Below are 55602 nucleotides of genomic sequence, written 5' to 3'. Positions count from 1 at the left end.
CTGGGCGAAGAACTCGTCCAGATCGAGGGTTTCCATAAACAGCGCGGTGCGTGCTTCGAATTCTTTCTGACGACGTGCGGATTCTTCTTCTTCCGTCATGATGTCGATATCGAGGTTCGTCAGCTGAGACGCCAGGCGCACGTTCTGACCGCGGCGGCCAATGGCGAGCGACAGTTGCTCGTCCGGTACCACCACTTCGATTTTGCCCGCTTCTTCGTCCAGAACCACCTTGGACACTTCTGCAGGTTGCAGCGCGTTCACAAGGAAGGTTGGCTGATCTTCGTTCCACGGAATGATGTCGATCTTCTCACCCTGCAGTTCGTTCACAACCGCCTGCACACGAGAGCCGCGCATACCCACACAGGCCCCGACCGGATCGATCGAGTTGTCATAAGACACAACGGCGATCTTTGCGCGCGAACCGGGATCACGGGCCACAGCTTTGATTTCGATGATGCCGTCATAGATTTCCGGCACTTCCATCTTGAAGAGTTCGGCCATGAATTCCGGCGCGGTGCGGCTGAGGAAGATCTGCGGACCGCGCGGTTCGCGACGTACATCCTTGATGAAGCAGCGGATACGGTCGTTGGGGCGATAGCTCTCGCGGCCGATTTTCTCGTTGCGACGCAGGATGCCTTCGCCGGAACCGATATCGACGATGACGTTGCCGTATTCCTCGCGCTTGACGACGCCGTTGATGATGGTGCCGTTGCGGTCCTTGAACTCTTCGTACTGACGATCGCGCTCAGCTTCGCGTACCTTCTGCAGAATAACCTGCTTGGCCGATTGTGCTGCAATCCGGCCCATTTCGACCGGGGGAACCTCATCAACGATGGTATCGCCGACGGAGGGGCTCTCCATATATTGCTTAGCTTGCGCCACGGTCAGTTCGGACTGGTAGTTTTCCAGTTCCTCGTCCTCAACCACGGTACGCACACGGGTGAAGGTCGCCTTGCCGGTTTTGCGGTCGATGGAGACACGAATGTCCATCTCGCTGCCGTAGCGGCTCTTTGCGGCACGGGCGAGGGATTCTTCCATCGCTTCGACCACCAGATTGGGGTCGATCATCTTTTCACGTGCCACGGCCTCGGCGGTTTGCAACAGCTCCAGCTGGTTTGCAGAGGTGATAGCCATTACTTGTTCTCCTCTTCGGACCCTGCGGTCCCTTCTGCGGACCCTTCGGTCTCGATGTCGTCAAAGGCGTCTTCGTTCAGAACACCAGCGGCCTTACGCTGGCGCAGCATTTCTTTGATGAGGTCGTCGGTCAAAACCAGCTTTGCATCACTCAGCCAGTCGAATTTCAAACCGATGGTCACGGTCTCACCGTGTTCCTCGATGTTGATCAGGACCTCGTCGTCCTCAATACCTGCCAGTTCACCTTTAAAGCGACGGCGGCCATCAATCAGATCAGCGGTTTCCAGTTTTGCCTCGTAGCCTTCGAACATGTCGAAGTCCTTGAGACGCGTCAAAGGACGGTCGATTCCAGGGCTGGAGACCTCAAGCGTGTAGGCATCAAGGATCGGGTCTTCGACATCGAGCGTCGCGCTCACAGCGTTAGAGATCGCAGCGCAATCATCCACCTCGATCCCGCCATCGGGACGATCGGCCATGATCTGCAGTGTCGTGGCTTTGCCAGACATCAACCGAATACGGACCAGCTCATAGCCCAGATCCTCGATCACCGGTGTGATAATCTCGGCTAGGCGGCGGTCAATCGCGGCTTTGGCTATCAGGTCGTTGGTCATCAGACCTCCAAACACAAAAAAACGGGCCCGCGGCCCGTCGAAATCAATCAAAGGTGCCTCAGGACCAGAGCCCGACGCGCCGCTGTTGAGCGTGGATATACGCGCGTGCGCATCGTTTGGCAAGTGTTTCCTCCTGATGCGCCTTCCCTGCCGAATTGTCCCGGCGGATCACTGCGTTGGCGCGGGGGCGATTTTACGCGATACACCTGCATCGCCCCATCCACACCAGCCCCGAATCAGGCCATCCACCACCGTTCCGCAATGCGATACTCATCCAGCGGTGCTCGGGCAGAAATGCGCGGCGGCAAGGCCACATGTTTCGCCGCAGCCAGAGCCACATCATCATCTGAAGGGTGGAAATGGAACTGTCCCTGCAAACCCTTTGTCACTGGCAGGGCGGCCACATCAACAAACCCGTCGCGCAGTGCTTCTGCCCGAACAGAGGGGTCTGGGATCACGATCAAATCCAGCGCATCTAACCAGCCTGCAATCTCTGACCTGTAATTGCCTTCCGTCCGGCGGGCACGAAAATGGCGCTCGTCCTGCGCACGATCCACCCGATAAAGTCCCGTTCCGTTCAAATCTGCGAGAGCGGCACAGACATCGCCGTCCGACGCGATCACCAAGCCAGTATCCGCCAATCGATACGGCAGATGCGGGCTCCCGTCTGCAAGATCAAACACAACATCGCCCGTTGAAGAAAGATCAAGACTGCGCAGCCCCGCAATTTGCAATTCACCAGTGAGCAGATGCGCCTCGATTGACGCGATAACATCTGCCCCGGTCATCAACCGCCCATCGTGGAATGATACCTCCTGACGCAGACGAAACTCCCAGCGGCGCGCGGTCTCATCGCTGCGCCAACCGGTCGCGAGTTCCCCTCTCAGCACCCCATCCGGAGCCACTTCGGTGAGCTGGTCATAAACGGCAGCGCGCGCAACACGCGCCAGAAACGCGCCCTCGCGCGGAACCGCAACACGCAACGTCCCCCCACGACGCGGCGTCTGCGCCATCCCCGCACCCGTTGCCGCCAGCAAGGCAGCAGCCGCACCACTGGCAAAAAGCGCACGACGATCAAGCCGCTTCATACCACCAAATCCTCTGCCAGCTGATCCATGCACCGAACAAGTGCCGCGCTGATCCCCGGTTCGGAGAGCGCATGCCCCGCATTTCGTACCATGATCAGATCGGAATTCGGCCATTCCTGATGAATGCTATGCGCCGCTTCCGGAGGGCAAATCATGTCATAGCGCCCCTGAACGATCACACCGGGAATATGGGCAATACGCCCCATATTGGCGAGGATCTGGCCATCCATATGCAAAAAGCCGGCGTTAGAGAAATAATGATTCTCCAATCTTGCGAATGCGCGTGCGTAATCTCCGGGGCTCTCACCCGAAACACCGTTTGAATACACAGACGCCAGCGCATTCTCCCACGCAGACCACGCCCTGCCAAACCGTATCTCTTCGTCGCGATCCCCGGAAAACAGGCGTCTGTGATAGGCTGCAATCAGATCGTGCCGCTCGTCCTCTGGTACAGGATCGGTAAATCTTGCCCATGTTTCAGGCCAGAATTTACCCGCGCCACCGCCATAAAACCAATCCAACTCCGCCTGCGTCATAAGGAACACCCCACGCAGGATCAGTTGTGTCGTGCGATCAGGGTGTGTTTGCGCGTAAATAAGCGCCAGCGTCGCCCCCCAACTGCCGCCAAAGAGCATCCACGAGTCGATATCCAATAGCTCGCGGATCTGCTCCATATCCGCGACCAGATGCCATGTCGTATTATCCTCACAGGACGCATAAGGTCGGGAGCGACCACATCCGCGTTGGTCGAACAGAATAATACGATACACCTTAGGATCAAAATAACGTCGCATTGCCGGGCTGGTACCGCCGCCGGGCCCTCCATGGCAGACAATCACCGGCACCCCATCGGGGTTCCCACATTGCTCCATGTAAATCCGGTGCCCCTGCCCCACGTCCAGCATCCGCTGATCGTAGGGTTCGATCGGCGGATAGAGAAACTGCACTGCGCGCTTTTGATCCGGGTATTTGTCCATTACTGACCTAAATTATCCTCTGAACTCACAAGAAAACACACGGAGACAGGAATGCAAGCGCAACAGTCCACGGTTGACCCCTCCGAAATCGCCAAATTCGAGGCGATGGCGGCTGAATGGTGGGATCCGAACGGAAAGTTCAAGCCCCTGCACATGCTAAACCCCTGCCGTCTCGACTATATTACACGTCAGATCGCCGGAGAGTTTGACCGTGATCTGACCACGAATGCTCCGTTTGCTGGCTTGAGAATTCTTGACATCGGTTGCGGTGGTGGTCTGTTGAGCGAACCAATGGCCCGCCTTGGCGCTGAAGTCGTCGGCGCGGACGCGGCAGAAGGTAACTTGCCCATAGCCCGAATCCATGCAGAACAGTCCGGACTCAAAATCGACTATCGCCACACCACTGCCGAGGCGCTTGCAGACGCCGGAGAGGCCTTTGACGTGGTGCTCAACATGGAAGTCGTCGAACATGTGGCTGATCCGCTCAGCTATTTGACAGCGACTGCGCAGCTGCTGAAATCGGGGGGATTGCAAATTTGCTCTACAATTAATCGCAACCCAAAGAGCTACGCCATGGCAATTTTCGGAGCAGAGGTCGTCATGCGCTGGCTACCGCGTGGCACGCATGAATGGGCGAAATTCATTACACCGGATGAGTTGTTTGAACTGTTGCAAAACGCAGGACTTAATCCCGTGGACCGCAAGGGTTTCGTCTTCAATCCAATCCTGTGGAAATGGTCGATATCTGATCGTGATCTCAGCGTGAATTACGTAACGGCAAGCACAAAATCGTAGTCGTCTCAATAAAGCTGCAACGATATATGGTGAAAAATTCATTCTGCGGCTTGCGTGATTTGCGCTCATATACTTTAGTATACTTACGCATCCCATCGCACCGTTGTGTGGAACTGCGCACCTGAATTATTGTGGATATCAACACGTTTCCACTTTGGCTCGGTACGACGCTCCACACGTGATGAGCCTGTCGCGAAGCGTGTAATTGGGGACGCACTCACACCACTCACGGCCCCACCAATTTAAAAGAGCGCTGGAATTAACCAGCGCTCTTTTTCGTTTGGGTTATGAAATGAGATCAGTCCTCGATTTCGAGTTTTCCGCGAAATTCTCGCAAAATGGGAAGCGCCGCACGCACTCGGTCTCCACCCAGTTCGGTCACCACTTCGGAAATCATCGGAATGATTGAGGCCAGCGCTGCATCGCGTGCTTTGCGACCTGCGGGGCTGATCGCAACCATTTTGCGGCGCGCATCGTCCCAGTCCGGGCGCACATGCACATAGCCTGCCACCTCAAGCTTGTTGATCGTATTCGTCATGGCGCCGCGCGTGACATGAAATGCCTTTGCCAGCTGCGCCGGAGAACGCTCCAGCCCCGCTCGGGCGAGATGGTTGAGCACCGAAAAATGCGACAGTTCCATTCCCTTGGGCAAGGCTTTCCCCAGCCGGGCGCGGGCCAATTGGTCCGCCATCAGGATTTCGCTGAACAGCGAAATGGCAAGGGAATGATTCTCATCCATCAGGGTCCGTCAAACTCCCGGTCATGGCTCAGTGAAGGGACGCGTTTGCGTGCCTTTTTCACCGCTTCGAGATCAAGGTCAACGTAGGTGTTGCCGACTTCAGTGCCTGCATCGGCCAAAACCTCCCCCCAAGGCGCAATTGCAAGGGAGTGACCGTAGGTTTGGCGGCGCGCGCCTCGGCTCGTTGGATGAACACCGGTCTGCGCCGCAGCCAGCACGAAACAGCCGGTTTCAATCGCCCGTGCACGCAACAGGCTGTGCCAGTGCGCAGCTCCTGTGACATGACTAAAAGCGGCAGGCGCGGTCAGAATCTCCGCACCGCCCTTGGCAAGACGGCGATGCAATGCCGGGAAACGAACGTCATAGCAGATGGTCATGCCGACTTTGGCAAAGCCCGCATCGGCGACCACCGCCTGCGTTCCGGGCCGATAGCCATCAGATTCGCGATAGGTTTCTTCTGGCGTGACCTCCACATCAAACATGTGGATTTTGTCGTAACGTGCACAGATTTCACCCGTGGGTGAGATCAGGAACTGCCGATTGGCGAAACGGCCATCCGCATCCTCAGTTTTCACCCCGATCGACCCAATAGAGAGCCAGATCCCATGGCGCGCAGCAGCGTCACGCAGCCCCGCAAGTGTCGGATCATCGTCTTCAAAGTGCAAAACGGCGCGCTGATGTGTGCGGCTGGTGGACAGGCAGTTGGTTACCTCGGGCGTGAGAACAAACTCCGCCCCCTCCGTGACGGCGCGCGCGATCATGTCACGCACCGTCGCGAGGTTTTCCTCTGGCATATCAGAGGAGCACATCTGCAAAAGGGCCGCGCGCACCATCAGATTAGGCTGCCAACAACGGGTCGAGCTTACCTGCGCGATCTAACGCATAAAGCTCGTCACAGCCTCCGACGTGGATCTCGCCGATAAAGATCTGTGGTACCGTGCGGCCCCCATTAGCGCGCTGGATCATCTCCGATTTGCGATCAGGATCGGCCAGCACATCAATTTCAGAAAAGCTCACCCCCTTCTGAGTCAAAAGGCGCTTTGCCGCGTGGCAAAAACCGCAAAGGGGAGAAGTATAGATTTCGACCGGTTTCATATTGGTCTCCGTAGGCGTTGCTCATGGGTTTTGCGCGATGTGGGCACCTTTATCAAGCATTGCCAGAGTTTTCACGCTGCCGTGACCCGCGCGAGGACAACAACGCTCACGCCATCAGCCCCCGCATCGATGCACGCCCGCGCACAGGCAGAAAGTGTCGACCCGCTGGTCATCACATCATCCACCAAGAGCACCTGCCTTCCGGTCAGTCGCTCACTCATCCGTGGGTTTGGCCTGATTGCATCGGCCAGAAGAGTCATCCGTTCTGCCCGGCTGCGCCCTTCCAACATGGGCGTTTTTGAGACTCTAATTAGGGCATCGGGGCAACATTCGCAGCCCTCACGCGCCGCAAGCGCCTGTGCCAGTAATGCGGATTGATTATACCGGCGCCGCAAAAGTCGTGTCCAATGCAACGGAACCGGCACCAAGAGCGGCCTGCGGCTAAGAAGATCGCGTGCCGCACGTGCCATCCAACCGGATGCAGGCCGTGCCAAATCCGTTCTGTCTCCGTGTTTGAGCGCGAGCACCAAGCGCCGCCCCTGCCCGCCATACAGGATCGCAGCCCGCCCTTGCTCCCAATCTCGTGGGCTGCTCAAACACTCATCGCAGTGTACGCTCTGCCCATCCGCCTCACCAGGAAGCGGCACACCACAGCAATCGCAGACCAACCCAGAAATAAACGTCGTATCGCGCCAACAGGCGCTACACAGGCCGAAATCTCTCTCGACCAACCCGCCGCAGTTCAAACAACGCGCGGGGTAGACCAGTGAAACTGCCGTTTGAATCCGTGCCCGCAACGTCATAGGTACACCTCATGACAAAAGAACCGATGGCTCATCCCCAGATCTTTGACCGTGACGCACTGCAATTGCGTCGCGCCCGGCGCAAACCGGAGGCGATGTTTCTGCACGACTTAGCCAGAGACGAGATCGAGGATCGGCTCAGCATGGTTAAGAGAGTCTTTACCAAGCCCGCGATTATCGCGCCTTTTGCGGAGCCTTGGGCGGACCTGCTGCCTGACGCAAAGATCATCTCGGATGAGGATGTTTTGGATCTGGAGCCAAAAGCGCATGATCTGGTGATCCATGTGATGGCGCTTCATTGTGCCAACGACCCGGTGGGGCAGTTGATCCAGTGCCGACGCGCGCTGCAAGAAGATGGATTGCTGTTGGTTGTAACGCTTGGCGGTCAAACCCTGCACGAATTGCGCAGCGCCCTTGCGGAGGCAGAGACCTATGTCAGCGGAGGCCTGTCCCCGAGGGTTGCACCGATGGGCGAAATTCGTGATCTCGGCGCTCTTTTGCAAAGGGCAGGATTTGCCCTCCCGGTCGCGGATCTTGTGCCCCTGACAGTTCATTACCGCGACCTTGCGCATCTGATGCAGGATTTGCGCGATATGGGTGAAACCAACACAATGTCTCAGAGGTTGCGCAAACCCACGCGCCGTGCGGTGTTTACACTTGCCGATCACATCTACGCTCAGAACTTCGCTACAGAAGACGGCCGGCTCGCCGCAACCTTCGAGATGGTGTGCCTGACGGGTTGGTCGCCAGCCGACAGCCAGCCCCAACCCCTGCGTCCCGGTTCCGCCAAGGCACGTCTCGCGGATGCGCTGAAGGTGCCGGAGACCAAACTGCCCGAGGGCTGACGATAACCTGAGCCAATGGTCGCAGTGAGATGATCCAATTGGCCTTTCCCGCCGTATCGACGTAACACTCGACACACTATTTGTTTTCATACCACACAGGACCCTTGCCCATGCTGGATGCGACCTCAACTGCGACCCGCCCTGACAATGCCCCTGCGGATCATCCGCCGGTCAAGGCGGAAAAGGTCGGCATCCTGCTCGCAAATCTCGGAACCCCGGATCACTACAGCTATTGGCCGATGCGCCGTTACCTGAGCGAATTTCTCTCGGACAAGCGGGTGATCGATTATCCGTCGTGGAAATGGCAGCCGCTGTTGCAACTGATCATTCTCAGCAAGCGCCCCTTCGCCTCTGGTGAGGCTTACAAGTCGATCTGGAATCACGACAAGGGCGAAAGCCCGCTGATGACGATCACCAAGGACCAGACCAACGCCATGGCAAAGGCGATGGAAGAGATCTACGGCGACCGTGTGATGGTGGACTTCTGTATGCGCTACGGCAACCCTTCCACCAAATCGAAGGTCGAAAAGATGATCGCCGCCGGGTGCCGCAAGATCCTCTTTGTGCCGCTTTATCCGCAATACGCTGGCGCGACCTCCGCAACCGCAAATGACCAGTTCTTCCGCGTGTTGATGGATCAGCCCTGGCAGCCAGCGGCGCGCACGATCGAGCCCTATTTCGATCATCCCGAATACATCGACGCGCTCGCGAAATCGGTCGAGGACGCCTATGCCAAGATGGAAAAGACGCCGGACATTCTGGTCTGTTCTTACCATGGCATGCCCAAGCGCTATCTGATGCAGGGCGATCCCTATCACTGCCAATGTCAAAAGACGACGCGACTGCTGCGCGAGCGTTTGGGTTGGGACGAATCACAGATCACAACCACGTTTCAGTCGGTCTTTGGGCCCGAGGAATGGCTGCGCCCCTACACGGTCGAACATGTCGCGGAGCTTGCGAAACAGGGCAAGAAGAACATCGCGGTGATTGCACCGGCCTTCTCGGCGGACTGCATCGAGACGTTGGAAGAGATCAATGAGGAGATCTTTGAGAGCTTTGAGCACGCAGGCGGTGAAGACTTCACCTATATTCCCTGCCTCAATGACAGCGACGCTCATATTTCCGCCCTGTCGAGCGTCATTCGCAACAATCTCAAGGGCTGGCTCGACTAAGCTACCCTGTATGAAACAAGGGTATCCGGAGCGAGCAATAAAAAAGGCGGCTGGAGATCCAGCCGCCTTTCTTGTTCTTTAGAGCAACGATTAGTTGCTTGCAGCAGCAGCGGCCACGATGACCAGCAGCAGCAGCGGCAGAAGGATGCCGGAAGAAGAACCGGTTGCTTCTTCTACGATAACCGGTGCTTCAACGATCGGCTCAGCCAGGTTACCAGCGGATGCAGCGGAAGCGGCAGCGACCAGTGCGGCAGCAATAACGAGTTTTTTCATATTAACCTCCAGGATACGCGCACAGCACACATATGATGTGCGCACTCAAGACTTACCTCGTGAGTTTTTTCTAAGCGGGATTCCCACCGGATTGCAATTGCTTGTTAAATGCTTCTCATCCAGCTTGCAGCGGTTGTCGTCAAATTAGCAACACCTGAGTGCCGGATCGGGTGAGTTTGTAGAGCTCAGCGATGTGTTCGTTGTAGAGACCGATGCAACCGTTAGAGGATTTACGGCCAATTTTGCGCGTATCGTGCGTGCCGTGGATTCGATAGTACTTCCAGCTCAGGTAGAGCGCGTGCGTTCCAAGCGGGTTATCCGGGCCCGGCGGAATATACGCAGGCCATTCAGGATTGCGCTTGCGCATGTTGGGGGTCGGTGCCCATCCCGGTCCTTCGACCTTACGCACAATCTTGGTACGGCCGCGACGTGTCAGATCGTCACTTAAAGGTACAGAAGACGGGAATAACTTGTAAACACTCTGATCTTCGGACCAGAAGTGAAGCGCCCGGCTGTCAATATCCACAAGGATCGCCCCACGGCGCAAATTGTCAAAATAAGGCCGCCAGCTCTTGGCGCGAAACGAAGATATATTGCGCTTGACGTTAGGTTCCGGTTCCGGCGGCGGGCGCAGCGGATCAAAGGCCGGCTCTTCGGCATCAGGCAGCGATTGTGCCAGCGCCGGAGTCGCCAGAAGGGATGCGGATCCGGCGAGAAACTGCCGGCGTGATGTTAGAAAAGTGATTTTGCGTGTCATCAGAAAGTTCTCTCTGGCTGAGGGCTCTGGTGCGGAGCAGTCTATGGCTGGAATGCCGCAGTCGCAATTCAATCCCCTGAAATCTCGTGAAAGTGAAGCTGCCGGGTTTGCCTATAAGTCACAGGAAAGCTATGGGACGCTGTGATCGAACACTTTTAGGGTTTAGAATGACACGCGTATTCCTGCTTCTGGCTACACTGACGAGCTTTGTCCTTGCGGCATGTACAACTGGCAACGATGGCAGCGCGACCGGGACCGGTGTCTATAAGATTCGCAATGAGGAACGCACACAGTTCCGCATGCTTGATTCTGTAAACGCTCTGCGCGAAGCTGCGGGAAACCCGGCTGTTCAGCTCGACAGTAAACTAAACGCTGCCGCTGCAACCCATTCCCGCGATATGTCCGTACAAAACCGCCCATGGCACTTTGGCTCTGACGGCTCCTCGCCGCTCGATCGTGTGGCCCGGGTTGGATACTCCGGTGCCTTGGTCGGCGAGAACATCGCAGAAACATATGAGAACGAAGTACAGACTCTCACTGCTTGGATGGAAGATAAGGGCACCCGCTCTGTGATTATGGACGCCAAAGCGCGCAACATGGGGTTTTCGTGGTTCCAAGAATCCAATGGTAAGATCTGGTGGACTCTGCTGATGGCAGAATGATCAGACGCCGTTTATGTCTGACATAGAATCAAGGCCGCACTCAGATGAGGGCGGCCTTTTTTGTGGTCTGCAAATCTGTTGCGAGCCTGAGAAGAATGGCTCAGGGGCGCAGAGTGATGGTTGTGCCGTCATTCACCATGGACCAGATCTCTTCGATTTCTTCATTGCTCACCGCAATGCAGCCCGCTGTCCAATCTTGCGTGCGCGCCGCCCGGCGTCGGTCAGCGCGATCATTGGGCTCCCCATGGATGAAGATATCACCGCCCGGACTTGCACCAAGTGAGCTGGCATATGCTCGGTCAGCTGCATTGGGATACGAAATTCCAAGCGAAAGGTAGAATTGGCTGCGAGGGTTGCGGCGGTCGATACGATACGTCCCCTCCGGCGTGCGGCCATCACCTTCGATTTGTTTGTGGCCAACCGGAGCAAAGCCCAGCCCGACCTCATATTCTTTTAGAACCTTAGTTTCATTCAACAAATACATCCTGCGGCTGCCTTTATTGATCACAATAGAAGTGACCGGAGGGCCGTTGTAACGCCGAATATTGGGGCCGCTAGAACATCCTGCTGCTCCGAGGGTGGCAAGTATACCTGCCCCGAATGTACGCCTGTGCATGGTTTTGATCTGTCCGCTCGTTTTTGCTTTGTGCTCTTGGCTTAATAATACATCAAACTTGGTTAAGAAAAGATAATCACTTTTGCGTCTTTTCATCCTGAAGCCGCGCGATCCGTGCTTCGATCGCTTCCAGACGTGTCAGTACCTGATCTCGATAGGCATCGGTGCGTTCGCCTTCTTCTTCAGAATGCGCATCCTGCATAGAGTTCACGATCAGACCCACCAGCAGGTTCACCACCGCAAAGGTTGTGACCATGATAAATGGTACAAAGAACGCCCAGGCGTAGGGGTAGACATCCATCACCGGCCGCACGATCCCCATCGACCAGCTCTCCAGCGTCATGATCTGAAACAGTGAGTAGGCCGAGAGAGCGAGACTGCCGAACCATTCCGGGAAGTTATCCCCAAACAGTTTCGTGGCCATGACAGAGCCAATGTAGAAAATGATCGCCATCAACAGGAACACCGACCCCATGCCGGGCAATGCGGTGATGAACCCCTCGACCACACGGCGCAGGCGCGGGGCGACGGAGATCACGCGTAGGACACGCAAGATCCGCAGCGCCCGCAACACGGAAAAGCCCTGAGCACCTGGCACCAATGCAATGCCAACGATCAGGAAATCGAATATATTCCAGCCGTTTACAAAGAACCTCAACCGCCGCACGATCAGTTTGGCCGCGATCTCCAGAACAAAGATGACCAAACACAGCTTGTCGATCAACAAAACCAGATCCCCAGCACGCGCCATGATCGTATCGGAAGTTTCCATTCCCAATGTCACCGCATTCAGCAGGATGACGGCGGTGATGAACCGGCTAAACCCATCGCTGTCCAATACGGATTTCATTCGATCAATCATTTAAAAGGCGCTCCTTAGGATTCGGGGTCAGGACAGGCTCAACGACGCTGCCAGCTCCGTATGCGATGACCAACGGAACTGGTCAACGACCTGCACCCAATTCAATCTATACCCAGCGGAAACAAGCACTTCGGCGTCGCGGGCAAAGGTGATCGGGTTACAGGACACATAGGAGATAGTGGGCAGCTTTGCTTTCGCCAACTCCTGGACTTGCGCCTCGGCGCCAGCGCGTGGCGGATCAATCACCACGGCATCATAAACCTGCCCAAACTTGCGCAGATCCTCGACAAGAAGCGGGTTACGGAACAGATCGCGTGTCTCAGTGGTGACTTTCTTGAGGCCCTGCGCTTTACGCCAACCTTGCTCAAGCGCTTGCATCATTTCACGCTCACCTTCGACCGCGTGCACCTCGGCACCCGTCGCCAAAGGCAGCGAAAACGTACCGGCCCCGGCAAAAAGATCCACGATGCGGCGGGCACCGCCTACGGCATCCCGCACTGCTGATACCAGCGCCGCCTCACCTTCAGGTGTCGCTTGCAAGAATGCACCGGGTGGAGGGCAAACGCGCGCAACACCGAACCGCTGTGTCGGTGGTTGCTCCATGCCCAAAGGTTCATCATCCCATGTAAGCCGCGCCAGCTTGTGGCGCTCCACCGCCTGCGCCAACTGAATGCGCAATGGCCCATCGAGCGATTTGCCATTGCGAACCAACACATCGAGCCCCACCTCTGAAGTCGTGATCGTCACAGACAAGGGGGCTTTGCGGCTGGCACCAATAATCGCCAGATCCTCAGCCATAGGCAGCGCAGCCATCAGGTCAGGAGCCAAAAGATGGCAATCGGGTATCTCTGTGATGACGTCCGAGGCCCGCCCGTGAAAGCCTGCCATGGCACCTTTCTTGGTCCGTTTAACCGCAATTGTCGCGCGCCTGCGGGAGTGCGCCGGTGAGGTCAAAATTGGCTTGAATTCAGTCTCTAACCCGCGTGATAGCAGGGCGTTTCGAACGATATCCGTCTTCCACTGCGCCACAAAATCATCGCTTACGTGCTGCAGCTGGCAACCACCACAAGATTTGTAGTGGCGACACGGCGCTTGAACGCGATGTTCTGAGGGATGTTCAATTCTAATGTCAGTGAGGGATTGCCCCTGCACGACACCGGTGACGATCTCTCCGGGCAAGGTGCGCGGTGCGAACAAAGGACCGGAGGCGATCCCGTCGCCTTGGTGTCCCAAACGTTCAATCGTGGCTCTGGTTCTGGCTGCGTCTGTCATGCGCCTGCATTACCGCGAGAGCGGAATTGGCAAAAGCCAGAAAACGCGTGGATCTGAATTACTCTGCGGCGGCGCTGGTGTCTTGCTCGGTTCGAATGAAGCCACCAGACTGCCGGTGCCAGAACTGCGCATAAAGCCCGTCGCGCTCTAGCAGCTCATCATGACTGCCTTGCTCGATGATCCGACCGTGATCCATGACGATAATCCGGTCCATCTCTGCAAGCGTTGAGAGCCGGTGTGCAATCGCAAGCACGGTTTTTCCCTCCATCACCCGCGTCAGGGCTGATTGGATCGACGCTTCTACCTCAGAATCCAAGGCCGAGGTTGCCTCATCCAGCACCAGAATGGGCGCGTCTTTTAAAATCGCACGCGCAAGCGCAATGCGCTGGCGTTGCCCACCGGACAATTTCACCCCGCGCTCACCAAGGTAGGCCTCATACCCGGTGCGCCCCTTCCCGTCCTCAAGGTCAATGATGAACTCATGTGCTTCTGCTGCGCGCGCGGCCGCAATGATGGCTTCACGGCTGGCATCTGGGCGACCATAGAGAATATTGTCGAGCGCAGAGCGATTGAACATCGCCGTTTCCTGCGTGACCATACCGATCTGGCTGCGCAGTGAGTTCTGGCTGACATCGGAAATATCAGCACCATCAATGAGAATACGACCTTTTTCCGGCTCATAGAGCCGCAAAAGCAGTGAGACCAATGTCGACTTACCCGCCCCGGATGCCCCAACGATGCCGAGTTTCTCGCCGGGATGAATGGTCAGGGACAGGTCTGAAATCCCACCGACTTCGCGCCCATAGCTAAAACTCAGATCCTCAAGAACGATCTCTCCCGCATCAACTTGAAGTGCGTCAGCATCTGGTATGTCCTCAATCCGGTCGGGGCGTGCCAGCGTTTTCATGCCGTTTTCAATCTCGCCCACATTGGAATAGATCCCCATCAACGTGAAACTGACCCAGCCTGTCATTTGCGCAATCCGGATCGATACCGCCCCAGCCGCAACAATATCCCCTTCGCTCGCGCTGCCATTCTGCCAAAGCCAAAGCGTCGCACCAATCAGCAGGACCGGCAAAACCCCGGCAAGGGTCATCAGGCAAAACCGGAAGGATGCCGACAAATACCCGAACTCCAGCGCTCGTTCCCGGAAGGTCACCATTGCATCCTGCGCGCCGCGTTCTTCGTGATCCGCATGGGCAAAGAGCTGCACGGTCTTGATGTTCGTAATCGTGTCGACAACCTGCCCGGATACATTGGCCCGCGCGCCTGCACGTTTAGCGGAGCCCTTGCGAATTCGCGGCAAGAACCAGCGGATCATGGCAAAATAGCCAATAAGCCAAATCCCAAAGAGCAGCGTGATGCGCAGATCAACCGCGCCCAGCAAGACCATAGCCCCCGCAAGCGACGCAAGCGCGAAGGCCACAACATTTATAACCTCTGACACGACAGACGTAACAGCGCTGGCGGTCTGCATCTGCTTTTGAGCGATGCGTCCGGCAAAATCATCGTCAAAGAACCGCACCGACTGGCCCAGCGTCCAGCGGTTGAGCCGGGACAAGACAAGCGGATTTACGTTTGGTTGCAGAATGATAGCATTAGTCGCGGCGGACAGGCCAAACAGCACCGGCCGCACCAGCAGGAAAAACGCAAGCGCGGCAAATATAATCGCAATATTGGCACCGAAAAATCCTTCGGGCCCGCTGGCGACCGCGGTGTCGATAACTTTGCCGAGGATATAGGCCGTACCTGCCTCCAACCCGCCTGCCAGTGCAGAACAGATCGCCGCAACCCCAAGCATCATCCACGCACCGGATAAACACCAGCGCAAGAATGCGCCAAGTGTCTGCGGCGGTGGACCGTCTGCAGGTTGGAACGCGTCGATCAGGTTTCCTAGCTTCATTCTGCTGCCTCTACATTCAGGAACCCGCCCGATTGACGCGCCCAGAATTGTGCATATAGACCGCGATCCGACAAAAGCGCCTCATGTGTGCCTTCTTCGACGATTTTTCCCTGATCTAGCACCAGAATACGGTCCATCTGCGCAATGGTGGAGAGCCGGTGCGCAATGGCAATTACCGTTTTGCCCTCCATCATACCGTAGAGCGTTTCCTGAATGGCCGCCTCGACCTCAGAATCCAGCGCCGATGTTGCCTCGTCCAGAAGCAGGATAGGAGCGTTCTTCAGGATTACCCGCGCGAGTGTCACACGCTGACGCTGACCGCCCGAGAGTTTCACCCCGCGCTCGCCCACATGTGCATCATAACCCTTGCGACCTTGCGGATCCTCAAGATCGAGAATGAAGTCATGCGCATGCGCTTTCCGAGCTGCCGCGATCATGTCTTCTTCTGATGCGTCCGGGCGACCATAGAGCAGGTTATCCCGCACAGAGCGATGCAAGAGCGAACTGTCCTGCTGCACCATGCCGATGTGCTGGCGCAGGCTGTCTTGCGTCACCGTTGATATATCCTGACCGTCGATCAGTATGCGCCCCTGTTCGGTGTCATAGAACCGCAGGAGCAGCTTCACCAAAGTTGACTTTCCTGCCCCAGATCGCCCAATTAGACCCACTTTTTCACCGGGACGGATTGTCAGGTTCAGCTGATCAAGCCCGCCAACACCACGGCCATAGTGGTGCGAAAGATGGTCAAAGGTGATTTCACCCTTGGTCAGTTGCAATGGCTTTGCACCCTTGGCATCGGTCAGAGTAATCGGCTGGGCAATCGTCTCCATCCCCTCAGAAACCACACCAAGTTGACGGAAAAAGCTCGTGAGTGCCCACATGATCCAACCGGTCATGGAGTTCAGCCGAAGGGTCAGTGCTGTCGCAGCTGCAACGACACCCACTGAGGCCAGCCCCTGCATCCAGAGCGCAATCCCCCAGCCGACAACACCCACAATCAAAAGGCCGTTTAGCAGCACCAGAACACCATCCATGATGGTAAAAATCCGCATCTCGGCCTGAAATGTGGTGCGTGTGTTCTCGATCGCATCACGCGCGTAATCGAGTTCACGGTTGTGATGGGCAAACATCTTTACCGAGTGAATGTTGGAATAGCTGTCCACGACGCGCCCGGTCACGGTCGACCGCGCATCCGATGCGGCCTGACTGGCGGGGCCGACCCGTTTCACTGTCCAGCGGATCAGCGCGCCATAAAGGACAAACCAGATGACCAATGGCATCAGCAATCGGGGATCAGCCCCCCAAAGCAAAAGCGCCGCACCAACCAGATAGGCAAGCGCGAAGGTGATTGCATCAAAGACCTGAAAAACGACCTCTCCGGCGGCGGGTGGCGTCTGCATGATCCTATTGGCGATACGTCCGGCGAAGTCATTTTCAAACCAACCAACCGATTGGCGTAAAACATGTTTATGTGCCCGCCAGCGGATCAGCGTACCAAAGTTTGGCAAAATCGTATTGTTCAGCAACAACACATCAATGAGCTGCAATGCCGGACGAAGAAGCAAAACAAACAGCGCCATCAGGATCAGCTCAGTGCCGTGATTGCTCCAGAATTCTTCTGGCGACCCTGCAAGGATATCAACGACCCGTCCCATATAGGAAATCAAGCCGATCTCAATCGCGGCAACGATGATAGACATCACGCCGGCCGCACAGAACACGGACTTAAACGGCTGCGCATAGTCGCGCATAAACGGCCAGAGTTTGGTTGGCGGAGTGTCCGTTTCCGGATAGTCGCAATAGGGGTTTACGAGGTTTTCAAAGAAGCGAAACATGGTGTTGCTCCATCAATTTGAGCAAAGAATAGAAAAATGCGATGCGCATGGCGAAAGGCGGCGACCGAAGTCCCCGGTTCACCCTACGGGCAGGACTCGGACGTTAAATGTCGTTCCAGATCCCGTAATACATCAGCATTCCTCCTGCCATCGTCGTTTCACGCCCTTATGGGTAGCGCGACAAAATCGTTTTGTCACGCTTTTAGGGCCATGAAATTTTTCTGACAGTTTACTCAGCGTATGTCAGGCAGGCGCTCTATCAGATCTTGTTTGTCTATTTGAAAGCCACTTGCGATCCACTCAGCCTCTAGCGTTTTGAGTGCGTGGCCCAGCGCGGCGCCCTGCACAAAGGGCATCAAATCCTGAGCAGAGATCGGGAACTTAGCCGATGCACCTAGCGCAATATCAGGCTCTAACTGGGGAGATAGTGGCGTTTCCAGAAGAGCCGAGCGCAACATTAGGGCGCGTCTGGCAGTATCTACGTCATGGCGATACGCAAGCTCTGCCGCGCCAGCCATACCCTCCGCCAACTGTCGCAAAAGCGCTACCCGTGCCGCTACTGCCTTACTCAAACGAAGGGTGTCCTGAATGTTATCTCCACCCAGCGCTGCAAGGCGGGTTTCCGCCTCAATCGGCATCCCGGCCTCAAGATGTATGAGGGGCGCAATCGCACGATCGTCCGCACCCGGCAAGACATGTGCCAACACCCCGATCTGGCGCATGGTCGCAATCGAAGGTGCAGGGTCCGCAGCACTGAGCAGTTTCATCATCTCGGAACCGACACGTTCGCGCGACAAATGATCCAGCCCTTCCTGCGTCTCGGCAATCGCGCCCAGCGCCTCGGGATCGAACCCTTCGGCGGCATCGCCATACCAGCTATGGAACCGAAAATATCGCAAGATGCGCAGATAATCTTCGCGGATGCGTTGAGTTGCGTCTCCAATGAACCGTACTCTGCGGGCGAGCAGATCATCCAGCCCTCCGAGGGGGTCAACGACCTCACCGTTCGGGCGGGCGTAAAGCGCGTTCATGGTAAAGTCACGCCGCCGCGCATCCTCCGCGATATCTGTCGCAAAGGCCACGACGGCACGACGCCCATCCGTCGCCACATCCTTGCGAAAAGTGGTAATCTCAAAGGGGATGCCATCCGCGACGACCGTCACGGTCCCATGATCAATTCCCGTCGGTATCGCCTTAAGGCCCGCAACAGTTGCAGCCTCGATTACCCGCTCAGGCTCAACGTTCGTCGAGAGATCCAGATCCGAGACCGGTTCTTGCAGCAGGGCATTTCGCACACAGCCACCGACGAAATAGATCTCCGCTTTGGCCGCAATCAACGCATCGCAAACCGCGCGGGTGGGAGCTGAAGTTAGCCAAGGCTGATCTATTTTCATCGAATATCCATCATCCCAGCAAAGCCGCGCAACATGCGCGCAGTCGCCCCCCAGATGTAATAGGGACCGAATGGTACCGCAAAGTAATACCTCCGGGTGCCACGCCAACGGCGGGATTGCACCTGATATCGTTCAACATCAAGGATGTGCGAGAGTGGCGCACGGAAAATCTCTGCCACTTCGCCTGCCTCTGCGCGTGCTTCAAACGGCTGTTCAATCAATGCAACCACTGGTGTCACCTGAAACCCTGTCACGGTTTCGTGGCTGGACAGATGTCCGAGTATCTTTGGCAACTCACGTGGCAGCGCGATTTCTTCCCACGCCTCCCGCAAGGCAGCATCCGTTACGTCCGGATCCCCAGCGTCCACTTTGCCACCGGGAAACGCAATCTGGCCCGGGTGGTGTTTCAGGGCGGAGGAGCGTTTGGTCAAAACCACCTGCGGTGCAGCGCCGAAGGTCTCAATCCCGACCAACACACCCGCGGGGCGTAATTTGCGCCCTTCTGGCAGTACGGTGTCGGGGTTGAGATCAAAGTCAGACGTTGCCGTCTGAGAGCGCGCCAGCGCCTTGGTGATTTTCTCCTCAAGCGCTGACACAGGATTCACTCCTGCGAGGCGTCAAAGCCAAGCGTCGCAGGGTCGAGATTGTAATGCGCTCCGCAGAACTGACAGTCCGCGGTCACCCGCCCATCATCGGTGGTCATCGTTTTGATGTCCTTGGCCGAATAGATCGACAGGCTTTGGCGCACGCGTTCTTCGGAACATGTGCACCCGAAGCGCACGGATTGCGCATCATAGACCCGAGGACGTTCTTCGTGGAACAAGCGCAAAAGCAGCTCGCTCGGCGAAACCGAAGGGCCGATGAGTTCCAAATCCTCCACCGTTTCCAGTAGAATATTGACGCGGTTCCAGTTCTCTTCTTCTTCGCCCGAAACCAGATCAGCAGCCGTCAGAACTTCGCCAGAGCCATCGCTTTGCGCGGCAAAGGACGAGGCCTTGGGCATATGCTGAAGCATGATGCCACCTGCGCGCCAATGTTCGAGTTTACCCGGTTCAGAGCTTTTACCAAAGCTGAGAGAAAAGCGCGTCGGCAATTGTTCAGACTGTGCGAAGTAGGCTTCGGCACATTGCGACAATGACGTCTCAGCCAGCGGGGTGATCCCCTGATAGGGTTGCGTGCCTTCGCCCTGATCGATCAGGATCGCAAAGTAACCTTCGCCCACCTGCTCAAAAGGCGCGCCATCGGTGATGCGGTCGGCATCAAAACTCGCGTAGGCGCGAATTCGGGCAGGCTCGCCTTCTTTTTCCGGGGCATAATAATCGGTTGCGATCATCCGCACCGCACCCTTGGACTGCACCTGCAGCGACAGCTTCCAGCGTAGGCTCATGGTCTGGCCGATCAGCGCCGTCAGCAGCGCCATCTCGGCCACCAGTGCCTCTACCGGTTGCGGATAATTATGTTGTTTCAGGATACCATCCAGCACGCCGTCCAGCCGCGCCACGCGGCCACGCATGTCGGATGCATCAAGCTGGAAGGGCAGGACGGTATCGTCCCACGCGATTTTCGAACCAAGTGTCATGGGGTTTCCTTAACGGCCGGGTATTGGCATACCGACGCTATATAGGCTTTTCAGCATCAGAGTGAAGGGGAGACCGGTGATCAGACGTTTTGGAGAGGCTCCGCGCAAAGATCAGACCTACCGTTTGCGCCCCGGTGCATACGCGCTGTTGCCACGCGATGGCCAACTATTGTTGACCTGTCAGTATGGTCCGGCCCCGGATGTTCAACTTCCTGGTGGCGGCATTGATGAGGGCGAATCGCCCATTCCCGCGTTGCACCGTGAAGTATACGAGGAAACCGGCTGGAAGATTGCCACCCCAAAACGTATCGGAGCCTTTCGCCGTTTTGTCTATATGCCCGAATACGACCTTTGGGCGGAAAAGATCTGCCATATATATACCGCGCGCCCGGTGCTGCAGCTGAGTGAACCGGTCGAGAAGGACCATATTGCTCTTTGGATGCCTATAGCAGATGCGAGCGAAGTGCTCGGCAATGCGGGAGATCAGTATTTTGCCGCGTTACTTGCACGCTTAGGCTGAATATCAGGGCCCCTGATATTCGAACAAAGTGGCGGAGATATCATCCTCTAGCCCCTTATCATCCCCCATCACTTGGGTGAGATGCCAATAGAGATCATCCAAGAACTCTTTGCCGCTGCGCTTGGGATCGCATTGCTTGACCAGATCGACGAGACCCTCGGTATCAAGCATAGACCCATCTTTCAGATGCGCCTCGGTGAAGCCATCAGAGTAAAGAAGCAGCCGGTCGCCCTTCTCCATGATGAATTCTTCTTGCTCGTAATCGACATCTGGCACCAGCCCCACCGGCACACCACCCCGACCGATAAACTCCATGGAGCCATCCGCACGCAGCAGCAAGGGATGAGGGTGCCCCGCCTGTACCATCTTGACCACGCCTGTGCGCAGATCGGCGATGCAATAGGCCATGGTGAAATATTCTTCGATCCCGGTGTCGGCGATCAGACGCGCGTTCAATACACTTGCCACCTCTTCCGGTGGGCGCAAGGCGTAGAAGCGGTTGAACTTCTTTTCCATGCCGACGTTCTGATCGAAATAAGTAGACGACAGATATCCACCCAACCGCGCTGTCATCATTGCCGACGTGATCCCGTGGCCGGACACATCAATCGAATAGAACCCAAGTCGGTTGATTCCTGGCGAAAACATTCCGACCAAATCGCCACCGATATGGCCGCAGGGTTTCAGCAGCAGGTTCACTTCTGATGCACCGAAACCACGGGTCAGTTCCGGGACCAGAGATTCCTGAATTTTACGCGCTTGAATAAGATCTTTGTCGATGGCGTCATAAACGGTCTGCAGCTCATCGAGAGTTTCCGACACGATCCGGTTTTTCTCAAACAGCTCTCGCTGCATGCGCAAAATCCGTTCGCCCGCAGAAATGCGGGCGCGCAGTTCGTCAGAACTCACAGGCTTTGTCAGAAAATCGTCAGCGCCAGCATCAAGCCCTTCTGCGACCTCATTTTTCTCGCTCTTCGAGGTGAGCAGAATAAAGTAGCTATAGGCCTCATGAGATTCCGCACGAAAGGCACGGCAAAAATCGATGCCGTTCATTCCCGGCATCATCCAGTCGCTCAGAATGAGGTCAGGCGGATCGGCACGGCAGATATCCATCGCTTCCTCACCGCCTTCGGCTTCGACAACGTCAAAGCCCCACTTTTTCAGTGATGCGACAAGGATACGACGCTGCAAGCGGCTGTCGTCCACGACCAACACTCGTCGGATGGACCCGCTCACAGGCACGTCTTCGCCTTCAATTGAATGCTCTGGCAGCACCGACAATCCCTCATTAACGCGGCGTGTCCCCTCGTGACCTTCTTAGAAAACACCTGATCAGCTTAATAGCTGATGAAAAATACACTTTTAGTCGATTTTTTGTTCTTTACTATACTTTTACTCACTTTGACATAGGCTAGACAGGTCTCGCCCGAAAGTGTTGGAAGAAGACGATGATTGATTGGCCACGCGTACGCGAACTGAAAGAAGAAGTCGGAGATGACGGCTTTGAGGAAGTGATCGAACTCTTCCTCGAAGAGGTCGAAGGCGTCATTGATAAACTCAAGTCCGGCGACCGGTCGCAGCTTGAGCAGGATCTGCATTTTCTAAAAGGCAGCGCCCTGAACCTAGGGTTCCAAGACTTTTCCGACCTCTGCTTTGAGGGTGAGCGCCTCTCTGCAAACGGACAAGCCGACGCGGTCGACCTGTCTCGGGTCTTTGCCAGCTATGACCAATCCAAGGCACATTTCCTTGCTGACGTAAAAACAATGTCCTGAGGCCAAGCGGCCTCAGATTACAAATTGTGCCAGTGTTTCGTCATTGGTGATGTCAGTATAGGTGAACCCTGCCGCATCAAGTTGCGCAAAGAGTGGCGCGAAATTCTCCGGTTGCTTGGTCTCAATCCCGATCAACACCGAACCAAAGTTGCGCGCGGATTTCTTCATGTATTCAAAGCGTGCAATATCGTCGTCAGGGCCAAGGATATTCAGGAATTCCTTCAGCGCGCCGGGACGCTGCGGCAGCCGCAACAGGAAGTATTTCTTCACTCCAGAATAACGTTGCGCCCGCTCCTTGACCTCTGGCAGGCGTTCGAAATCGAAATTGCCACCAGATGTCAGGCACACGACGGTCTTGCCTTTGATCCAAGTCCGCAGGTCGCCCAGCGCCTCGACCGCCAGAGCGCCTGCGGGTTCCAGCACAATGCCCTCGACGTTCAACATCTCAAGGATGGTGGTACAGATGCGATCTTCTGACAGGGTCAGCACATCCGGGAGCGGCACATTGCGCAGGATGTCGAACGGGCGTTCGCCGATCTTACCAACGGCCGCGCCATCCACAAACGTATCAACCCGCCCCAACGGCACAGGTTGACCGGCCTCAAGCGCCGCCTTCAGGCAAGCACCACCTTCTGGTTCTACGAGCAAAGCGTGTACGTCATCGCCAAAATACTGAACCACACCCGACGACATCCCGCCGCCACCGACAGGCAACACAATATGATCCGGGGCCTTGCCAAGCTGCGCTTCGATCTCAACCGCGATTGACGCCTGACCTTCAATGACATCGGCATCGTCAAAGGGTGACAAAAAATACCCGCCCTTTTCGGCGCACCACGCCTGCGCGGCCGCGAGCGTATCATCGAAATAATCGCCAATCAGGTGAACTTCGACGTTATCTCCACCGAACATGCGGGTTTTCTGGATTTTCTGCTGCGGTGTTGTCACCGGCATAAAAATCACACCCCGCTTGTTCATTTGCCGACACATATAGGCCATGCCCTGAGCGTGGTTTCCCGCAGAGGCACAGACAAACAGATCCTTGCCAGTCTGCTTGCGCATGGCATTCAGTGCGCCGCGGATCTTATATGAGCGCACGGGGCTCAGATCCTCGCGCTTGAGGTAGATATCCGCGCCAAAGCGCTGAGACAGAAGTTCATTGCGTTGCAGCGGCGTGGGCGGGAAGACATCGCGCATCGCCGCCTCGGCCGCTTTGGCCTGGGTCCGGAAGTTGGTCATAGGGATTTGGTGGCCCAAAGCCGCGCCCAAGGCAAGAGGGCGCGGCAGATCACTCAGTCGATTGGGCTCCGATCAGATCGGTCGCCCCTGCACGTAATGCCCATAAATCGTCGTCAGGATAGACACATTTACCAAGGTCATGATGAGCGCAGACACAACCGCAAACACAAGGCCCAAGGGCGCGAACACGTAGATCGAGACGTTGGTTATGAGCTGCAGTAGTATTTGGACCAGCATCAGCACGAGAAACAACACAACAGCGGTACCTGCTGTCCCTTTGGTGGCCTCCATCGACTCGCTGAAGCTGAGTTTTTCTCCAATCGCCGCAGCGGGAAGTGTGGGGAGCAGGCGGAAGAAGAGGATGCCAATCGCGATCATGGCGATGAAGAGCACGATGATGCTGAAAACTGTCGAACTGAGCATCGCACCCACGGCAGTAAATACGCCCCCAATCACAATCCAAGCCAATATGATGACCAGACCGAGCAACAAGCTGGTGCCAAAATATGCAAGAATGCGGTCCCCGTGAAATTTCGGAATCCAGCCTGTCGGGTATTCTTCAAGCAAAACAAAGCGGTGCCAACTGACGAACACCCAAAGCTCCGCCGCAATGAAGATCACGACCGAAAGCAGGATCGACGTCACCAAACCACCACTGGGTACATAATCCAGTCTTCCTTGGTTATCCAACAGCTCGCCGAATTGCCCCCATAGCAAGGCGGCGATACAAACCATCGCGATCAATACCGGGACCAATGCAATCTGCAAGGCCCAACCCAAATTTCGCAAAACCATGCTCAGGGAATGAGAAAATATCTTCCAACCAGTCACTTAAATATCCTCTAGGTCTGGAAATTTGCTCGATATCTTATCATCAGTTCAGGTGTAGGAAACCCCGTAAACCTTGCAACCCGATGCAAAAGGCGCTACGGCGCTTGACGTTCTGATCAAGAGGAAAACCCATGTCCGCGCCCAAGAAAGTTGTGCTGGCCTACTCCGGTGGCCTTGATACTTCGATCATCCTGAAATGGTTGCAGACCGAATACGGCTGCGAGGTTGTCACCTTTACCGCCGATCTCGGCCAGGGCGAGGAATTGGAGCCTGCGCGCAAAAAAGCGGAGCTTCTGGGCATCAAGCCGGAAAACATCTTTATCGAGGACATCCGCGAAGAGTTCGTCCGCGATTTCGTCTTCCCGATGTTCCGCGCCAATGCGGTCTATGAGGGCCTCTATTTGCTGGGCACCTCGATTGCGCGTCCGCTGATTTCCAAGCGTCTTGTTGAGATCGCAGAAGCCACCGGTGCCGATGCGGTGTCCCACGGTGCGACCGGCAAGGGCAACGATCAGGTGCGGTTCGAGCTGTCCGCTTATGCACTGAACCCCGACATCAAAGTGATCGCGCCGTGGCGTGAGTGGGATCTGACCTCGCGCACCAAACTGCTGGAATTCGCTGAGGCAAACCAGATCCCGATCGCCAAGGACAAGCGCGGCGAAGCGCCCTTCTCGGTCGATGCAAACCTGCTGCACACCTCTTCCGAGGGCAAGGTTCTGGAAGATCCGGCGGAAATGGCGCCCGATTATGTTTACCAGCGCACGGTGAACCCAGAGGATGCACCGAACGAGCCTGAGTTCATTGAAATCACCTTTGAAAAAGGTGATGCGGTTGCGATCAACGGTGAGGCCATGAGCCCGGCGACGATCCTGACTCAACTCAACGAATATGGTCGCAAGCACGGCATTGGTCGCTTGGATTTTGTGGAAAACCGTTTCGTCGGCATGAAGTCCCGCGGCATCTACGAGACCCCCGGCGGCGACATCCTGCTGGAAGCGCACCGCGGTATCGAACAGATCACGCTCGATAGTGGTGCAGGCCACCTGAAGGACTCGATCATGCCGCGCTATGCGGAACTGATCTACAACGGCTTCTGGTATTCCCCGGAGCGTGAAATGTTGCAGGCGCTGATTGATGAGAGCCAGAAACATGTCACTGGCACCGTCCGTCTGAAACTCTACAAAGGCTCCGCCAAAACCGTTGGTCGCTGGTCCGAGCATTCGCTCTATTCCGAGGCGCATGTGACCTTTGAAGAGGACGCAGGCGCATATGACCAAAAAGACGCACAGGGCTTCATCCAGCTCAACGCGCTGCGCCTCAAGCTGCTCGCCGCTCGCAATCGTCGAGTGAAATAATGAGCATCGACGACGACTTCGAAGAAGAGTTCCCCGAAGAGGATCTGGAAGAAGAGCTCGACATGTTTGTCGAGGCTCAGGACGCGGTCTGGGGCGATGTCGTCGCCGAGTTGAAAGCCGGGAAAAAGACGAGCCACTGGATGTGGTTCGTCTTTCCCCAACTGGCCAGCCTCGGGCAGTCTCATATGTCGCAGCTCTATGGGCTTGAGGACCTCAATGAAGCGCGGGCCTATCTGGACCATCCGGTTCTGCGCCAGCGTCTCATTGAGGTGTGCGACCTGATGCTCTCGCACAATGACACACCCGCCATTGATATTCTGGGCAAGGTCGACGCCAAGAAACTGCGCTCTTCCATGACGCTCTTTGCAGCCGCTCCAAACGCCCCGGAGCAATGCGCCGAAATCATTCAAACCTTCTTTGACGGTGCGCCCTGCACGCCGACGGTTGACGAAATCAGCTGACCCAAATCAAAATGGGGAAATTTCTGCGTAAATGACCTGTCGCGCTCAGCGTCAGATTCGTTAGATTTCGTGCAGAATAATCAGCTTTGGAGGGCACCATGAGGCCTTTGATCATCAGCGCCCTGATGGTGCTCTGTGGCTCAGCGGCTCTTGCAGATTTTGAGATCTGCAACGAGACCAGCAATGAGGCCTTTGCGTCCATTGGCTATAAAGATGGCGAGGACTGGGTGTCCGAGGGCTGGTGGACGCTTCAGCCAGACGAATGTGCGATTGCAGTCGTCGGTGATCTGAAGAACCGCTACTATTACGTCCGTGCTGAGAGCAAGACCGGCAATTGGACCGGAGATTACTCTTTTTGCTACATCAATGACCCCTACACCATTCGGGGTGATGAAAATTGCACCTCACGCGGCTATAAAACAGGTGGTTTTTTTGAGGTCGATACCGGCAATTCGCTGGACTGGACTCAAAACCTGACCGACTGATCAGCCGCCGCCTCCCTTTCCCTTTGGTCACGCTTGTCACGCCACGCCTGCACCTCCTATGGCTGTGGGATAGGCGTCATGGGAGGGACATTCATGCTGGAACAGATTGCGACAGACATTCGCGACGGTCTGGATGGCAAGAACTTTGATGGATCGTTGAAGTTCGACTGTGGCACTGACGGTGTGATCATTCTCGACAATGGCTCTGTAACCACTCAAGAGCAGCCCACCGACTGCACATTGCGCCTCAGCACGGAAAACCTGAAAAAGCTCCTACGCGGTCAGTTAAACCCGATGACAGCTGTCATGATGGGCAAGATCAAGATTTCCGGCGACATGGGTGTCGCAATGAAGCTGGGAAAACTGATCGGCTGAACCACTCAGGCCTTTTGGGCTCTGGCCGGTAAACTGCCGTCACCGATGCGTGACAAATGATGTCACCACCTTGGCTGGATTTTCAGCTTCGGGCATCCTGATCCTTGCTAGCAAGTGCTGGCCCTATAGGAGGATGCCATGGGACGTCTGGACACAGTCAAACATTTCGCGCTGGCCGCGCTGATTATCATTGGCGCATTGACCAGAGGGGTTGAGGCACGCGCTCAAACGCAAGAAACGCTCATCGTTGCTGGAGGTTGTTTCTGGTGCGTGGAGAGCGATTTTGAGTCCGTCAAAGGTGTCACCGAGGCAGTCTCTGGCTACATTGGCGGCACCACGCGCAACCCGACTTACAAGCAAGTTGGAGGCGGTGGAACCGGACATTATGAGGCGGTGAAAATCCTCTTTGATCCTTCGGTCGTGAGCCGCGAGAGCTTGTTGAAACTGTTCATCCGCTCGATTGATCCCACGGATGCAGGCGGACAATTTTGTGATCGCGGAGCACCCTATCGAAGTGCTGTATTCGTCTCTAACAAAGGCGAAAAGGCTCTGGCAGAGCGAATTAAGTCAGAGGCTCAGGTTGCGCTGGGTCGAGCCATCGTCACCCCAATCCTTGACGCCACCACCTTTTATAAGGCGGAAGATTACCATCAGGATTACTATAAAGGCGACAATCTGGTGCTGACCCGTTTTGGCCCGCTGCGCCAGTCCAAAGCCTACAAGCGTTATCGCACCGCATGTGGTCGCGATGCCCGCGTTGCAGAGCTCTGGGGTAAAGACGCGCCTTTCGCCGGGACACACTGACGCTGCAAAGACACTGCAAAACATATGAAAAAAGGGGCCGCTGCGGGCCCCTTTTTATGGTTCGCGGGTTTCTGCACTTCAAAACTTGGCGTTCTGAACCTCTTTTAGATCTGGGATAACATCTGCCGCACCGTGGCGCGTGACCATCAATGCACCTGCGCGTGAGGCCTGTGCCATCGCCTGCGCCATCGGCAAACCACGGTCCAACGCCGCCAACACATAACCGGTGAATGTGTCCCCTGCCCCGGTCGTATCTACGGGCGTGACCTTCAGCGCGGGAATATCCGTCACGTCTCCGGAGCGGCCATCAAAATGCCGAGCGCCTTTTGCGCCCAATGTGACAATCACATCCTGTACATCAAGATCCTGCGGCGCTTTACCCGTCGCCTCTTCCAGTTGCGCGGCCTCAACCTCATTCAGGAACAGCAGGTCCATAAAGGGCAAAACCGCCTGCACAGCATCCGCATCAAAGGGCGCCGCTGCATACGCGACACGCAAGCCGAGCTTACGACCCATTTCCGCAGCCTCAGCCTGCATGTTGGTTTCATTCTGGATCAACAGAATGTCCCCTGCGTTCGCTGCACTCAGCGCCTGACCAATCTGATCTTCACTCAGAACTCGGTTTGCACCGGGATAAAGGATGATCTGGTTTTCCCCCGCAGGGTCGACCGCAATGATTGCGTGGCCGGTGGCGGTGTCGATTTGCGCTATGTGGCGCGTATCAACACCGTATTCAGTCAGCCTCTCCACACACCACTTTCCCTCCGGCCCGATCGCACCGATATGGCAGGCATGGGCGCCCGCCCGTGCGGCGGCAACAGACATATTCGCACCTTTGCCACCCAGCCCTTGTTCAAAGGACGTGGCTGCAAGCGTTTCACCCGGCTGCGGCATATGCGGCAGGGCGTAAACCATATCGATATTGATCGAACCGAGGTTCCAGATAGCCATAAACAGCCTCCCTTTATGGTTCAGCCGATGTTACAGGCGGCCAGAACGGCCATGTTCAGCACGTCATTGGCGGTCGATGTGGTGGAACAGATTTGGATCGGCTTATCGACGCCGGACAGGATCGGCCCCACGACTGTAGCGCCGCCCATTTCCTGCATCAGCTTGACCGAGATCGAGGCCGAGTGACGTGCGGGCACCACCAGAATATTGGCCGGGCCAGACAGACGCTGGAACGGATAGTGTTCCTGCGCCTTAGCGTTCAGCGCCACATCCACGGTCATTTCGCCCTCATATTCGAAATCAACGCCGCGTTTATCCAGAACGGTTGGCGCGATGTGCATTTTCTCCGCCCTCTCCGACACCGGATAACCGAACGTCGAGAAGCTCACAAAGGCCACCCGTGGATCAAGCCCCATGTGGCGAGCCACACCCGCTGCACGTTCCGCAATGGTGGCAAGGTCGTTCTCGTTGGGCCATTCATGCACCAGCGTATCGCCGATCAACACGATGCGCCCCTTGTGCAAAAGCGCCGTCACCCCGGCCACACCGTGGTCCGCATCCGCGTCAAACACATGGTTGATGCGTTCCAGCACATGCGCGGATTTCCGGGTCGCCCCGGTCACCAGACCGTCGCCGTGCCCATGTGCCAGCATCAGCGCAGAGAACACATGCCGGTCGCGCCCCACCAGACGGTGGATATCCTTGCGATCAAACCCCTTCCGGTTCAGGCGGTTATAGAGAAACTCCTTATAGGCATCAAAGTGGTGCGTATTGGCCGCGTTGACCACCTCCAATTCGCGCACCGCATCGCCCAGACCGGCCTCTTCGAGCTTGGCTTTGACATCCTCCTGACGACCAACCACCAGCGCCTTGCCAAAGCCGGAGCGCTGATAGGTCACAGCCGCACGCAACACGCGCGGGTCATCCCCCTCGGCAAAGATCATACGTGATTGTGCCGCACGGGCGCGCGCATTGAGGCCGCGCAGGATCGATTGCGTCGGGTCCATCCGTCCCCGCAGGCCGTGTTCATAGGCGTCCATATCGATGATCGGACGGCGCGCCACGCCGGTATCCATGCCGGCCTTGGCAACCGCAGGCGGGATGCGATGGATCAGGCGCGGGTCAAACGGCGTCGGGATGATGTAGTCGCGACCAAAGGACAGCGATTTTCCGTAGGCCAGCGCCACCTCATCCGGCACATCCTCGCGAGCCAGACCCGCCAGTGCGTGGGCACAGGCGATCTTCATCTCGTCGTTGATGGCGCGCGCATGAATGTCGAGCGCCCCACGGAACAGGTAGGGAAAGCCCAGCACGTTGTTCACCTGGTTTGGATAGTCCGAACGCCCAGTGGCAACGATGGCATCCACGCGGACCTCATGCGCCTCTTCGGGGGTGATCTCGGGATCGGGGTTCGCCATGGCAAAGATGACCGGATTATCGGCCATGGATTTCACCATCTCTTGCGTTACAGCACCTTTGACAGACACGCCGAGGAAAACATCCGCGCCTTTCATGGCGTCTTCGAGGGACCGCAACTCGGTCTTGACCGCGTGGGCCGATTTCCACTGGTTCATCCCCTCAGTACGGCCCTGGTAGATCACACCCTTGGTGTCGCAGACGATGCAGTTTTCATGCCGCGCACCCATGGATTTCAAAAGCTCAATACAGGCGATGCCTGCAGCCCCTGCCCCATTAAGGACGATCCGGACATCTTCGACTTTCTTGCCAGACAGATGCAGCGCGTTGATCAGGCCAGCGGCACAAATCACTGCGGTGCCGTGCTGGTCATCGTGGAAGACCGGGATATCCATCTCTTCCTTGAGCTTCTGCTCAATGATGAAACATTCCGGCGCCTTGATATCTTCGAGGTTGATACCCCCGAAGGTCGGCCCCATCAGCTTCACCGCGTTGATAAACTCGTCTGGATTTTCTGTGTCGAGCTCAATGTCGATGGAGTTCACATCCGCAAAGCGTTTGAAGAGGACCGATTTGCCTTCCATCACCGGTTTGGAGCCGAGTGCGCCGAGATTACCAAGCCCCAGAACCGCCGTCCCGTTGGAGATCACCGCAACAAGGTTGCCTTTGTTGGTATAATCATAGGCAAGTTCGGGATTTTCGGCGATCGCCTCACAGGGGACCGCTACGCCGGGGCTATAGGCCAAGGACAGATCCCGCTGGGTGGTCATGGGGACTGTCGCGGTGACCTCCCATTTGCCGGGGCTGGGTTCCAGGTGAAAGGCCAGCGCCTCTTCATTGGTGATCTTGGCTTTGGGCATGTCGGTCTTCGTCCTCTCCTAGTCGAAAACTGTCATATCCCAGCGGCCGCAGCCTCTCAATCCACCGCTTTCACAATTCACTATTTTGCATTTCTTTCAAATCGTGGCTTAAAATCGAAAGGGTTTGTCAAAGTTTGGCCCCAATTCAGACCCGTCTTTGCTACAGTTCCTTGGTGTTTCTTAACCGCACTTGCTGCCCAAGTGGCGCAGCGACTCATCTGTCGACTGCATATGTCAGAATGGCATCCCCCGTCCGTTCGGGCCTTGCCCGCATGGGCCAACAAAGCATGCATACCAGGTATTGGGTTATATAGGGGTGCGCAAATGACAAGTATCAACACAAACCCGGGCGCAGAGATTGCGCTACGGGTTCTCACCGGCAAGCAGGTGGAAAAGGAGGATGTCCAGGACGACATCTCCACCGGCAAAGAGGTCGACAAGGCCAAGGACGCTCCGGCGATCTGGGCCATTTCCGAAATCATGGGCTCTGATCTGGCCGGGTTCGAAGCCACCTCCAGTGGCTTGAACGTCGGCGAGGCCACGGTTTCCGTTGCCTCCGCCGGGGCAGAACAAATCACCTCGCTTTTAACCGACATGAAGGAGCTGACAGTCCAGGCCAGTTCTGGTGTCGGCGACTACTCCATGATCGAGGAACAGCTCGCCCAGAAGACAGAGCAGATCAATACGATCATCTCTTCCTCTGGCTTCAACGGGGTCAATCTCTTGGCCACGAACGCCGATGGCAATGGCGGCACAGGTCTGACGGTCGCGGCGTCTCAGGATCGCTCCGGTGACGCGGCGCCGACGCAATCCACCATCACCGTCGACAGCGTCGATTTCGAAGGCAGCACCAGCTTTGACACCAACAACCGCACCGCGGTGACCGACGCAGCCTCGGCCCGAACCGCCCTTGGCGAAATCGAGGGCTTCTTGCGCTATGCCACCGACAGTGCCGCCGCCCTTGGCGCCGGCGCGCAGCAGATGGCAGAGCAGGATGTCTTTCTCGACAAGCTGAGCGATGCCGTGAAAATGGGCATCAGCGAGCTGACCGACACCGATATGGAAGACGCCGCCGCTCGATACGAGGCCCTCAGCGCTCAGGAACAGCTTAGCGGGCTGTCGCTCTCGATCGCCAACGCCTCACCGGGATCCTTGCGGTCGCTCTACTCCTGATCGCCCCAAAAACAACACCTCTGGCCGAGTTCCGCAGATGCGGGGTTTGGCCATTGGATTGCCGGGTTTTCCTCGCGACTCGAGCCATGTAAATGTCATGCGACCTGACGAATGGGGGCTCGCATGTCTGTCACGCCGATGATGGCGCAATATCTCGAGATTAAGGCGCAATATCCGGATGCGCTGTTGTTTTATCGCATGGGCGATTTCTACGAGATGTTCTTTGAAGACGCGGTGAATGCCGCCGAGGCGCTCGATATCGCCCTCACCAAACGTGGTAAACACGAAGGCGAGGATATCCCCATGTGCGGCGTGCCTGTGCATGCGGCAGAGGGCTATCTCCTAACCCTGATCCGCAAGGGTTTTCGTGTTGCTGTGGGCGAGCAGCTAGAAAGCCCCGCCGAAGCCAAAAAGCGCGGCTCGAAATCCGTTGTGAAACGCGATGTGGTGCGTCTGGTCACACCCGGTACATTGACCGAGGATTCCCTGCTGGAGGCCCGTCGGCACAATTTCCTCGTGGCCTATTCGGAACTGCGCGATCAGGCCGCGCTTGCCTGGGCCGATATTTCCACCGGTGTGTTCCACGTGATGCCAGTCGCCCGTGTGCGGCTCAGCCCGGAGCTGGCGCGCCTTGCTCCGTCAGAGCTGATTGTCGCCGATGGCGCAGTTTATGACGCCACGCTACCGCTGGCGGATGAGTACAAGATCCCTCTGACCCCGCTGGGAAAGGCTAGTTTTGACAGCACTGCCGCCGAAAAACGCCTCTGCCGCCTGTTCAATGTGGGCGCGCTCGATGGGTTTGGCACCTTCAGCCGCGCCGAAATCTCCGCGATGGGCGCTGTGGTGGACTATCTGGAGATCACGCAAAAGGGCAAACTCCCCCTGTTGCAGCCACCCTTGCAGGAATCCGAGGATCGCACCGTTCAAATCGATGCCTCGACGCGGCGCAATCTCGAACTTACCCGCTCACTCTCTGGGGGGCGCGCCGGATCGCTCCTCGCGGTTGTGGATCGTACCGTAACCCCCGGTGGCGCGCGTCTACTGGAACAACGGCTGTCCAGCCCCTCGCGCAATCTCGATGTGATCTCTTCGCGTCTTGCTGCGCTCGATGCCGCCGTTGAGGACCCGACGCGCAGTGATGCGCTGCGGGACCTTTTGCGCAAGACACCTGATATCGACCGGGCCCTGTCGCGGCTTGCGCTGGACCGCGGCGGCCCCCGCGACCTCGCCGCCATTCGCAACGCGCTGAGCCAAGGCGAAGAGATCGAGCGCGAACTTCAGGGCGAAGATCTACCACCTCTTCTGACAGAAGCCAGAAACGCCCTTGGCGGCTTTGACGAGCTTCTGTCCTTGCTGGATGCAGCCTTGATCGCAGAGCCCCCCTTGCTCGCCCGTGATGGCGGTTTTATCGCGGCAGGATATGACAGCGAATTGGACGAGGCTAGGACCCTGCGCGACGAGGGTCGTTCCGTCATCGCAGGTCTTCAGAAAAAATACGCGGAACACACAGGCATCAACTCGCTGAAGATCAAGCACAACAACGTGCTTGGCTATTTCATCGAAACCACAGCGACCCATGCCGCCAAAATGCAATCGGCACCGATGTCGGAAACATACATCCACCGTCAAACCACCGCAAATCAGGTACGCTTCACGACAGTGGAGCTGAGCGAGATCGAAACCAAGATCCTCAATGCTGGAAACCTGGCCCTGGAGATCGAAAAGCGGCTCTATCAAAGGCTATGTAGTGCGATCCTCGACTGTGCTGCGCGCCTCAATCAGGCCGCGCGTGGCTTTGCCGAGATTGATCTGGTGACCGCATTGGCCGATTTGGCCCGTGGTGAGAACTGGACCCGCCCACGGGTCGACACCTCGCGCGCGTTTCACGTGGACGGTGGCCGCCACCCGGTTGTGGAACAGGCGCTGCGCCAACAAGGCGGCGAGACCTTTGTTGCCAATGACTGCGACCTCAGCACGGACGATGGCGCCGCAGTGTGGTTGCTCACCGGGCCGAACATGGCTGGTAAATCAACCTTCCTGCGTCAGAATGCGCTGATCGCAGTCCTGGCCCAGATGGGCAGCTATGTTCCGGCTGAATCTGCGCACATCGGCATGGTCAGCCAGCTGTTCAGCCGCGTCGGGGCCTCCGACGACCTCGCCCGGGGACGCTCAACCTTCATGGTGGAGATGGTGGAAACCGCCGCCATCCTCAATCAGGCCGATGACCGCGCGTTGGTGATCCTTGATGAAATCGGGCGTGGCACGGCCACTTACGATGGCCTGTCGATCGCCTGGGCGACGCTTGAACATCTGCATGAGGTCAACCGCTCCCGCGCGCTCTTTGCCACTCATTACCACGAATTGACCCAGCTCGCCGCCAAGCTGCCCGGTGTCGACAATGCCACGGTCTCGGTCAAGGAATGGGAAGGCGAAGTGATCTTCCTGCATGAGGTCAAAAAAGGCGCCGCAGATCGTTCCTACGGTGTGCAAGTGGCTCAGCTCGCAGGCCTGCCCGCTTCCGTCGTGGAACGCGCGCGCAGCGTCCTTGATATGCTGGAGAAAAGCAGCCGTGAAGGCGGCGGCGCGGGCAAGGTACAAATCGACGACCTGCCGCTGTTTGCAGCCGCGCCAGCGCCGCAGCCCAAACCCGCCAAAGGCCCCTCGCCGGCAGAAAAGCTCCTCGAAGAGATCTTCCCCGATGATCTCACCCCGCGTGAAGCACTCGAAGCACTCTACCGGCTAAAGGACGCCAGCAAGAGCTAAGAAAAAGGGCGGTCCCAAACGGCCGCCCTTTCATTTTATTCAAATTACCTCCGCCGGAGGCATGGGCCCATCAGGGCCCATTTCTATTAGGACGCGGGCGTCGACGACACACCAACCTGTGCGGGCCGCAGCAGGCGGTCATGCAGCATGAAGCCCTCCGCAGATACCTGAATGATGTCACCGGCCTTTGTGCCGGGCACAGGTGCCTCGAACATGGCCTCATGCACCTGCGGGTCAAACCGGTCTCCGACCTCAGGTGTCACCACCTGAATGCCGTGCTTCTGGAACACGTCCAGCAGCGCGCGCATGGTCAATTCGACCCCTTCGATCAACGCAGCAGAGACAGTCTTTTGCTCTTCAGTTGCAGCCTCGACCGCACGCTTCATGTTGTCGTAAACCGGCAGCATGTCCCGTGCCAGTTTGGAGCCGCCATACTGCTCCGCCTCACGCCGCGCTTTGTCGCCACGCTTGCGCGCGTTTTCCGCATCGGCCAAGGCGCGCATGAAGCGGTCCTTGTATTCATCACGCTCCGCACGCAGGCTGTCCAGCTCCAGCGCTTCGTCGTCGAATTCCTCGGTCTGAGCCGACAGCTCCTCGGCTTCGGCTGCCTCGATATCGTCCAAAAAGTCTTCGTTCTTGGGCTCTGCCATAATCCACCTCTAGCTCCGGTCGGATACCATTTTCCCGACCAGTTGTGCCGTGTAGTCCACGATCGGCACAATCCGTCCGTAGTTCAGGCGCGTGGGGCCGATGACCCCGACCGCACCGATGATCTTTCGATCAGCGTTCATATATGGAGACACCACCAAAGAGGAACCCGAAAGTGAGAAAAGTTTGTTCTCCGAGCCGATAAAAATGCGCACACCGTCGCCTTCTTCGGTCAGTTCAAGGAATTCGGCGATGTCACGCTTACGTTCCAGATCGTCAAACAGGCTGCGGATCTTCTCCAACTCGTCCGGCGCACCATCTTCTGAAAGGAGATTCGCCCGTCCCCGCACGATCAAACGTGCCTGATCGCCGTTCTTATCTTCCCAGGCCGCAAGCCCGCTTTCGATCATGTCGCTTGCAAGCGTGTCGATCTCCTGACGGCGTTTTTCGATCTCGACCTGCACATCCTTGCGCACATCACTCAATGTGCGCCCCTCAATCAGTGCATTGAGGAAATTGGCCGCCTCCCGCATCGAGCTTGGCGTCTGCCCCGGCGGCGGCGTGAACAGCCGGTTTTCCACATGCCCGTCCGAAAACACCAAAACCACCAACGCACGATCCTGCGCCAGAGACACAAATTCAATATGGCGCAGTTCCGCCTCATGCTTGGGCGTCAGCACCAGTGATGCCCCATGCGTCACCCCCGAAAGCGCAGCCCCCACGCGGTCCAGCATGCCACCGACATCGCTAGAGTTATCCCCCAACGTGCGGTCTATCATCTCGCGGTCCTGTCGACTCGGATCGCCCATCTGCAAGAGGCCATCCACGAATAACCGCAGCCCCATCTGCGTCGGAATACGGCCCGCACTGACATGCGGGCTGTCCAGCAAACCTAAATATTCCAAATCTTGCATTACATTCCGGACGGTCGCGGCGCTAACCTTTTCGCTCAGGGATCGGGTCAGCGTGCGGCTGCCTACCGGACCGCCAGTATCCAGATAGTTTTCGACCAGAATGCGAAACACCTCGCGTGAGCGATCGTTCATATCCTGCAGAATGGATTTCGCGTCCGTCATCTCACACCCGATGTTTCCAGCCAGAAGTCGCTGTCCCTCTCATTTGTCACTAAAGCGCATCCTCCGATATGGTCAATGACCCTTGCATCGCCAACCCCACGGGCGGTATCGACGGGGCAACAACAAAAGGATATCCACATGCGACCCTCCGGACGTGCCCTGAACGAAATGCGCAGCGTTTCCATTGAAACCGGCTTTACCAAACATGCAGAAGGTTCCTGCCTGATCAAGATGGGCGACACCCACGTTCTCTGTACCGCAACGATCGAGGACCGCGTTCCCCCCTTTATCAAAGGCTCCGGCCTGGGTTGGGTCACCGCAGAATACGGCATGCTGCCCCGTGCGACCAATACCCGTATGCGTCGTGAGGCTGCGTCCGGTAAGCAAGGCGGCCGCACCGTTGAAATTCAGCGCCTGATCGGCCGTGCGCTGCGTGCGGGTGTTGATCGTGTGGCGCTGGGTGAACGTCAGATCACCGTAGACTGCGATGTGCTTCAGGCCGACGGTGGCACCCGCTGCGCGTCGATCACCGGTGGTTGGGTTGCACTGCGTCTGGCTGTCAACAAGCTGATGAAAGCGGGCGACGTCACCATGGATCCACTCGTTGATCCGGTGTCGGCCATTTCCTGTGGCATCTATGCGGGCCAGCCCGTGCTTGATCTCGACTACCCCGAAGATTCCGAGGCCGGCGTTGATGGCAACTTTATCATGACGGGTTCGGGCAAACTCATCGAGGTTCAGATGAGCGCCGAGGGGTCTGTTTTCTCTCGCGATCAAATGAATGAGCTGATGGAACTTGCGGCCAAAGGCACATCCAAACTCGCAGAGATGCAGAAGGCCGCCTGCGCATGACCCGAAAATTCGAAGGCGACACCTTGCTGGTCGCCACACATAACGCAGGAAAGCTGGGCGAGATCACCGAGATCCTCGCTCCCTTTGGCGTGAAGGTTGTCGGTGCGGGCGAAATGAACCTGCCCGAACCCGAAGAGACCGAAGACACTTTCGTCGGCAACGCCCGCATCAAGGCGCATGCCGCGGCAAAGGCCACCGGCCTCCCAGCCCTCTCGGATGACAGCGGCATCACCATCGACGCGCTCGACGGTGCGCCCGGTGTTTATACCGCAGATTGGGCCGAGACCGGTCAGGGTCGGGACTTCATGATGGCGATGACCCGCGCCAATGATGAAATTACCGCAAAAGGCCCCGATGCCCCCCGTGCCGCGCAATTTCGCTGCACTTTGGTTCTGGCCTGGCCCGACGGTCACGATGAGGTCTTTGAGGGCGTGATGCCCGGACGCCTTGTCTGGCCCATCCGTGGCGAGGGCGGCTTTGGCTATGATCCCATGTTCGTGCCCGAAGGCTATGACGTGACCTGTGCGCAGTTGGACAAGGCGGAGAAAAACCGCATCAGCCATCGTGGTCGCGCATTGGCTCAGTTTGTACAGGGGTGTTTTGGTGGATGATTGGCGCAACGGGGGCTTTGGTCTCTACGTGCATTGGCCGTTCTGTCAGGCCAAATGCCCCTATTGCGACTTCAATAGCCATGTGGTTTCCCAGATCGATCAATCGGCCTGGGTGACTGCCTATCAATCCGAGCTGCGCCGCATGGGCGAGCTGCTCCCGGATCGCCTACTGAATTCCATCTTTTTTGGCGGCGGCACGCCCTCACTGATGCATCCGGATACGGTCGCCGCCGTGATTGAAGCGGCGCGTGAGAACTGGACCTTTGCCAACGACATCGAGATTTCGCTTGAGGCAAATCCAGGTTCTGTCGAGGCGGGGCGATTTGCCGGTTATCGTGATGCTGGCGTAAATCGCATCTCGATGGGGATACAGGCGCTGAACGACGATGATCTGCGTCGCCTTGGCCGCATTCATACCGTCGATGAGGCGCGGACAGCCTTTGACGTGGCACGTAACTGTTTTGATCGCGTCAGCTTTGATCTGATCTACGCTCGTCAGGGTCAGACCTTGGAGGCGTGGAAGGCAGAGCTTTCCGAGGCGCTTAGCATGGCGATTGATCACCTCTCCCTCTATCAGCTCACGATCGAGGACGGCACCGCCTTTGGGGATCGCTACGCGCGCGGCAAACTTCGTAATCTCCCCACAGATGACAACGCCGCCGATATGTATCTTGCGACGCAAGACATCTGCGACGCCTACGGACTTCCCGGGTATGAGATTTCCAATCACGCCCGCCCCGGCGCAGAGAGCCTCCACAATCAAATTTACTGGCGCTACGGCGATTATGTAGGCGTCGGTCCGGGTGCCCACGGCAGGATCACGCTGAACGGTCAAAGATATGCAACAGAAGCCCCACGCGCACCCGGAGCATGGTTGGATGCAGTAAAAAAAGGTCAAGGCCTTTTGCCCTTTGAAGTCTTAAAACCAGAAGATCAAGTAGTCGAACACATGATGATGGGGATGCGACTTTTTGAAGGCCTAGACCTTGAACGTCATGAAGCGCTGGCCGGTAAGCCATTGTCAGTGAAAAAAATCCAAGAACTGACCGACTGGGGGATGATCGTCGTGGACGGAGCGCATCTCAGGGCTACGTCTCAAGGGCGTGCGGTTCTGAATGCTGTGCTCCGTGAACTGCTAACGGATTGATTGATGAGATTTATTTACCTCTGCCTTGGTCTCTTTAGTGTCCTTCTGGCTGGGGTCGGTATTGCTCTTCCCCTCTTGCCTACAGTGCCCTTTCTTCTTCTTGCGGCATTTTTTTTCGCCAGATCGTCCGAACGTCTGCACAATTGGTTGCTCTCGCACGCAACCTTTGGCCCAATGATCTCAGATTGGAATGAACACGGCGCTATTCGTTTAGGTGCAAAAAAAGCGGCAACCGCATCGGTTGCCGCTGTGTTCATTCTGTCAGTTGTTCTTCAGGTGCCAATCTACGTGCTCATGATCCAGGCCATCACACTGGGTTGCGTAATGATCTTTATCTGGACCCGCCCTAGCGGCTAAGTAGATTACACAACTCATCAAGCTGGTCGAGCGTCTCGTAGGAGATTGTCATCGTACCAGCCTCGCCTCCCGCCTTATGATCAATCAAAACTTTCATCCGGATCATAGCAGACAAATCGTTTTCTAGCGCCCGTGTATCAGCGTCCTTCTCAACCTGAGTCTTAGCTCTCTTAGGTCCCGAAGTTCCGGCAACACCCGCTGCATCTTTCTTCACCAAGGATTCGGTTGCGCGTACAGACAGACCGCCTTTCACAATCTTCTTCGCCAATTCAGAGGCATTGTCAGATGTAATCAGAGCCCGCGCATGTCCGGCAGACAGTTTACGATCTAGAACCAGCCCCTGAACATCCTCTGGCAGATGCAACAGTCGAACAAGGTTAGCTATGTGGCTGCGGCTCTTGCCAAGCGCTTCGGCCATTTTCTCTTGCGTATGGCCAAACTTATCCATCAGTTGCTTGTAACTTTGAGCTTCTTCCAGCGCATTCAGATCTGAACGCTGAATGTTCTCGATAATCGCAACTTCGAGCATCTCGACATCAGAATAGTCGCGAATGAGAACGGGAACCTCATGAAGCTGAGCCGCTTGAGCTGCACGCCAGCGGCGTTCCCCCGCAACGATCTCATATATTCCACCATCGCGCGGGCGAACGATCAGAGGTTGAAGAACCCCTTTCTCTTTGATCGATGCAGTTAGATCATCCAAATCTTCCTGCAAAAATTGGCGTCTCGGCTGGTCAGGATTAGCTTGAACCTTTTCAATAGGCACAAGAATTTCGGCATTTCGCGGCGGACGCCCACCTTCGGTGCTCACTGGTTCCGCATTCACATCCGCCATTAACGCGGAGAGACCACGCCCCAAGCCGCGTGGTTTTGGTTTCTTATCTGCCATGGTTCGCCCCTTTTCTTCTTATTGTGCCGCGATATCTTGATGATTGGCAACAATCTCGCCCGCCAATTGACGGTAGGCTTTTGCACCGAGTGAAGCTGGATCATAATTTAGAACAGGCATCGCATAGGATGGCGCTTCGCTTACACGGACATTTCGCGGTATTTTGGTGCGGAAGACCAAATCCCCGAGGTTGTCTCGTGCATCCTGCTCCACTTGTTGAGACAGGTTGTTGCGACGATCATACATCGTCAACACAACACCCTCGATCCGCAGTTGGGGGTTGGCAGCATGACGAACCTCACGAATGGTCAACATCAGCTGCGACAAGCCTTCCAACGCAAAAAATTCGCTCTGCAACGGAATAAGAACTGAATGGGCCGCAACCATTGCATTCACAGTCAAAAGGTTCAACGACGGAGGGCAATCGATTAGGATATAGTCCCAATCATAGTCCGCCATTGCTGGCTGTCTCAGCGCATCATGTAGCAAAAAGCTGCGCTTTTCGTTGGAAAAAAGTTCGATATCTGCAGAACTCAGATCGACTGTCGCGGGAACAATGCAGAGATCTTCTAAATCAGTTTGCCGAATAACTTCAGAGAGCTCCGCCTCTTCGACCAGCAGATCGTAGGTCGTGTGATCTCGGTCATCCGCTTCGATCCCAAGGCCCGTAGAGGCATTTCCTTGTGGGTCCAAATCAACAAGTAGAACCCGCATACCTTCTTCTACCAAGGCAGCTGCGAGGTTGATCGCGGTTGTCGTTTTCCCCACCCCACCTTTCTGGTTGGCAATCGCGATAATACGGGGGACTCCCAAACGGGACATGTCAGACACGCTCTACTCCCTTAATTTTGAGAATGACAGCCTCAGGCTCAGTAAGACTTGTAATCTCTTCGCAATCAAACCGCCATCTATTGCGCGCGTTATCCACCTCTTTTTTCCAGTTTGCACCCTTAGGGAACACTGCGGTACCACCCGATTTCAAATGTCGCTCAGAATATCCCAGCAAAATGTCCAAATCAGCCAATGCACGCGCAGACATGATGTCAGCGCTCTCTGGCTCAGCTCCCTCAATCCGTTGGGACTTGACCGTCACTTGAACAGAGCATTCTCGGGCTGCGTTTCTAAGGAAAGCGCACTTCCTCTGATCGCTTTCCATAAGGGTAACTTTGGTCTCTGGGCTTTTTTCAGCAGCCAAAATAGCGACGATGACGCCGGGGAGACCTCCCCCGCTACCGATATCTAGCCATGTCTTAGCATTTGGGGCAATCTCAAACACCTGAACGCTATCCAAGATGTGACGGGTCCACAGATCCTCTAAGCTCTTTCGAGAAACCAGATTGATCTTAGGATTCCATTTTGTGAGAACTTCCGAGAAAATCTCAAGACGTTCAAATGTTTCACGTGAAACATCCGAGTGTTCCCGGACTAGTTCAAAATTCATGCAGATTTCGCCCCGTTCTTCGCCAAGCGTTTCAAACTCCCTAATATCAAGGCTAGCGCGGCGGGAGTGATACCGTCAATGCGAGCTGCTTGCGCCAAGCTCTCTGGGCGAGATTTGTTCAGCTTTTGCTGAAGTTCCCGAGAAAGACCATCTATGCTATAATCGAAGTTTGACGGGATAGAATACTCCTCATCCTTCTTCAAAGCAGCGACTTCCTTTTCTTGCCTCGAGATATAATTCGCATACAGAGAATCTCGCATAATCTGCTCGCGGATTTCCTTCTCCGTTGCTTCCAACTCCGGAAATAGAGGGAGAATGTGTTCAAATTCAACGTTCGGGAATGCGAGAACATCAATCCCGCTTCTCTTGTTGCCATCTTGATTGACTTGGATACCTGCTTGAAGCAACTGTTTGGGCGTCAATAGAACGGCTTCCAATGCGGATTTGACGCCTTCTATTCCTGCCATCTTTTTGTCGAACGCAGCAGTTCGCTCAGCAGAAATACACCCCAGCTCTTTGGCAAATGGCGTCAATCTTTGATCTGCATTATCGGCTCGGAGCGAAAGCCGGAATTCTGCTCGAGAAGTGAACATCCGATACGGTTCTGTGACACCGTTGGTGATCAAATCGTCAATCATTACCCCAATATAGCTAGTGGAGCGACCGAAAATAATGTCACCTTTTCCACGACACTTAGATGCCGCGTTGAGACCCGCTACCAAACCTTGTGCACCTGCTTCCTCATAGCCAGTTGTACCATTGATTTGCCCAGCTAAATACAGGCCGCTAATATCTCTGAGCTCGAGCGTCGACCTCAGGGCTCGCGGATCCACATAGTCGTATTCGATTGCGTATCCCGGTTGAAGAATAGTCGCCTGCTCCAAGCCATAAATGGATTGAACATAAACTGCCTGTACTTCTTCAGGTAAGCTCGTCGATATACCATTCGGGTAAACCGTATGATCCGAAACGCCCTCCGGCTCGAGGAAAATCTGATGTGAGTTCTTATCCGAGAAACGGACAATCTTGTCTTCAATCGAGGGACAATATCGTGGCCCGATACCTTCGATATGACCTCCATACATAGCGGAGAGTTCGAGATTATCTCGGATAATCTCATGAGTTCGCTCGTTCGTATGCGTGATCCCACAAGCGATCTGAGGAGCCGAAACAGACTTGCTCATAAATGAAAAAAGCGTCGGTTCATCATCACCTGGCTGACTGTCTAAGACATCCCAGTTAATGCTTCGCCCGTCTAGTCTTGGTGGTGTTCCTGTTTTTAGACGTCCCAAGGGAAGGTCAAAAGATTTCAGCCGTTCCGCTAGCTTAATAGACGGTCGATCTCCCATACGACCACCAGACTTTGACTGATTTCCTATGTGGATGACGCCGTTCAGAAATGTGCCAGATGTAAGAACGACCGCGCTCGCGGAAATTTCGCTCTCATCTGCAAGACGTACACCTCGGACGGCATTCTCACCTTCCATCAGGAAGTCGATCACCTCGCCTTCGATAATGTCGAGATTTGGTTGCGTTTCTGTGGCTTTAAGAACTTCGGTTCTATATATTGATCGATCTGCTTGCGCCCGCGGTCCTTGTACAGCAGGGCCCTTTCGACGATTCAAAAGTCGAAATTGAATACCTGCGAGATCCGCAACGCGACCCATTACACCATCCATCGCATCAATCTCGCGCACCAGGTGCCCCTTTCCGAGGCCACCAATTGCGGGATTGCAGGACATGACGCCGATTCCATCACGACGCAGCGTCACTAGGGCAGTCCGGACACCCATTCTAGCCGAAGCATGCGCAGCTTCAGTCCCAGCATGTCCGCCACCAACAACTACGACGTCATAGTGCGAATGTTTCACGTGAAACACTCCTTATTTTCCTAGGCAAAAACTCGAGAATATCTCATCGAGGAGATTCTCTACATCAATTCGGCCAACCAAGAGTTCAAGAGCGCGAATAGCAGACCTCATATCTTCGGCAGCGAGATCATAGAACTCTGGTCCCTGCTGCAGGACATCTATCGCTCTTTGCAAACTCTCCAAGGCGCGCTTCATCGCATCCCTATGCCGTGCTCTTGTTGCAATTCCAGCATGGGTCGAACGATTCTTCAATGTGGAGGCGATGTGCGAAACCAGATCATCTATCCCCTGCCCGGTCTTTCCGGAAATCGCGCCACGGGTTGCATCCCGTTCGTCCGCTTTAGGTAGCAGGGAAAGGTCACCATCCCGGAACGGCACATCGAACGTCTCGTTTTTTTCTGCCAAAAACACGCGAATATCAGCGGCATTTGCGCGTTCCTGTGCCAGCTGGATTCCAATTCCTTCAACATGATCGTCGGTGTCACGTAGGCCGGCAGTGTCGAGCAGTGTCACAGGCAGTCCTGCGAGATCCATGCGAACCTCTATCACATCCCGTGTTGTTCCAGCATATTCAGATGTAATCGCCGCGTTTCGACCCGCCAAGGCGTTCAGCAAGGTCGATTTCCCAACGTTCGGAGATCCAACGATAGCGACCTCAAAACCTTCACGGATACGTTCGGCGATCGAGACACCCTGAACTTCTTTTTGAATATCACTCAAGACACCAGAAAGCAGCGCATCTACTTCTGGTGTGACATCAACCGGAACTTCTTCATCTGCAAAATCGATTGTAACTTCGATCAAGGATGCGGCTCGGATGAGATCCGTCCGCCAACGATCCGCCAAGGCGCCAAGGTCACCCGATAGAATGACCTGCGCTTGTTTTCTTTGAGCTTCAGTTTCGGCATCTATTAGGTCCGCCAGACCCTCAACCTGAGTGAGGTCCAGCTTACCGTTATCCAACGCACGACGCGTGAATTCACCGGGATCTGCAAGCCGTGCAAGATTGGAAACCTCAAGAGCAGACATGACAGCTGAAACGACAGCAGTGCTTCCATGTAACTGAAATTCAACGATATTTTCCCCAGTGAAGCTATCTGGAGCGGTAAAAGACAAAACCAGAGCCTCATCAAGGATCTGACCCTCTTTATCTTTCAGTTTAGAAAATATCATGCCTCGCGCAGGAAGCGTCCTGCGCGTCAGGTTTTCTCCGACCTGAATGGCATTCGGGCCGGAAACACGAATTACAGCAACACCGGCCTTTCCTTGGGCGGTGGCCAGCGCAAAGATCGTATCCATGGGATGGCCTCTTTCTCCGCCCTGCCCCGTTTACGTGTTCATTGAGTCGAAAAACTCAGAATTTGTCTTTGTTTGCTTAAGCTTAGACAAAAGGAACTCAATTGCGTCTGTCGTCCCCATCGGGTTCAAGATGCGGCGCAATACAAAGGTCTTTGCCAGATCGCCCTTATCGACCAGTAGATCTTCCTTCCGGGTACCCGACTTGAGAATATCGATTGCCGGGAACACACGTTTGTCAGCAATTTTGCGATCCAGAACGATTTCAGAGTTACCTGTACCTTTGAATTCTTCAAAGATAACCTCGTCCATCCGGCTGCCGGTGTCGATCAGTGCGGTTGCGATAATGGTGAGCGACCCACCCTCTTCGATGTTCCGCGCAGCACCAAAGAAGCGCTTGGGACGTTGCAGGGCATTTGCATCAACACCACCGGTCAGAACCTTACCAGACGACGGCACAACCGTGTTGAACGCACGACCAAGACGCGTGATCGAGTCGAGCAGGATTACGACGTCGCGCTTGTGCTCCACTAGGCGTTTGGCTTTTTCAATGACCATCTCGGACACCGCCACGTGACGCGCTGCGGGCTCGTCGAAGGTGGAGGACACAACCTCGCCTTTGACGGATCGCTGCATGTCGGTGACTTCTTCGGGACGTTCGTCGATCAGAAGGACGATCAGATAGCATTCCGGGTGGTTCTGCTCGATCGAGTGGGCGATGTTTTGCAGCAGAACCGTCTTACCGGTCCGCGGCGGTGCCACGATGAGCGAACGCTGACCCTTACCGATCGGCGAAACCAGATCGATCACACGAGCGGAGCGATCCTTCACGGTGGGATCTTCGATCTCCATGTTCAGGCGCTCATCCGGGTACAGCGGCGTCAGGTTGTCGAATGCGATCTTGTGACGGGCCTTTTCGGGCTCCTCAAAGTTGATCTTGGTCACTGTGGTCAGGGCGAAGTAACGCTCGTTCTCCAGTGGTGCCTTGATCTGTCCCTCAACCGTGTCGCCGGTGCGCAGCGAGAACTGGCGGATCATGTCAGGAGAGACGTAGATATCGTCCGGACCGGGCAGATAGTTGGCTTCTGGTGAGCGCAGGAAGCCAAAACCGTCCTGAAGCACTTCCAGAACCCCATCCCCACCGATGTTCCAGCCCTCATCCGCGCGTTCACGCAGGATTTGGAACATCATTTCACCCTTACGCATGGTGGAGGCGTTTTCAATCTCCAGCTCCTCGGCCATTGCCAAGAGGGCTTTCGGGCTTTGCGCCTTAAGATCGGAAAGGTTCAGGGATTGCTCGGTCATATGCACACGGCCTTTATTCCCTCAGGGTGGAGGGCGTCACAGTATCAAATACGGAAAATGCGGGAATCCCGGACGGGGCCGCTTTATCGCTAGATAGTGAGTCTCCGAGGGTGAGTCAAACCCCGCGTCAGAACTTGAAGATCACTGAGACCACAATCACCACCATCAGAAGGGTCGGAACCTCGTTCATCAGGCGATACTGGCGCCCTGTGAGGGTATTCTTGCCCGCTTTGAAGTCCTTGTGACGAAACATCAACCAATGATGGAACCATGTCATAGCAAGCACCGATGCGCCCTTGGTCCAGGGCCAGACGTAGGACCAATCCACCAACCCCGGCGTAAACACCATAAAGAGCCCTGCCGCCCAAGTCACAACGCTTGCTGGACCCATGATCACTCTTAGCAGTTTGTGTTCCATGGTGAGAAAGATCGGCGTCACATCCTGAACCTTCTCAGCCTCCTCCACGTGATACACAAATAAACGTGGTAGGTAGAAGAGCCCCGCCATCCAACTGATCACTGCCATGATGTGAAGCGATTTCACGTAAGGATACAGGGTGAACATCAGATCAGTCAGATCCATGGAAGGCTTCCTTGGTGCAGTCGGGTCGGTGGGCCACCCTAATATAATTAATAAGTTATATAAGGATGATGTTTTTGTAGTGCACCCCAGAAACCGTGGATTATCGAGTCTTCACACCGGTTCTGCACAAGGTGGACAGTTTTCCTGCCTTATTCCTGCCAGAAGGGTGAATAACTCCTTAACACCCTTCAAAACATGCGCATTAACAAAATATTTACATAAGAGACTCTGGGGATAAGAGCGGGACAAACCGGGAGAGCCGTACTTATCCACGTGTTCAAAGTTATCCCAATACCCGATGTAGGAATCGCGGAGGAATCATCCGAGATTTCAGAAGTTGTCCCACCCTTGCGTTGAGGGTGGAAAATCATACAAAACGTCCCTGAATGATCAGACGTTTTCCCATAGGGTTTTCCACATGAGTACCCACATCCTGCTTGCTTCTGGATCTGAGATCCGCGCTCAATTGCTCCGTCAGGCGGGGGTTGCGTTCCGTGTGGAGGTCGCACGCGTCGATGAAGGCGCAATAAAGGCCGCTCTTCTGGCCGAAGGGGCCGCGCCACGCGATATTGCTGACACGCTTGCAGAGGCCAAAGCACGTAAAGTGTCGGGAAAGCACCCGGGCGAGATGGTTCTGGGCTGCGATCAGGTGCTCGATTTTGAGGGCACGCTGCTGTCAAAGCCCGACACAAAGGACCAAGCGCTGGATCAGCTCAAGGCGATGCGTGGAAGACGTCACATGTTGTTGTCGGCCGCAGTGATCTACCGCGATGGGGAGCCACTTTGGCGCCATGTTGGACAGGTGCGGCTGGTGATGCGCATGGCCAGCGACGCCTATCTGGAGAGCTACGTGGACCGCAACTGGGAGAGCATTCGCCACGCGGTCGGCGCATACAAACTCGAAGAAGAGGGCGTGCGACTGTTTACAACCATTGACGGCAGCTACTTTAATGTCTTGGGATTGCCGATGTTGGAACTCATAAACTATCTGGGACTGCAGGGGATTATAGAACAATGACAGAGCACAAGATCCCGCTCGCTGGCGTGATCGGTTGCCCGATCGCACATTCGAAATCTCCTCAGTTGCACCGGCACTGGTTACGGACGCATGAGATTGCCGGACATTATATGCCGATGCATGTGGAACCAGAGGACCTGGAGTCTGTGGTTCGGATGATGCCCAAGATGGGGTTTGTGGGTGCGAATGTGACCATTCCCCACAAACAGGCCATCATGGAGATTGCGGATAAAGTCACGGATCGCGCCAAGTTGATGGGCGCGGCCAACACGCTGATTTTCCATGAGGATGGTGTGATTGTGGCCGACAATACAGATGGTTACGGCTTTATCACAAACCTTCACGAGGGTGCCCCTGATTGGGATGCGAAATCCGGGCCAGCGACCGTGCTGGGTGCGGGTGGTGCCAGTCGCGCGGTTGTCGCCTCGCTGATTGAGGCCGGTGTTCCGGACATTCGCCTTTGCAATCGCACTCGGTCTCGCGCGGAAGAGATGGCAGAGGCATTCGGCTCCAAGATCACGGTTGTGGATTGGGTACAGGCCGGAAATGTCATCGAGGATGCAACCTTGGTCGTGAATACAACGTCTCTTGGGATGGCAGGTCAACGGCGTCTGCGGGTTCCGCTTGATGGTCTGCACTCCGGCATTGTGGTCACTGACCTTGTTTATACGCCGCTTAAAACGGAGCTGTTGCAAGCCGCCGAAGACGCGAATTGCACCGTGGTTGATGGCCTGGGGATGCTGTTGCATCAGGCTGTTCCCGGATTTGAGCGCTGGTTCGGCCAAAGACCAGAGGTCAATGATGCGGCGCGTGCCGCTGTGATGTGATGCGTTTTTCTCTCGGACTTACGGGTTCAATTGGCATGGGAAAATCGACCACTGCCGCCCTCTTTGCAAAGGCGGGGTGTGCGGTTTGGGATGCCGATGCAGCTGTTCACCGTCTGTATGATCGGGGCGGCGCCGCTGTTGAGCCAATTGGAGCAGTCTTTCCGCAGGCCACCATGTCTGGATCTGTAGATCGCACCGTATTGAAAGAGCTGATTTCAAACGACGGCGCTGTTCTAAAAACGATAGAAGAAATCGTGCATCCGCTGGTACAGGCGGACCGCAAGAGATTTCGTGCTGAAGCTCGTGAAGACATCTTGGTCTTTGATATTCCTCTCCTGTTTGAAACTGGGGCAGAAGTTGAAATGGATGCCGTCGCCTGCGTCCATGTCCCCCCCGAGATCCAGCGAGAGCGCGTGCTTGCGCGGGGTACTATGAGCGCGGACCAGTTTGAGCAAATCCTTGCAAAGCAAATGCCAATCGCAGACAAGCTCGCGCGGAGTGACTATAGGATCGAGACCGACACACTCGATCATGCCCGTGCACAAGTTACGCAAGTGATTGAGGATATCAGACGGAGAATGCCGCATGCGTGAAATCGTACTCGATACGGAAACCACCGGCTTTGATCCTTTCTCCGGTGATCGCATCGTCGAAATCGGCGCGGTTGAACTGCTCAACCATATGCCCACGGGCGAGACCTTTCATGTCTACATCAACCCAGAGCGGTCGATGCCGCATGAGGCGTTCGGCGTGCACGGGATCGGTCCTGACCTGTTGGAGCCGCCGCAGCCTGCTGCGCCTGGTCAGGTCACGCTGAAGGACAAGCCGCTGTTTGCCGAGGTAGGGCGGGCTTTTTTGGATTTCGTGCGCGATTCCAAGATGGTCATCCACAATGCCAGCTTCGATATGAAGTTTTTGAACGCGGAACTGGGGTGGATGAACCTGCGTCAACTGCCGATGGAACAGGCGATTGATACACTGGCGATGGCCCGAAAACGGTTTCCCGGTTCACCTGCGACACTGGATGCGCTGTGTCGCCGCTTTAGCATCGACAACTCAAACCGGACTTTACACGGCGCGCTTCTCGACTCTGAAATCCTTGCGGATGTTTATCTTGAGTTGATCGGGGGGCGGCAGCCGGATTTTGGTCTCTCGACACAGTCTGGCAGCGGACAAAATGCGGCCGATACCAATTGGCGCCCTAGCCCGCGTGCTACCCCCCTGCCCTCCCGGCTGACATCCGAGGAAAAAACGGCGCATGAGGAATTTGTGGCCAAACTCGGTGATGAGGCGCTGTGGAACGCAGGGTCCGAATAACAAAAGCGCCGCGACCCGTGGTCGCAGCGCCTGAATCTCGCCGATACTGAACGCTTAGGATCAGTTCGGGGTCTCGGTGGGTGCTTCCGCCTGACGACGAGCGAGTTCATTGCGGTAAATCGCAACAAAATCGATGTTGTCGAGGTTCAGCGGCGGGAAGCCACCGTCGCGGCTGATGTCAGAGACGATGCGACGCAGGAACGGGAACAGCATGCGCGGGCATTCGATCAGCAAGAACGGGTGCAGCTGATCTTCTGGGACACCAGAGATGTTGAAGATGCCAACATATTCCAGCTCAAGCACAAACAGAACTTCGCCACCGGCTTTGTTCTTGGACTCGATGGTCAGCTTGGTGATGACTTCATACTGGTTTTCGGTGCTGCGCTTCTTGGCATCAAGGGCAACCTGAACGTTCACGTCCGGTTGAACTTCACCACCAACGCCTTTTTGCGCCATGACATTCTCAAAGGACAGATCGCGAATGAACTGTCCGAGGATGTTCATCTGGACTTGCGGCTGACCTGTGCCTTCGGCTGCGCCATTTTCGGCCATGGAAATCTCCTGAATTTAACGTGTCGCAGCGTGCTTAACAGCTTGGGGAGCCATGCTCAAAGTCTTATTTCGGGCCTTCCACCCAACCCGAAGGCTCATCCCGGCGCGGGCGTGGTGTGACATCCTCGTAATCACCGTCAATCACATCGCCGCGCGGATCACTATGTCGGCGTGGAGGCTGTTGACGTGGATTGGGCCCCATCTGAAACGACGCGACGGTCACTTTTGACTTCAGATAGGCAAAGGCCCGTGTGCGAAATCCGGGTACCAACAGCAGAAAACCGAAAGCATCCGTAAAAAATCCGGGTGTCAGTAGGAGCGCACCGGCAAGCAAGATCATTGCACCATGAGCCAGTGGTTCCGTTGGATCGGAGAGATGTTCAAACGAGCCACGCAGCTGTCCAAGGGCCATCTGACCCTGTGTTCTGACCAGCCAAGTGCCCAAAACTGCGGTCAAAATCACGATACCAAGTGTTGGCCACAGGCCAATCAGACCGCCGACTTGTATGAACAGGGCGATTTCAATGATTGGTACCAGCAGAAAAGCCAGAAAAAGTGGCATGATAGGCGTCCTCTCCTTAGGGCAGAACGGTGGACTTGGTCCCGCCTGTCACCTACATAAGAGCAGAACACGTCGGTTTCAAATCGACAGGTCCTGTTGGACGATGAGGTACAAATGGAGTCGCCCTTGATTGAGCTTTTGGTCCTTGCTGGCATCGCGGTTTTTCTGATCCTGCGCCTGAAAAGCGTTCTGGGCACACGTGAAGGGTTTGAAAAGCCCTCACTCGCGAACAATGAAGCCCCCGCGCCGCAGCGCAAATTTGAAGTGATCGAAGGCAGCCCCGACGATGACATTGTTGCCTACGTCGATGAAGGCAGCCCGCAAGCGCAAGCGTTGAGCGATATGAAACGCGCGGATTCCTCCTTTCAGGTGGCGGAATTTGTTCAAGGTGCCCGTGGCGCTTATGAGATGATCCTGATGGGCTTTGAAACCGGCGAACTCGACGGAATTCAGCCCTTCATCTCCGAAGAGATTTTCCAGAGCTTTGTCGACGCAGTGTCTGCGCGCGAAGATCAGGGATTGACCATTGAGGCTGAGTTTATCGGCGTGCGTGAGACCACCATCGTTGATGCAACCTTCGATGCTGCCACCTCCACGGCCGAGGTGACCGTGCGTTTTGTGGGTGAGCTGACATCTGCGGTGCGCAACCGTGCTGGTGAAATTGTCGAGGGTGATCCCAAAGCTGTCAAACGCCAGAAGGACACTTGGACCTTCTCGCGTCAGATGGGCACAGGTGATCCGAACTGGCTGCTGGTGGCAACGGACGCATGACGGGGGCGCTCCGGCGTGGACTTGGCGCGGTTTTTCTGATCGCAGCCTTATGTTCCGGCGCCGGTGCGCGAGCCGAGACGGGTCCGTCCCTTCGTATTCTGGAGTTCAGCGAACTCTCTGATTGGGACCTCGACAACCATGTCGAGGCCCTTCGCGTTTTTAGGGAAACCTGCATGGACATGGATGGAGCCGATTGGAAGTCGCTCTGTGCTATGGCCAAAAACGCTGATGACAGTGGCGCGCGTGCGTTTTTCGAACTGTTCTTCCGCCCTGTTTTGATCGAGGACGGTAAGGCTGGTCTGTTCACCGGATATTTTGAACCTGAACTTCGCGGCGCACGATATCGCGGGGGGCGCTATCAATATCCGGTTTATCGAATGCCGCCAGAGGCGCGCCAGACATCATTGTGGCTCACGCGGCGCGATATCCTTACCTCTGGCGTGATGGAAGGCAGGGGCTTGGAAATCGCCTGGGTTGACGATCCGGTGGAGCTGTTTTTCCTACAAATTCAGGGATCTGGCCGCATTAAGATGGAAGACGGATCGACCATTCGGATCGGGTATGGCGGGGCAAACGGGCACCCCTATCGTTCTATTGGACAGGAATTGGTGCGCCGCGGGATCTATAACCTGCATCAGGTGAGTGCGCAGGTGATCCAGAATTGGGTCCGACGCAACCCAGGTCCGGGGCGAGAGCTTTTGATGCACAACCCTTCATACGTGTTCTTCCGGGAGGTTCGCAAAGTACCTGCGAACCGTGGACCTTTGGGGGCTATGAACCGTTCAATAACGCCGATGCGCTCGATTGCGGTGGATCCGGCGTTCACGCCGCTTGGCGCACCGGTCTGGGTTGAAAAGAACGGTCAGTCGAAGTTGCGGCAACTTATGATCGCTCAGGATACTGGCTCTGCCATCAAGGGGTCGCAACGCGCTGATATTTTCTTTGGCGCTGGCGATGAGGCTGGGCGCAAGGCCGGGCAACTGCGTGATCCCGGACGGATGCTGGTCTTGATGCCGATCCAGCGCGCCTATGCCATGTTGCCGGACGATCTGTAATGACCCGGCGCAAACTGACAGATGATGAAATCGACCTCTGGCAGAAGGTCGTAAAGCACGCGGAGCGCTTGCACGCTGACCGCGAGAAAAAAGGCGGGGATCATGCCGATCCCCCTGCCCCAAAGCCAAAGCCGAAACCGCATCGTGCAGCCCCGGCGTCGCTGCCGCATTTCGAGGTGGGCAGCAAGGCCCGTGGAAAACTGCCCGGACATGATTTAAAGGCCTCGCCCTCTCGTAAACTTGCCAGCGATCCATTGCGTATGGATGAAAAAGCCTTTCGTCGGATGAAGCGCGGAAAACTCAAACCAGAGGGGAAACTGGACCTTCACGGGATGAGGATGGAGTCGGCGCATGGGGCGCTGACCCGTTTTATTCTTTCAGCGCAGGCGTCCAATAAACGGCTGGTTCTTGTAATCACTGGCAAGGGCAAAGATCGTGATGAGCCGGGACCGATGCCGGTACCGCGGGGCGTGTTGCGTCATCAGGTTCCCCAGTGGCTCGCTCTGCAGCCACTGGCACAGGCGGTATTGCAGGTGACGCCTGCCCATATCAGCCATGGCGGCGAAGGGGCCTATTACGTCTATCTGCGCCGTATCCGCTAAGGTTTAGCGCTCTTCCCGGCGCTGTTGCCGCTCTAGCATCAGCTTTCCATGTTCATTGGTAATCGTCTGAGATTGCGGCAGGATTTGCTGCAATAAGCTGGGGTCGACGGGGCCAAACACTCTGCTGACATTGCTGGCGGATCGTAAAACCGCCAGCAAACTAGGAGATGTTGCCGCCACGAAATGCCCCGATGCGGCATCGGCGTTGAATGCGGTCAGGTCAATCACTTCGATTGGCCATCTCTCAAGCCGGTCGGCTGATTTGATGTTACCCAGTCGCTCACCCTGACTGGTCCCACGCAGGCGACCAGAGATATTGAGAATGCGGTCTTTCTCCGAGACCATCACCGCAAAGGGTTGCGGTACGCGTTTGAGATCCATCATCTGACTGTCAAACACATCCACATCCAGATCGGGCGAAATGAGGATCACCCCACCGTTCAATGTGCGTGCAGCCCAACCGGGGTTGCGCAAATCGGCCTGCCGGAGCATCTCCATTGCGAGCGCCGTCCCCATGGAATGCGCCACGAGGATAATGCGTTCAGCACCGGCCTGTTTCACACGGCGCACGGTTTCTTCCAGCCCGTCCCGAGCAAAAAGCATACTGTCGATGTCATAGGCATAACCAAAGGCGCGTCCACGGCTGGGCCAGGAATACATCACCAGTGATCCGGGTAGCTTTACATCATGGGCCATTTGCGCGGCGCGATAAGCCGTTTCCGGATGGGTGCTGTTGTAGCCATGCACAAAGATCGTCACCTCGCGCAAGGGCCAGTTGTTTTCGCGTTGCTCACGCAGAAACCGTGCGCGCAGGTCGCTGACGCTATCGACGGGGAGCTCCTGAGCGATGGTGAAGTTTTTACGCGGATCTGGGTTCTTGTATCGGTAAGAGAGCTCTCCCGGGCTGTGGCTTGGGGGGATGGTGACGGTCATCTCCACCATCCTGAGTTCCTCAGAGCGACGAAACCCAAAGGTGCCATCTGCCTCTTGTTCTCGGGTGGTGGTGGAGAAAACCGTATAAGGCGTGCCGATGTTTACCGCCTCTGGCACAATGGGCATCAGATCGCGATCAGCACAGGCCGCGAGCAAGAGCGAGACGCAAAGCGCCAGCACGCTTTTTTTCATGTCATGACCCCTCGCCCATCAAACGCCAACCCCACCCGGAACCAGTCTCGGGCAAGGTAGCGAATGATGCGCAAAGGTCTAGCCACCGATAGCGATATTCGTCAGAGGACGTAGCGGCTGAGATCGGTAGACTTGGTCAATTCGCCCAGGTTTTTGTTCACAAAGGCCTCGTCCACGGTGATTTCCTCACCAGAACGGTCCGGTGCGGCAAAGGAGATTTCCTCAAAGACCCGTTCCATCACTGTATAAAGACGCCGCGCACCAATGTTCTCAATAGTGT

The 55602-nt window shown here is 56.0% G+C and carries 60 protein-coding genes (2 of these 60 running past the window's edge); 24 read left to right on the top strand and 36 right to left on the bottom strand.

The genetic code is table 11. From position 1 onward, the window contains the following. The 4 genes from nusA to pip form a co-directional block, all read right to left on the bottom strand. Nucleotides 1-1134: the 5' portion of a transcription termination factor NusA gene (gene nusA / locus QNI81_RS14125; protein WP_005618810.1), read on the bottom strand. Its footprint begins 483 nt before the window's first position; 1134 of the gene's 1617 nt are visible here — the first part of the coding sequence; its start codon is at nt 1132-1134; its stop codon lies beyond the left edge, outside the window. Then, nucleotides 1134-1745, bottom strand: coding sequence for a ribosome maturation factor RimP (gene rimP, locus QNI81_RS14120; RefSeq protein ID WP_039983425.1), 612 nt, complete (start codon nt 1743-1745; stop codon nt 1134-1136). Before rimP ends, nusA begins: the two co-directional genes overlap by 1 nt. A 236-nt stretch (nt 1746-1981) precedes the next feature. Beyond that, on the bottom strand, nt 1982-2833 hold the full coding sequence (locus QNI81_RS14115; protein ID WP_283966917.1) for an ABC transporter substrate-binding protein: 852 nt from the start codon (nt 2831-2833) through the stop codon (nt 1982-1984). Then, the gene (pip, locus tag QNI81_RS14110; protein ID WP_283966916.1) at nt 2830-3810 is read right to left on the bottom strand and encodes a prolyl aminopeptidase; all 981 of its coding nucleotides are present in this window, start codon (nt 3808-3810) and stop codon (nt 2830-2832) included. Before pip ends, QNI81_RS14115 begins: the two co-directional genes overlap by 4 nt. 51 nt (nt 3811-3861) lie before the next feature. Here pip and ubiG point away from each other — a divergent pair, with 51 nt between their 5' ends. After that, the gene (gene ubiG, locus QNI81_RS14105) at nt 3862-4605 is read left to right on the top strand and encodes a bifunctional 2-polyprenyl-6-hydroxyphenol methylase/3-demethylubiquinol 3-O-methyltransferase UbiG (protein WP_283966915.1); all 744 of its coding nucleotides are present in this window, start codon (nt 3862-3864) and stop codon (nt 4603-4605) included. 298 nt (nt 4606-4903) lie between these two features. On the opposite strand, the gene QNI81_RS14100 is transcribed toward ubiG, so the two are convergent. The 4 genes from QNI81_RS14100 to QNI81_RS14085 all read right to left on the bottom strand — a co-directional run bounded on the left by QNI81_RS14100 (nt 4904) and on the right by QNI81_RS14085 (nt 7242). Further along, nucleotides 4904-5344, bottom strand: coding sequence for a MarR family winged helix-turn-helix transcriptional regulator (locus tag QNI81_RS14100; protein WP_005618801.1), 441 nt, complete (start codon nt 5342-5344; stop codon nt 4904-4906). Continuing rightward, the gene (locus QNI81_RS14095; protein ID WP_283967890.1) at nt 5344-6174 is read right to left on the bottom strand and encodes a carbon-nitrogen hydrolase family protein; all 831 of its coding nucleotides are present in this window, start codon (nt 6172-6174) and stop codon (nt 5344-5346) included. Before QNI81_RS14095 ends, QNI81_RS14100 begins: the two co-directional genes overlap by 1 nt. A gap of 7 nt (nt 6175-6181) precedes the next feature. After that, nucleotides 6182-6439, bottom strand: coding sequence for a glutaredoxin 3 (grxC, locus tag QNI81_RS14090; protein WP_005618799.1), 258 nt, complete (start codon nt 6437-6439; stop codon nt 6182-6184). A 71-nt stretch (nt 6440-6510) separates the two neighbouring features. After that, nucleotides 6511-7242, bottom strand: coding sequence for a double zinc ribbon domain-containing protein (locus tag QNI81_RS14085; RefSeq protein WP_283966914.1), 732 nt, complete (start codon nt 7240-7242; stop codon nt 6511-6513). 11 nt (nt 7243-7253) lie between these two features. Between QNI81_RS14085 and QNI81_RS14080 the strand changes: the two genes are divergently transcribed. Together QNI81_RS14080 and hemH are read left to right on the top strand one after the other, a co-directional pair. After that, nucleotides 7254-8087 carry a class I SAM-dependent methyltransferase gene (locus QNI81_RS14080; protein WP_283966913.1) on the top strand — a complete coding sequence of 278 codons (834 nt, stop codon included), beginning with the start codon at nt 7254-7256 and terminating at the stop codon, nt 8085-8087. Between the two features lie 110 nt (nt 8088-8197). After that, nucleotides 8198-9259, top strand: coding sequence for a ferrochelatase (hemH, locus tag QNI81_RS14075; protein ID WP_283966912.1), 1062 nt, complete (start codon nt 8198-8200; stop codon nt 9257-9259). 90 nt (nt 9260-9349) lie between these two features. On the opposite strand, the gene QNI81_RS14070 is transcribed toward hemH, so the two are convergent. After that, on the bottom strand, nt 9350-9532 hold the full coding sequence (locus QNI81_RS14070) for a hypothetical protein (RefSeq protein ID WP_005618794.1): 183 nt from the start codon (nt 9530-9532) through the stop codon (nt 9350-9352). A 139-nt stretch (nt 9533-9671) separates the two neighbouring features. After that, entirely contained in the window at nt 9672-10289 is a 618-nt protein-coding gene (locus tag QNI81_RS14065; protein WP_283966911.1) for a L,D-transpeptidase, read from the bottom strand. A 167-nt stretch (nt 10290-10456) separates the two neighbouring features. Between QNI81_RS14065 and dalA the strand changes: the two genes are divergently transcribed. Then, nucleotides 10457-10951, top strand: a complete 495-nt coding sequence (gene dalA, locus QNI81_RS14060) for a divisome-associated lipoprotein DalA (protein ID WP_009178137.1) — start codon at nt 10457-10459, stop codon at nt 10949-10951. 100 nt (nt 10952-11051) lie between these two features. On the opposite strand, the gene QNI81_RS14055 is transcribed toward dalA, so the two are convergent. From QNI81_RS14055 to hslO, 8 genes are all read right to left on the bottom strand, one after another. Beyond that, nucleotides 11052-11567 (bottom strand): L,D-transpeptidase family protein, encoded by a 516-nt coding sequence (locus QNI81_RS14055; RefSeq protein ID WP_039983420.1) that lies wholly within the window; start codon nt 11565-11567, stop codon nt 11052-11054. Nucleotides 11568-11643: 76 nt separating this feature from the next. Next, nucleotides 11644-12429, bottom strand: a complete 786-nt coding sequence (locus tag QNI81_RS14050) for an ion transporter (RefSeq protein ID WP_009178244.1) — start codon at nt 12427-12429, stop codon at nt 11644-11646. A 27-nt stretch (nt 12430-12456) separates the two neighbouring features. Next, nucleotides 12457-13701, bottom strand: a complete 1245-nt coding sequence (locus tag QNI81_RS14045; RefSeq protein ID WP_283966910.1) for a class I SAM-dependent RNA methyltransferase — start codon at nt 13699-13701, stop codon at nt 12457-12459. 58 nt (nt 13702-13759) lie between these two features. Continuing rightward, complete coding sequence (locus tag QNI81_RS14040; protein ID WP_283966909.1) at nt 13760-15604, bottom strand: ABC transporter ATP-binding protein; 1845 nt, start codon at nt 15602-15604, stop codon at nt 13760-13762. Next, the gene (locus QNI81_RS14035; RefSeq protein ID WP_110365625.1) at nt 15601-17439 is read right to left on the bottom strand and encodes an ABC transporter ATP-binding protein; all 1839 of its coding nucleotides are present in this window, start codon (nt 17437-17439) and stop codon (nt 15601-15603) included. The genes QNI81_RS14040 and QNI81_RS14035 overlap by 4 nt, the downstream gene beginning before the upstream one ends. A 233-nt stretch (nt 17440-17672) precedes the next feature. Then, nucleotides 17673-18833 (bottom strand): CCA tRNA nucleotidyltransferase, encoded by a 1161-nt coding sequence (locus tag QNI81_RS14030; protein WP_283966908.1) that lies wholly within the window; start codon nt 18831-18833, stop codon nt 17673-17675. After that, complete coding sequence (locus QNI81_RS14025; protein ID WP_283966907.1) at nt 18830-19429, bottom strand: CoA pyrophosphatase; 600 nt, start codon at nt 19427-19429, stop codon at nt 18830-18832. The genes QNI81_RS14030 and QNI81_RS14025 overlap by 4 nt, the downstream gene beginning before the upstream one ends. Nucleotides 19430-19434: 5 nt before the next feature. Beyond that, the gene (gene hslO, locus QNI81_RS14020; protein ID WP_283966906.1) at nt 19435-20412 is read right to left on the bottom strand and encodes an Hsp33 family molecular chaperone HslO; all 978 of its coding nucleotides are present in this window, start codon (nt 20410-20412) and stop codon (nt 19435-19437) included. A 76-nt stretch (nt 20413-20488) separates the two neighbouring features. Between hslO and QNI81_RS14015 the strand changes: the two genes are divergently transcribed. Beyond that, nucleotides 20489-20932 (top strand): NUDIX hydrolase, encoded by a 444-nt coding sequence (locus QNI81_RS14015; protein ID WP_283966905.1) that lies wholly within the window; start codon nt 20489-20491, stop codon nt 20930-20932. Between the two features lie 3 nt (nt 20933-20935). On the opposite strand, the gene QNI81_RS14010 is transcribed toward QNI81_RS14015, so the two are convergent. Beyond that, complete coding sequence (locus QNI81_RS14010) at nt 20936-22207, bottom strand: PP2C family protein-serine/threonine phosphatase (protein WP_009177873.1); 1272 nt, start codon at nt 22205-22207, stop codon at nt 20936-20938. A 173-nt stretch (nt 22208-22380) separates the two neighbouring features. Between QNI81_RS14010 and QNI81_RS14005 the strand changes: the two genes are divergently transcribed. Further along, nucleotides 22381-22704, top strand: coding sequence for an Hpt domain-containing protein (locus QNI81_RS14005; RefSeq protein ID WP_009178192.1), 324 nt, complete (start codon nt 22381-22383; stop codon nt 22702-22704). Nucleotides 22705-22716: 12 nt separating this feature from the next. On the opposite strand, the gene ilvA is transcribed toward QNI81_RS14005, so the two are convergent. Beyond that, entirely contained in the window at nt 22717-23943 is a 1227-nt protein-coding gene (gene ilvA, locus QNI81_RS14000) for a threonine ammonia-lyase IlvA (protein WP_283966904.1), read from the bottom strand. A 72-nt stretch (nt 23944-24015) separates the two neighbouring features. Continuing rightward, on the bottom strand, nt 24016-24774 hold the full coding sequence (locus tag QNI81_RS13995) for a hypothetical protein (protein ID WP_283966903.1): 759 nt from the start codon (nt 24772-24774) through the stop codon (nt 24016-24018). A gap of 131 nt (nt 24775-24905) precedes the next feature. On the opposite strand from QNI81_RS13995, the gene QNI81_RS13990 reads away from it, so the two are divergent. The 5 genes from QNI81_RS13990 to msrA all read left to right on the top strand — a co-directional run bounded on the left by QNI81_RS13990 (nt 24906) and on the right by msrA (nt 28254). After that, nucleotides 24906-26129: an argininosuccinate synthase gene (locus QNI81_RS13990; protein WP_005618752.1), complete on the top strand. Its 1224-nt coding sequence runs from the start codon at nt 24906-24908 to the stop codon at nt 26127-26129. Further along, nucleotides 26129-26590: a DUF1810 domain-containing protein gene (locus QNI81_RS13985; protein ID WP_283966902.1), complete on the top strand. Its 462-nt coding sequence runs from the start codon at nt 26129-26131 to the stop codon at nt 26588-26590. The genes QNI81_RS13990 and QNI81_RS13985 overlap by 1 nt, the downstream gene beginning before the upstream one ends. Nucleotides 26591-26688: 98 nt before the next feature. Then, on the top strand, nt 26689-27075 hold the full coding sequence (locus QNI81_RS13980; protein WP_126135982.1) for a DUF1036 domain-containing protein: 387 nt from the start codon (nt 26689-26691) through the stop codon (nt 27073-27075). A gap of 93 nt (nt 27076-27168) precedes the next feature. Further along, nucleotides 27169-27450, top strand: coding sequence for an SCP2 sterol-binding domain-containing protein (locus tag QNI81_RS13975; RefSeq protein WP_005618741.1), 282 nt, complete (start codon nt 27169-27171; stop codon nt 27448-27450). A gap of 138 nt (nt 27451-27588) precedes the next feature. After that, a complete protein-coding gene (msrA, locus tag QNI81_RS13970; protein ID WP_283966901.1) occupies nt 27589-28254 on the top strand; it encodes a peptide-methionine (S)-S-oxide reductase MsrA in 666 nt (221 codons plus the stop codon). Nucleotides 28255-28332: 78 nt separating this feature from the next. Here msrA and QNI81_RS13965 read toward each other — a convergent pair whose 3' ends face one another. Then, a complete protein-coding gene (locus QNI81_RS13965; protein ID WP_283966900.1) occupies nt 28333-29205 on the bottom strand; it encodes a ribokinase in 873 nt (290 codons plus the stop codon). A 20-nt stretch (nt 29206-29225) separates the two neighbouring features. Next, nucleotides 29226-31481 carry an NADP-dependent malic enzyme gene (locus QNI81_RS13960; protein WP_283966899.1) on the bottom strand — a complete coding sequence of 752 codons (2256 nt, stop codon included), beginning with the start codon at nt 31479-31481 and terminating at the stop codon, nt 29226-29228. Nucleotides 31482-31805: 324 nt separating this feature from the next. On the opposite strand from QNI81_RS13960, the gene QNI81_RS13955 reads away from it, so the two are divergent. Together QNI81_RS13955 and mutS are read left to right on the top strand one after the other, a co-directional pair. Beyond that, nucleotides 31806-32654: a flagellin gene (locus QNI81_RS13955; RefSeq protein WP_283966898.1), complete on the top strand. Its 849-nt coding sequence runs from the start codon at nt 31806-31808 to the stop codon at nt 32652-32654. Nucleotides 32655-32777: 123 nt separating this feature from the next. Continuing rightward, nucleotides 32778-35417 carry a DNA mismatch repair protein MutS gene (gene mutS, locus QNI81_RS13950; protein WP_283966897.1) on the top strand — a complete coding sequence of 880 codons (2640 nt, stop codon included), beginning with the start codon at nt 32778-32780 and terminating at the stop codon, nt 35415-35417. Between the two features lie 86 nt (nt 35418-35503). Here mutS and QNI81_RS13945 read toward each other — a convergent pair whose 3' ends face one another. Continuing rightward, nucleotides 35504-36067, bottom strand: a complete 564-nt coding sequence (locus QNI81_RS13945) for a nucleotide exchange factor GrpE (protein WP_283966896.1) — start codon at nt 36065-36067, stop codon at nt 35504-35506. A 9-nt stretch (nt 36068-36076) separates the two neighbouring features. After that, nucleotides 36077-37141: a heat-inducible transcriptional repressor HrcA gene (gene hrcA / locus QNI81_RS13940; protein WP_283966895.1), complete on the bottom strand. Its 1065-nt coding sequence runs from the start codon at nt 37139-37141 to the stop codon at nt 36077-36079. A 138-nt stretch (nt 37142-37279) separates the two neighbouring features. Here hrcA and rph point away from each other — a divergent pair, with 138 nt between their 5' ends. From rph to QNI81_RS13920, 4 genes are read left to right on the top strand one after another with little or no spacing between them, the layout of a single operon-like run. After that, nucleotides 37280-37993 (top strand): ribonuclease PH, encoded by a 714-nt coding sequence (gene rph / locus QNI81_RS13935; protein WP_283966894.1) that lies wholly within the window; start codon nt 37280-37282, stop codon nt 37991-37993. Further along, nucleotides 37990-38604: an RdgB/HAM1 family non-canonical purine NTP pyrophosphatase gene (gene rdgB, locus QNI81_RS13930; RefSeq protein ID WP_283966893.1), complete on the top strand. Its 615-nt coding sequence runs from the start codon at nt 37990-37992 to the stop codon at nt 38602-38604. The genes rph and rdgB overlap by 4 nt, the downstream gene beginning before the upstream one ends. Then, nucleotides 38597-39751: a radical SAM family heme chaperone HemW gene (gene hemW, locus QNI81_RS13925; RefSeq protein ID WP_283966892.1), complete on the top strand. Its 1155-nt coding sequence runs from the start codon at nt 38597-38599 to the stop codon at nt 39749-39751. Before rdgB ends, hemW begins: the two co-directional genes overlap by 8 nt. Before the next feature lie 3 nt (nt 39752-39754). Beyond that, entirely contained in the window at nt 39755-40108 is a 354-nt protein-coding gene (locus tag QNI81_RS13920; RefSeq protein ID WP_005616149.1) for a YbaN family protein, read from the top strand. On the opposite strand, the gene QNI81_RS13915 is transcribed toward QNI81_RS13920, so the two are convergent. The 7 genes from QNI81_RS13915 to QNI81_RS13885 all read right to left on the bottom strand — a co-directional run bounded on the left by QNI81_RS13915 (nt 40098) and on the right by QNI81_RS13885 (nt 47493). Beyond that, nucleotides 40098-40997 (bottom strand): ParB/RepB/Spo0J family partition protein, encoded by a 900-nt coding sequence (locus tag QNI81_RS13915; RefSeq protein WP_283966891.1) that lies wholly within the window; start codon nt 40995-40997, stop codon nt 40098-40100. The two genes, QNI81_RS13920 and QNI81_RS13915, sit on opposite strands and share 11 nt — an antisense overlap. Nucleotides 40998-41015: 18 nt before the next feature. Beyond that, nucleotides 41016-41828 carry a ParA family protein gene (locus tag QNI81_RS13910; protein ID WP_283966890.1) on the bottom strand — a complete coding sequence of 271 codons (813 nt, stop codon included), beginning with the start codon at nt 41826-41828 and terminating at the stop codon, nt 41016-41018. Then, nucleotides 41821-42438, bottom strand: a complete 618-nt coding sequence (rsmG, locus tag QNI81_RS13905; protein ID WP_283966889.1) for a 16S rRNA (guanine(527)-N(7))-methyltransferase RsmG — start codon at nt 42436-42438, stop codon at nt 41821-41823. Before rsmG ends, QNI81_RS13910 begins: the two co-directional genes overlap by 8 nt. Further along, nucleotides 42435-44309, bottom strand: a complete 1875-nt coding sequence (gene mnmG / locus QNI81_RS13900; RefSeq protein ID WP_283966888.1) for a tRNA uridine-5-carboxymethylaminomethyl(34) synthesis enzyme MnmG — start codon at nt 44307-44309, stop codon at nt 42435-42437. Before mnmG ends, rsmG begins: the two co-directional genes overlap by 4 nt. A 12-nt stretch (nt 44310-44321) precedes the next feature. Further along, the gene (gene mnmE / locus QNI81_RS13895) at nt 44322-45608 is read right to left on the bottom strand and encodes a tRNA uridine-5-carboxymethylaminomethyl(34) synthesis GTPase MnmE (RefSeq protein ID WP_283966887.1); all 1287 of its coding nucleotides are present in this window, start codon (nt 45606-45608) and stop codon (nt 44322-44324) included. Nucleotides 45609-45638: 30 nt separating this feature from the next. Beyond that, a complete protein-coding gene (rho, locus tag QNI81_RS13890; protein ID WP_005616140.1) occupies nt 45639-46910 on the bottom strand; it encodes a transcription termination factor Rho in 1272 nt (423 codons plus the stop codon). A gap of 127 nt (nt 46911-47037) precedes the next feature. Beyond that, on the bottom strand, nt 47038-47493 hold the full coding sequence (locus QNI81_RS13885; RefSeq protein WP_283966886.1) for a CopD family protein: 456 nt from the start codon (nt 47491-47493) through the stop codon (nt 47038-47040). Between the two features lie 418 nt (nt 47494-47911). On the opposite strand from QNI81_RS13885, the gene QNI81_RS13880 reads away from it, so the two are divergent. The 4 genes from QNI81_RS13880 to dnaQ are packed head-to-tail and all read left to right on the top strand — an operon-like array spanning nt 47912 to nt 50655. Then, nucleotides 47912-48511, top strand: coding sequence for a Maf family protein (locus QNI81_RS13880; protein ID WP_283966885.1), 600 nt, complete (start codon nt 47912-47914; stop codon nt 48509-48511). Beyond that, nucleotides 48508-49338 (top strand): shikimate dehydrogenase, encoded by an 831-nt coding sequence (locus QNI81_RS13875; protein ID WP_283966884.1) that lies wholly within the window; start codon nt 48508-48510, stop codon nt 49336-49338. The genes QNI81_RS13880 and QNI81_RS13875 overlap by 4 nt, the downstream gene beginning before the upstream one ends. Further along, the gene (gene coaE, locus QNI81_RS13870; RefSeq protein WP_283966883.1) at nt 49338-49931 is read left to right on the top strand and encodes a dephospho-CoA kinase; all 594 of its coding nucleotides are present in this window, start codon (nt 49338-49340) and stop codon (nt 49929-49931) included. The genes QNI81_RS13875 and coaE overlap by 1 nt, the downstream gene beginning before the upstream one ends. Further along, nucleotides 49924-50655 carry a DNA polymerase III subunit epsilon gene (dnaQ, locus tag QNI81_RS13865; protein WP_283966882.1) on the top strand — a complete coding sequence of 244 codons (732 nt, stop codon included), beginning with the start codon at nt 49924-49926 and terminating at the stop codon, nt 50653-50655. The genes coaE and dnaQ overlap by 8 nt, the downstream gene beginning before the upstream one ends. Before the next feature lie 60 nt (nt 50656-50715). Here dnaQ and secB read toward each other — a convergent pair whose 3' ends face one another. Together secB and QNI81_RS13855 are read right to left on the bottom strand one after the other, a co-directional pair. Then, nucleotides 50716-51207: a protein-export chaperone SecB gene (secB, locus tag QNI81_RS13860; RefSeq protein WP_005616123.1), complete on the bottom strand. Its 492-nt coding sequence runs from the start codon at nt 51205-51207 to the stop codon at nt 50716-50718. A gap of 64 nt (nt 51208-51271) precedes the next feature. After that, nucleotides 51272-51769: an FxsA family protein gene (locus QNI81_RS13855; protein WP_283966881.1), complete on the bottom strand. Its 498-nt coding sequence runs from the start codon at nt 51767-51769 to the stop codon at nt 51272-51274. A 114-nt stretch (nt 51770-51883) separates the two neighbouring features. On the opposite strand from QNI81_RS13855, the gene QNI81_RS13850 reads away from it, so the two are divergent. From QNI81_RS13850 to QNI81_RS13840, 3 genes are read left to right on the top strand one after another with little or no spacing between them, the layout of a single operon-like run. Further along, nucleotides 51884-52540 (top strand): Tim44/TimA family putative adaptor protein, encoded by a 657-nt coding sequence (locus QNI81_RS13850; RefSeq protein WP_283966880.1) that lies wholly within the window; start codon nt 51884-51886, stop codon nt 52538-52540. Then, nucleotides 52537-53595: a murein transglycosylase A gene (gene mltA / locus QNI81_RS13845; protein ID WP_283966879.1), complete on the top strand. Its 1059-nt coding sequence runs from the start codon at nt 52537-52539 to the stop codon at nt 53593-53595. The genes QNI81_RS13850 and mltA overlap by 4 nt, the downstream gene beginning before the upstream one ends. After that, nucleotides 53595-54197, top strand: coding sequence for a Smr/MutS family protein (locus tag QNI81_RS13840; protein ID WP_065321356.1), 603 nt, complete (start codon nt 53595-53597; stop codon nt 54195-54197). The genes mltA and QNI81_RS13840 overlap by 1 nt, the downstream gene beginning before the upstream one ends. A gap of 3 nt (nt 54198-54200) precedes the next feature. Here the strand turns inward: QNI81_RS13840 and QNI81_RS13835 are convergent, their stop codons facing one another. Beyond that, nucleotides 54201-55322 carry an alpha/beta hydrolase gene (locus tag QNI81_RS13835; RefSeq protein ID WP_065321355.1) on the bottom strand — a complete coding sequence of 374 codons (1122 nt, stop codon included), beginning with the start codon at nt 55320-55322 and terminating at the stop codon, nt 54201-54203. A gap of 101 nt (nt 55323-55423) precedes the next feature. Next, nucleotides 55424-55602, bottom strand: the end of a protein-coding gene (gene hslU / locus QNI81_RS13830; protein WP_283966878.1) for an ATP-dependent protease ATPase subunit HslU. The gene runs 1132 nt beyond the window's last position; 179 of the gene's 1311 nt are visible here — the last part of the coding sequence; the start codon falls outside the window, past its right edge; its stop codon occupies nt 55424-55426.

This window comes from Tritonibacter sp. AK171, from assembly GCF_030127025.1.
Lineage (GTDB): Bacteria > Pseudomonadota > Alphaproteobacteria > Rhodobacterales > Rhodobacteraceae > Epibacterium > Epibacterium mobile.
This window is presented reverse-complemented; position numbering and strand designations above follow the sequence as displayed.

What these genes read in the sequence shown, in the direction of transcription:
- rimP (WP_039983425.1), bottom strand. Translation starts at nt 1,745, where the DNA reads ATGACCAACGACCTGATAGCCAAAGCCGCGATTGACCGCCGCCTAGCC.
- QNI81_RS14115 (WP_283966917.1), bottom strand. Translation starts at nt 2,833, where the DNA reads ATGAAGCGGCTTGATCGTCGTGCGCTTTTTGCCAGTGGTGCGGCTGCT.
- pip (WP_283966916.1), bottom strand. Translation starts at nt 3,810, where the DNA reads ATGGACAAATACCCGGATCAAAAGCGCGCAGTGCAGTTTCTCTATCCG.
- ubiG (WP_283966915.1), top strand. Translation starts at nt 3,862, where the DNA reads ATGCAAGCGCAACAGTCCACGGTTGACCCCTCCGAAATCGCCAAATTC.
- QNI81_RS14100 (WP_005618801.1), bottom strand. Translation starts at nt 5,344, where the DNA reads ATGGATGAGAATCATTCCCTTGCCATTTCGCTGTTCAGCGAAATCCTG.
- grxC (WP_005618799.1), bottom strand. Translation starts at nt 6,439, where the DNA reads ATGAAACCGGTCGAAATCTATACTTCTCCCCTTTGCGGTTTTTGCCAC.
- QNI81_RS14085 (WP_283966914.1), bottom strand. Translation starts at nt 7,242, where the DNA reads ATGACGTTGCGGGCACGGATTCAAACGGCAGTTTCACTGGTCTACCCC.
- QNI81_RS14080 (WP_283966913.1), top strand. Translation starts at nt 7,254, where the DNA reads ATGACAAAAGAACCGATGGCTCATCCCCAGATCTTTGACCGTGACGCA.
- hemH (WP_283966912.1), top strand. Translation starts at nt 8,198, where the DNA reads ATGCTGGATGCGACCTCAACTGCGACCCGCCCTGACAATGCCCCTGCG.
- QNI81_RS14070 (WP_005618794.1), bottom strand. Translation starts at nt 9,532, where the DNA reads ATGAAAAAACTCGTTATTGCTGCCGCACTGGTCGCTGCCGCTTCCGCT.
- QNI81_RS14065 (WP_283966911.1), bottom strand. Translation starts at nt 10,289, where the DNA reads ATGACACGCAAAATCACTTTTCTAACATCACGCCGGCAGTTTCTCGCC.
- dalA (WP_009178137.1), top strand. Translation starts at nt 10,457, where the DNA reads ATGACACGCGTATTCCTGCTTCTGGCTACACTGACGAGCTTTGTCCTT.
- QNI81_RS14055 (WP_039983420.1), bottom strand. Translation starts at nt 11,567, where the DNA reads ATGCACAGGCGTACATTCGGGGCAGGTATACTTGCCACCCTCGGAGCA.
- QNI81_RS14050 (WP_009178244.1), bottom strand. Translation starts at nt 12,429, where the DNA reads ATGATTGATCGAATGAAATCCGTATTGGACAGCGATGGGTTTAGCCGG.
- QNI81_RS14045 (WP_283966910.1), bottom strand. Translation starts at nt 13,701, where the DNA reads ATGACAGACGCAGCCAGAACCAGAGCCACGATTGAACGTTTGGGACAC.
- QNI81_RS14040 (WP_283966909.1), bottom strand. Translation starts at nt 15,604, where the DNA reads ATGAAGCTAGGAAACCTGATCGACGCGTTCCAACCTGCAGACGGTCCA.
- QNI81_RS14035 (WP_110365625.1), bottom strand. Translation starts at nt 17,439, where the DNA reads ATGTTTCGCTTCTTTGAAAACCTCGTAAACCCCTATTGCGACTATCCG.
- QNI81_RS14030 (WP_283966908.1), bottom strand. Translation starts at nt 18,833, where the DNA reads ATGAAAATAGATCAGCCTTGGCTAACTTCAGCTCCCACCCGCGCGGTT.
- hslO (WP_283966906.1), bottom strand. Translation starts at nt 20,412, where the DNA reads ATGACACTTGGTTCGAAAATCGCGTGGGACGATACCGTCCTGCCCTTC.
- QNI81_RS14005 (WP_009178192.1), top strand. Translation starts at nt 22,381, where the DNA reads ATGATTGATTGGCCACGCGTACGCGAACTGAAAGAAGAAGTCGGAGAT.
- ilvA (WP_283966904.1), bottom strand. Translation starts at nt 23,943, where the DNA reads ATGACCAACTTCCGGACCCAGGCCAAAGCGGCCGAGGCGGCGATGCGC.
- QNI81_RS13990 (WP_005618752.1), top strand. Translation starts at nt 24,906, where the DNA reads ATGTCCGCGCCCAAGAAAGTTGTGCTGGCCTACTCCGGTGGCCTTGAT.
- QNI81_RS13985 (WP_283966902.1), top strand. Translation starts at nt 26,129, where the DNA reads ATGAGCATCGACGACGACTTCGAAGAAGAGTTCCCCGAAGAGGATCTG.
- QNI81_RS13980 (WP_126135982.1), top strand. Translation starts at nt 26,689, where the DNA reads ATGAGGCCTTTGATCATCAGCGCCCTGATGGTGCTCTGTGGCTCAGCG.
- QNI81_RS13975 (WP_005618741.1), top strand. Translation starts at nt 27,169, where the DNA reads ATGCTGGAACAGATTGCGACAGACATTCGCGACGGTCTGGATGGCAAG.
- msrA (WP_283966901.1), top strand. Translation starts at nt 27,589, where the DNA reads ATGGGACGTCTGGACACAGTCAAACATTTCGCGCTGGCCGCGCTGATT.
- QNI81_RS13965 (WP_283966900.1), bottom strand. Translation starts at nt 29,205, where the DNA reads ATGGCTATCTGGAACCTCGGTTCGATCAATATCGATATGGTTTACGCC.
- QNI81_RS13960 (WP_283966899.1), bottom strand. Translation starts at nt 31,481, where the DNA reads ATGCCCAAAGCCAAGATCACCAATGAAGAGGCGCTGGCCTTTCACCTG.
- QNI81_RS13955 (WP_283966898.1), top strand. Translation starts at nt 31,806, where the DNA reads ATGACAAGTATCAACACAAACCCGGGCGCAGAGATTGCGCTACGGGTT.
- mutS (WP_283966897.1), top strand. Translation starts at nt 32,778, where the DNA reads ATGTCTGTCACGCCGATGATGGCGCAATATCTCGAGATTAAGGCGCAA.
- QNI81_RS13945 (WP_283966896.1), bottom strand. Translation starts at nt 36,067, where the DNA reads ATGGCAGAGCCCAAGAACGAAGACTTTTTGGACGATATCGAGGCAGCC.
- hrcA (WP_283966895.1), bottom strand. Translation starts at nt 37,141, where the DNA reads ATGACGGACGCGAAATCCATTCTGCAGGATATGAACGATCGCTCACGC.
- rph (WP_283966894.1), top strand. Translation starts at nt 37,280, where the DNA reads ATGCGACCCTCCGGACGTGCCCTGAACGAAATGCGCAGCGTTTCCATT.
- rdgB (WP_283966893.1), top strand. Translation starts at nt 37,990, where the DNA reads ATGACCCGAAAATTCGAAGGCGACACCTTGCTGGTCGCCACACATAAC.
- QNI81_RS13920 (WP_005616149.1), top strand. Translation starts at nt 39,755, where the DNA reads ATGAGATTTATTTACCTCTGCCTTGGTCTCTTTAGTGTCCTTCTGGCT.
- QNI81_RS13915 (WP_283966891.1), bottom strand. Translation starts at nt 40,997, where the DNA reads ATGGCAGATAAGAAACCAAAACCACGCGGCTTGGGGCGTGGTCTCTCC.
- rsmG (WP_283966889.1), bottom strand. Translation starts at nt 42,438, where the DNA reads ATGAATTTTGAACTAGTCCGGGAACACTCGGATGTTTCACGTGAAACA.
- mnmE (WP_283966887.1), bottom strand. Translation starts at nt 45,608, where the DNA reads ATGGATACGATCTTTGCGCTGGCCACCGCCCAAGGAAAGGCCGGTGTT.
- rho (WP_005616140.1), bottom strand. Translation starts at nt 46,910, where the DNA reads ATGACCGAGCAATCCCTGAACCTTTCCGATCTTAAGGCGCAAAGCCCG.
- QNI81_RS13885 (WP_283966886.1), bottom strand. Translation starts at nt 47,493, where the DNA reads ATGGATCTGACTGATCTGATGTTCACCCTGTATCCTTACGTGAAATCG.
- QNI81_RS13880 (WP_283966885.1), top strand. Translation starts at nt 47,912, where the DNA reads ATGAGTACCCACATCCTGCTTGCTTCTGGATCTGAGATCCGCGCTCAA.
- QNI81_RS13875 (WP_283966884.1), top strand. Translation starts at nt 48,508, where the DNA reads ATGACAGAGCACAAGATCCCGCTCGCTGGCGTGATCGGTTGCCCGATC.
- coaE (WP_283966883.1), top strand. Translation starts at nt 49,338, where the DNA reads ATGCGTTTTTCTCTCGGACTTACGGGTTCAATTGGCATGGGAAAATCG.
- dnaQ (WP_283966882.1), top strand. Translation starts at nt 49,924, where the DNA reads ATGCGTGAAATCGTACTCGATACGGAAACCACCGGCTTTGATCCTTTC.
- secB (WP_005616123.1), bottom strand. Translation starts at nt 51,207, where the DNA reads ATGGCCGAAAATGGCGCAGCCGAAGGCACAGGTCAGCCGCAAGTCCAG.
- QNI81_RS13855 (WP_283966881.1), bottom strand. Translation starts at nt 51,769, where the DNA reads ATGCCACTTTTTCTGGCTTTTCTGCTGGTACCAATCATTGAAATCGCC.
- QNI81_RS13850 (WP_283966880.1), top strand. Translation starts at nt 51,884, where the DNA reads ATGGAGTCGCCCTTGATTGAGCTTTTGGTCCTTGCTGGCATCGCGGTT.
- mltA (WP_283966879.1), top strand. Translation starts at nt 52,537, where the DNA reads ATGACGGGGGCGCTCCGGCGTGGACTTGGCGCGGTTTTTCTGATCGCA.
- QNI81_RS13840 (WP_065321356.1), top strand. Translation starts at nt 53,595, where the DNA reads ATGACCCGGCGCAAACTGACAGATGATGAAATCGACCTCTGGCAGAAG.
- QNI81_RS13835 (WP_065321355.1), bottom strand. Translation starts at nt 55,322, where the DNA reads ATGAAAAAAAGCGTGCTGGCGCTTTGCGTCTCGCTCTTGCTCGCGGCC.